Source organism: Nocardia sp. CA-136227 (genome assembly GCF_050955695.1).
GTDB lineage: Bacteria > Actinomycetota > Actinomycetes > Mycobacteriales > Mycobacteriaceae > Nocardia.
In genome coordinates, this window is record NZ_CP192081.1 from 2,064,334 (window position 1) to 2,118,393 (window position 54,060).

62 protein-coding genes (2 of these 62 cut by a window edge) are annotated in these 54,060 nt (G+C 69.8%); 48 read left to right on the forward strand and 14 right to left on the reverse strand.

The window, feature by feature from the left end:
• The 9 genes from ctaD to ACQP06_RS09215 form a co-directional block, all read left to right on the forward strand.
• On the forward strand, positions 1–222 hold the final stretch of the coding sequence (ctaD, locus tag ACQP06_RS09175; RefSeq protein WP_357096299.1) for an aa3-type cytochrome oxidase subunit I. Its footprint begins 1,515 nt before the window's first position; the window shows 222 of its 1,737 coding nt (coding positions 1,516–1,737); its start codon lies beyond the left edge, outside the window; it ends in the stop codon at positions 220–222.
• A gap of 110 nt (positions 223–332) precedes the next feature.
• Entirely contained in the window at positions 333–1,376 is a 1,044-nt protein-coding gene (locus ACQP06_RS09180) for an NAD(P)H-dependent flavin oxidoreductase (protein WP_433671830.1), read from the forward strand.
• A gap of 139 nt (positions 1,377–1,515) precedes the next feature.
• A complete protein-coding gene (gene serB / locus ACQP06_RS09185) occupies positions 1,516–2,745 on the forward strand; it encodes a phosphoserine phosphatase SerB (protein ID WP_357096294.1) in 1,230 nt (409 codons plus the stop codon).
• 99 nt (positions 2,746–2,844) lie between these two features.
• Entirely contained in the window at positions 2,845–3,318 is a 474-nt protein-coding gene (locus tag ACQP06_RS09190; RefSeq protein ID WP_433671831.1) for a protease inhibitor I42 family protein, read from the forward strand.
• Between the two features lie 21 nt (positions 3,319–3,339).
• Positions 3,340–4,083, forward strand: coding sequence for an aminoacyl-tRNA hydrolase (locus ACQP06_RS09195; RefSeq protein WP_433671832.1), 744 nt, complete (start codon positions 3,340–3,342; stop codon positions 4,081–4,083).
• A gap of 147 nt (positions 4,084–4,230) precedes the next feature.
• Entirely contained in the window at positions 4,231–4,452 is a 222-nt protein-coding gene (locus ACQP06_RS09200) for a hypothetical protein (protein WP_379276983.1), read from the forward strand.
• A gap of 25 nt (positions 4,453–4,477) precedes the next feature.
• Entirely contained in the window at positions 4,478–5,311 is an 834-nt protein-coding gene (locus ACQP06_RS09205; RefSeq protein ID WP_357096283.1) for an ABC transporter ATP-binding protein, read from the forward strand.
• 93 nt (positions 5,312–5,404) lie between these two features.
• A complete protein-coding gene (locus ACQP06_RS09210) occupies positions 5,405–5,902 on the forward strand; it encodes a MoaF-related domain-containing protein (protein WP_357096280.1) in 498 nt (165 codons plus the stop codon).
• Positions 5,903–6,018: 116 nt separating this feature from the next.
• A complete protein-coding gene (locus ACQP06_RS09215; RefSeq protein WP_433673275.1) occupies positions 6,019–6,792 on the forward strand; it encodes an NUDIX hydrolase in 774 nt (257 codons plus the stop codon).
• Positions 6,793–6,801: 9 nt separating this feature from the next.
• Here the strand turns inward: ACQP06_RS09215 and ACQP06_RS09220 are convergent, their stop codons facing one another.
• Positions 6,802–7,080, reverse strand: coding sequence for a hypothetical protein (locus tag ACQP06_RS09220; protein ID WP_433671833.1), 279 nt, complete (start codon positions 7,078–7,080; stop codon positions 6,802–6,804).
• 75 nt (positions 7,081–7,155) lie between these two features.
• On the opposite strand from ACQP06_RS09220, the gene ACQP06_RS09225 reads away from it, so the two are divergent.
• From ACQP06_RS09225 to ACQP06_RS09235, 3 genes are read left to right on the forward strand one after another with little or no spacing between them, the layout of a single operon-like run.
• Complete coding sequence (locus ACQP06_RS09225) at positions 7,156–7,935, forward strand: enoyl-CoA hydratase-related protein (RefSeq protein WP_433671834.1); 780 nt, start codon at positions 7,156–7,158, stop codon at positions 7,933–7,935.
• Positions 7,936–7,970: 35 nt separating this feature from the next.
• Positions 7,971–8,948, forward strand: coding sequence for a class I SAM-dependent methyltransferase (locus tag ACQP06_RS09230; RefSeq protein WP_357096273.1), 978 nt, complete (start codon positions 7,971–7,973; stop codon positions 8,946–8,948).
• 19 nt (positions 8,949–8,967) lie between these two features.
• On the forward strand, positions 8,968–10,128 hold the full coding sequence (locus ACQP06_RS09235) for a THUMP-like domain-containing protein (RefSeq protein WP_433671835.1): 1,161 nt from the start codon (positions 8,968–8,970) through the stop codon (positions 10,126–10,128).
• Between the two features lie 4 nt (positions 10,129–10,132).
• Here ACQP06_RS09235 and ACQP06_RS09240 read toward each other — a convergent pair whose 3' ends face one another.
• Entirely contained in the window at positions 10,133–10,531 is a 399-nt protein-coding gene (locus tag ACQP06_RS09240) for a PPOX class F420-dependent oxidoreductase (RefSeq protein ID WP_433671836.1), read from the reverse strand.
• Positions 10,532–10,650: 119 nt separating this feature from the next.
• On the opposite strand from ACQP06_RS09240, the gene ACQP06_RS09245 reads away from it, so the two are divergent.
• Complete coding sequence (locus ACQP06_RS09245) at positions 10,651–11,085, forward strand: MarR family winged helix-turn-helix transcriptional regulator (protein WP_357279973.1); 435 nt, start codon at positions 10,651–10,653, stop codon at positions 11,083–11,085.
• 3 nt (positions 11,086–11,088) lie between these two features.
• On the opposite strand, the gene ACQP06_RS09250 is transcribed toward ACQP06_RS09245, so the two are convergent.
• The gene (locus ACQP06_RS09250; RefSeq protein ID WP_433671837.1) at positions 11,089–11,568 is read right to left on the reverse strand and encodes a MarR family winged helix-turn-helix transcriptional regulator; all 480 of its coding nucleotides are present in this window, start codon (positions 11,566–11,568) and stop codon (positions 11,089–11,091) included.
• A 68-nt stretch (positions 11,569–11,636) separates the two neighbouring features.
• On the opposite strand from ACQP06_RS09250, the gene ACQP06_RS09255 reads away from it, so the two are divergent.
• Positions 11,637–12,098 (forward strand): MarR family winged helix-turn-helix transcriptional regulator, encoded by a 462-nt coding sequence (locus ACQP06_RS09255; protein ID WP_433671838.1) that lies wholly within the window; start codon positions 11,637–11,639, stop codon positions 12,096–12,098.
• Here ACQP06_RS09255 and ACQP06_RS09260 read toward each other — a convergent pair.
• Positions 12,079–13,419: a PQQ-binding-like beta-propeller repeat protein gene (locus ACQP06_RS09260; protein WP_433671839.1), complete on the reverse strand. Its 1,341-nt coding sequence runs from the start codon at positions 13,417–13,419 to the stop codon at positions 12,079–12,081. The two genes, ACQP06_RS09255 and ACQP06_RS09260, sit on opposite strands and share 20 nt — an antisense overlap.
• Before the next feature lie 162 nt (positions 13,420–13,581).
• On the opposite strand from ACQP06_RS09260, the gene ACQP06_RS09265 reads away from it, so the two are divergent.
• The 3 genes from ACQP06_RS09265 to ACQP06_RS09275 are packed head-to-tail and all read left to right on the forward strand — an operon-like array spanning position 13,582 to position 15,366.
• A complete protein-coding gene (locus ACQP06_RS09265) occupies positions 13,582–14,328 on the forward strand; it encodes an acyltransferase (RefSeq protein WP_433671840.1) in 747 nt (248 codons plus the stop codon).
• 30 nt (positions 14,329–14,358) lie between these two features.
• Entirely contained in the window at positions 14,359–14,892 is a 534-nt protein-coding gene (locus tag ACQP06_RS09270; RefSeq protein WP_433671841.1) for a DUF1697 domain-containing protein, read from the forward strand.
• 39 nt (positions 14,893–14,931) lie between these two features.
• On the forward strand, positions 14,932–15,366 hold the full coding sequence (locus tag ACQP06_RS09275; protein ID WP_433671842.1) for a cupin: 435 nt from the start codon (positions 14,932–14,934) through the stop codon (positions 15,364–15,366).
• Between the two features lie 85 nt (positions 15,367–15,451).
• On the opposite strand, the gene ACQP06_RS09280 is transcribed toward ACQP06_RS09275, so the two are convergent.
• Genes ACQP06_RS09280 through ACQP06_RS09290 form a run of 3 tightly spaced genes read right to left on the reverse strand, consistent with a single transcriptional unit; the run spans position 15,452 to position 19,043 of the window.
• Positions 15,452–16,714 carry a glycosyltransferase family 4 protein gene (locus ACQP06_RS09280; RefSeq protein ID WP_433671843.1) on the reverse strand — a complete coding sequence of 421 codons (1,263 nt, stop codon included), beginning with the start codon at positions 16,712–16,714 and terminating at the stop codon, positions 15,452–15,454.
• Positions 16,711–18,264, reverse strand: a complete 1,554-nt coding sequence (locus ACQP06_RS09285; protein WP_433671844.1) for a 1,4-alpha-glucan branching protein domain-containing protein — start codon at positions 18,262–18,264, stop codon at positions 16,711–16,713. Before ACQP06_RS09285 ends, ACQP06_RS09280 begins: the two co-directional genes overlap by 4 nt.
• Positions 18,261–19,043, reverse strand: coding sequence for a class I SAM-dependent methyltransferase (locus ACQP06_RS09290; RefSeq protein ID WP_433671845.1), 783 nt, complete (start codon positions 19,041–19,043; stop codon positions 18,261–18,263). The genes ACQP06_RS09285 and ACQP06_RS09290 overlap by 4 nt, the downstream gene beginning before the upstream one ends.
• Positions 19,044–19,233: 190 nt before the next feature.
• On the opposite strand from ACQP06_RS09290, the gene ACQP06_RS09295 reads away from it, so the two are divergent.
• From ACQP06_RS09295 to ACQP06_RS09325, 7 genes are all read left to right on the forward strand, one after another.
• Positions 19,234–20,019 carry an electron transfer flavoprotein subunit beta/FixA family protein gene (locus ACQP06_RS09295; RefSeq protein ID WP_357096241.1) on the forward strand — a complete coding sequence of 262 codons (786 nt, stop codon included), beginning with the start codon at positions 19,234–19,236 and terminating at the stop codon, positions 20,017–20,019.
• Between the two features lie 38 nt (positions 20,020–20,057).
• Positions 20,058–21,017 carry an electron transfer flavoprotein subunit alpha/FixB family protein gene (locus ACQP06_RS09300; RefSeq protein ID WP_433671846.1) on the forward strand — a complete coding sequence of 320 codons (960 nt, stop codon included), beginning with the start codon at positions 20,058–20,060 and terminating at the stop codon, positions 21,015–21,017.
• A gap of 226 nt (positions 21,018–21,243) precedes the next feature.
• Positions 21,244–21,486 carry a hypothetical protein gene (locus ACQP06_RS09305; RefSeq protein ID WP_433671847.1) on the forward strand — a complete coding sequence of 81 codons (243 nt, stop codon included), beginning with the start codon at positions 21,244–21,246 and terminating at the stop codon, positions 21,484–21,486.
• Positions 21,487–21,495: 9 nt separating this feature from the next.
• A complete protein-coding gene (locus ACQP06_RS09310; RefSeq protein WP_433671848.1) occupies positions 21,496–21,957 on the forward strand; it encodes a hypothetical protein in 462 nt (153 codons plus the stop codon).
• Between the two features lie 151 nt (positions 21,958–22,108).
• Positions 22,109–22,360: a hypothetical protein gene (locus ACQP06_RS09315; RefSeq protein ID WP_379474723.1), complete on the forward strand. Its 252-nt coding sequence runs from the start codon at positions 22,109–22,111 to the stop codon at positions 22,358–22,360.
• A 36-nt stretch (positions 22,361–22,396) separates the two neighbouring features.
• Complete coding sequence (locus tag ACQP06_RS09320) at positions 22,397–22,624, forward strand: hypothetical protein (RefSeq protein WP_433671849.1); 228 nt, start codon at positions 22,397–22,399, stop codon at positions 22,622–22,624.
• A gap of 140 nt (positions 22,625–22,764) precedes the next feature.
• On the forward strand, positions 22,765–23,706 hold the full coding sequence (locus tag ACQP06_RS09325) for an aminoglycoside phosphotransferase family protein (RefSeq protein ID WP_433671850.1): 942 nt from the start codon (positions 22,765–22,767) through the stop codon (positions 23,704–23,706).
• Positions 23,707–23,794: 88 nt separating this feature from the next.
• On the opposite strand, the gene ACQP06_RS09330 is transcribed toward ACQP06_RS09325, so the two are convergent.
• On the reverse strand, positions 23,795–24,655 hold the full coding sequence (locus ACQP06_RS09330; RefSeq protein WP_433671851.1) for a LysR family transcriptional regulator: 861 nt from the start codon (positions 24,653–24,655) through the stop codon (positions 23,795–23,797).
• Between the two features lie 112 nt (positions 24,656–24,767).
• Here ACQP06_RS09330 and ACQP06_RS09335 point away from each other — a divergent pair, with 112 nt between their 5' ends.
• The 11 genes from ACQP06_RS09335 to ACQP06_RS09385 all read left to right on the forward strand — a co-directional run bounded on the left by ACQP06_RS09335 (position 24,768) and on the right by ACQP06_RS09385 (position 35,144).
• On the forward strand, positions 24,768–26,063 hold the full coding sequence (locus ACQP06_RS09335; protein WP_433671852.1) for an NAD(P)/FAD-dependent oxidoreductase: 1,296 nt from the start codon (positions 24,768–24,770) through the stop codon (positions 26,061–26,063).
• A 78-nt stretch (positions 26,064–26,141) separates the two neighbouring features.
• Positions 26,142–26,759: a PadR family transcriptional regulator gene (locus ACQP06_RS09340; RefSeq protein WP_433671853.1), complete on the forward strand. Its 618-nt coding sequence runs from the start codon at positions 26,142–26,144 to the stop codon at positions 26,757–26,759.
• A 77-nt stretch (positions 26,760–26,836) separates the two neighbouring features.
• A complete protein-coding gene (locus tag ACQP06_RS09345) occupies positions 26,837–27,859 on the forward strand; it encodes an ABC transporter ATP-binding protein (protein ID WP_433671854.1) in 1,023 nt (340 codons plus the stop codon).
• Entirely contained in the window at positions 27,856–28,617 is a 762-nt protein-coding gene (locus tag ACQP06_RS09350) for an ABC transporter permease (RefSeq protein ID WP_379101552.1), read from the forward strand. The genes ACQP06_RS09345 and ACQP06_RS09350 overlap by 4 nt, the downstream gene beginning before the upstream one ends.
• A gap of 129 nt (positions 28,618–28,746) precedes the next feature.
• Complete coding sequence (locus tag ACQP06_RS09355) at positions 28,747–29,436, forward strand: SDR family NAD(P)-dependent oxidoreductase (protein ID WP_433671855.1); 690 nt, start codon at positions 28,747–28,749, stop codon at positions 29,434–29,436.
• Positions 29,433–30,539 carry an S-adenosylmethionine:tRNA ribosyltransferase-isomerase gene (locus ACQP06_RS09360; protein WP_433671856.1) on the forward strand — a complete coding sequence of 369 codons (1,107 nt, stop codon included), beginning with the start codon at positions 29,433–29,435 and terminating at the stop codon, positions 30,537–30,539. Before ACQP06_RS09355 ends, ACQP06_RS09360 begins: the two co-directional genes overlap by 4 nt.
• A 287-nt stretch (positions 30,540–30,826) precedes the next feature.
• Positions 30,827–31,675, forward strand: a complete 849-nt coding sequence (locus tag ACQP06_RS09365) for a GNAT family N-acetyltransferase (RefSeq protein WP_433671857.1) — start codon at positions 30,827–30,829, stop codon at positions 31,673–31,675.
• Between the two features lie 6 nt (positions 31,676–31,681).
• On the forward strand, positions 31,682–32,623 hold the full coding sequence (locus tag ACQP06_RS09370; protein ID WP_433671858.1) for a lysophospholipid acyltransferase family protein: 942 nt from the start codon (positions 31,682–31,684) through the stop codon (positions 32,621–32,623).
• 200 nt (positions 32,624–32,823) lie between these two features.
• Positions 32,824–33,798 (forward strand): hypothetical protein, encoded by a 975-nt coding sequence (locus ACQP06_RS09375; protein WP_433671859.1) that lies wholly within the window; start codon positions 32,824–32,826, stop codon positions 33,796–33,798.
• Between the two features lie 17 nt (positions 33,799–33,815).
• Positions 33,816–34,433, forward strand: coding sequence for a class F sortase (locus ACQP06_RS09380; protein ID WP_433671860.1), 618 nt, complete (start codon positions 33,816–33,818; stop codon positions 34,431–34,433).
• A gap of 87 nt (positions 34,434–34,520) precedes the next feature.
• Positions 34,521–35,144: a VOC family protein gene (locus ACQP06_RS09385; protein ID WP_433671861.1), complete on the forward strand. Its 624-nt coding sequence runs from the start codon at positions 34,521–34,523 to the stop codon at positions 35,142–35,144.
• Between the two features lie 12 nt (positions 35,145–35,156).
• On the opposite strand, the gene ACQP06_RS09390 is transcribed toward ACQP06_RS09385, so the two are convergent.
• Both ACQP06_RS09390 and ACQP06_RS09395 read right to left on the reverse strand, forming a co-directional pair.
• The gene (locus tag ACQP06_RS09390) at positions 35,157–36,197 is read right to left on the reverse strand and encodes an NAD(P)-dependent alcohol dehydrogenase (RefSeq protein WP_433671862.1); all 1,041 of its coding nucleotides are present in this window, start codon (positions 36,195–36,197) and stop codon (positions 35,157–35,159) included.
• An 87-nt stretch (positions 36,198–36,284) separates the two neighbouring features.
• The gene (locus ACQP06_RS09395; RefSeq protein ID WP_433671863.1) at positions 36,285–37,412 is read right to left on the reverse strand and encodes a phosphotransferase family protein; all 1,128 of its coding nucleotides are present in this window, start codon (positions 37,410–37,412) and stop codon (positions 36,285–36,287) included.
• 360 nt (positions 37,413–37,772) lie between these two features.
• Here ACQP06_RS09395 and ACQP06_RS09400 point away from each other — a divergent pair, with 360 nt between their 5' ends.
• The 10 genes from ACQP06_RS09400 to ACQP06_RS09445 all read left to right on the forward strand — a co-directional run bounded on the left by ACQP06_RS09400 (position 37,773) and on the right by ACQP06_RS09445 (position 47,829).
• The gene (locus ACQP06_RS09400; protein WP_433671864.1) at positions 37,773–38,288 is read left to right on the forward strand and encodes a DUF6907 domain-containing protein; all 516 of its coding nucleotides are present in this window, start codon (positions 37,773–37,775) and stop codon (positions 38,286–38,288) included.
• A 122-nt stretch (positions 38,289–38,410) separates the two neighbouring features.
• A complete protein-coding gene (locus ACQP06_RS09405; RefSeq protein ID WP_433671865.1) occupies positions 38,411–40,369 on the forward strand; it encodes a DUF5615 family PIN-like protein in 1,959 nt (652 codons plus the stop codon).
• 233 nt (positions 40,370–40,602) lie between these two features.
• Positions 40,603–41,052: an FAD-dependent monooxygenase gene (locus ACQP06_RS09410; RefSeq protein ID WP_433671866.1), complete on the forward strand. Its 450-nt coding sequence runs from the start codon at positions 40,603–40,605 to the stop codon at positions 41,050–41,052.
• Entirely contained in the window at positions 41,039–41,794 is a 756-nt protein-coding gene (locus ACQP06_RS09415; RefSeq protein ID WP_433671867.1) for an FAD-dependent monooxygenase, read from the forward strand. The genes ACQP06_RS09410 and ACQP06_RS09415 overlap by 14 nt, the downstream gene beginning before the upstream one ends.
• A gap of 73 nt (positions 41,795–41,867) precedes the next feature.
• Positions 41,868–43,556, forward strand: coding sequence for a methyltransferase (locus ACQP06_RS09420; RefSeq protein WP_433671868.1), 1,689 nt, complete (start codon positions 41,868–41,870; stop codon positions 43,554–43,556).
• Positions 43,557–43,674: 118 nt separating this feature from the next.
• Positions 43,675–43,920, forward strand: coding sequence for a hypothetical protein (locus ACQP06_RS09425; protein ID WP_433671869.1), 246 nt, complete (start codon positions 43,675–43,677; stop codon positions 43,918–43,920).
• A gap of 60 nt (positions 43,921–43,980) precedes the next feature.
• Positions 43,981–45,201: a cysteine desulfurase family protein gene (locus tag ACQP06_RS09430; protein WP_433671870.1), complete on the forward strand. Its 1,221-nt coding sequence runs from the start codon at positions 43,981–43,983 to the stop codon at positions 45,199–45,201.
• The gene (mnmA, locus tag ACQP06_RS09435; RefSeq protein WP_433671871.1) at positions 45,202–46,323 is read left to right on the forward strand and encodes a tRNA 2-thiouridine(34) synthase MnmA; all 1,122 of its coding nucleotides are present in this window, start codon (positions 45,202–45,204) and stop codon (positions 46,321–46,323) included. It begins immediately after the preceding gene.
• Positions 46,320–46,799 (forward strand): hypothetical protein, encoded by a 480-nt coding sequence (locus ACQP06_RS09440; protein ID WP_433671872.1) that lies wholly within the window; start codon positions 46,320–46,322, stop codon positions 46,797–46,799. Before mnmA ends, ACQP06_RS09440 begins: the two co-directional genes overlap by 4 nt.
• Positions 46,786–47,829, forward strand: coding sequence for a methionine synthase (locus tag ACQP06_RS09445; RefSeq protein ID WP_433671873.1), 1,044 nt, complete (start codon positions 46,786–46,788; stop codon positions 47,827–47,829). The genes ACQP06_RS09440 and ACQP06_RS09445 overlap by 14 nt, the downstream gene beginning before the upstream one ends.
• A 3-nt stretch (positions 47,830–47,832) precedes the next feature.
• Here ACQP06_RS09445 and ACQP06_RS09450 read toward each other — a convergent pair whose 3' ends face one another.
• Positions 47,833–48,387 carry a TetR/AcrR family transcriptional regulator gene (locus ACQP06_RS09450; RefSeq protein WP_433671874.1) on the reverse strand — a complete coding sequence of 185 codons (555 nt, stop codon included), beginning with the start codon at positions 48,385–48,387 and terminating at the stop codon, positions 47,833–47,835.
• Positions 48,388–48,496: 109 nt separating this feature from the next.
• Between ACQP06_RS09450 and ACQP06_RS09455 the strand changes: the two genes are divergently transcribed.
• Positions 48,497–49,345: an SAM-dependent methyltransferase gene (locus ACQP06_RS09455; protein ID WP_433671875.1), complete on the forward strand. Its 849-nt coding sequence runs from the start codon at positions 48,497–48,499 to the stop codon at positions 49,343–49,345.
• Positions 49,346–49,366: 21 nt separating this feature from the next.
• Here the strand turns inward: ACQP06_RS09455 and ACQP06_RS09460 are convergent, their stop codons facing one another.
• Together ACQP06_RS09460 and ACQP06_RS09465 are read right to left on the reverse strand one after the other, a co-directional pair.
• Positions 49,367–49,759 carry a hypothetical protein gene (locus ACQP06_RS09460; RefSeq protein ID WP_433671876.1) on the reverse strand — a complete coding sequence of 131 codons (393 nt, stop codon included), beginning with the start codon at positions 49,757–49,759 and terminating at the stop codon, positions 49,367–49,369.
• A 43-nt stretch (positions 49,760–49,802) separates the two neighbouring features.
• Positions 49,803–51,044, reverse strand: a complete 1,242-nt coding sequence (locus ACQP06_RS09465) for an AAA family ATPase (protein ID WP_379101584.1) — start codon at positions 51,042–51,044, stop codon at positions 49,803–49,805.
• Positions 51,045–51,312: 268 nt separating this feature from the next.
• On the opposite strand from ACQP06_RS09465, the gene ligA reads away from it, so the two are divergent.
• Together ligA and ACQP06_RS09475 are read left to right on the forward strand one after the other, a co-directional pair.
• Positions 51,313–53,370, forward strand: a complete 2,058-nt coding sequence (gene ligA, locus ACQP06_RS09470) for an NAD-dependent DNA ligase LigA (RefSeq protein WP_433673276.1) — start codon at positions 51,313–51,315, stop codon at positions 53,368–53,370.
• A gap of 116 nt (positions 53,371–53,486) precedes the next feature.
• Positions 53,487–54,002 (forward strand): GNAT family N-acetyltransferase, encoded by a 516-nt coding sequence (locus ACQP06_RS09475; RefSeq protein WP_433673277.1) that lies wholly within the window; start codon positions 53,487–53,489, stop codon positions 54,000–54,002.
• Between the two features lie 28 nt (positions 54,003–54,030).
• On the opposite strand, the gene ACQP06_RS09480 is transcribed toward ACQP06_RS09475, so the two are convergent.
• Positions 54,031–54,060, reverse strand: the 3' portion of a protein-coding gene (locus tag ACQP06_RS09480; RefSeq protein ID WP_433671877.1) for a hypothetical protein. The gene runs 510 nt beyond the window's last position; the window shows 30 of its 540 coding nt (coding positions 511–540); its start codon lies off the right edge, out of view — the gene reads right to left on this strand; its stop codon occupies positions 54,031–54,033.

Consider the following 54,060-nt stretch of genomic DNA (forward strand, 5'->3'; position numbering starts at 1 on the left):
GTGACCGTCGACGACCCGTGGGGCTACGGCAACTCGCTGGAGTGGGCGACCTCCTGCCCGCCGCCGCGGCACAACTTCTACGAGCTGCCGCGCATCCGCTCCGAGCGTCCCGCGTTCGAGCTGCACTACCCGCACATGGTCGAGCGCATGCGCGCCGAGGCCCACGTGGGCTGGGGCTCCAAGTCCCACAATGTGCACGAGCTGGAGAAGGCGTCGCACTAGTCGCCTGACACCCGAACACCATCGCGGCACCCGTCTTCGGACGGGTGCCGCGGTGCGTTGCGGGGTGGGGTGGCCGGACCCGGTCGGCGGCGGGACGCTTTCATGGAGTGATGACCGAGAATGCGGGACCGCGGACCGACTGGTCGGACGCGATGGGGTTGCGGACGCCGATCGTGAACGCGCCCATGGGCGGAGTCGCCGGGGGCCGGCTGGCCGTCGCGGTCGCGGCCGCCGGGGGACTGGGCATGATCGGCATGGGCAGCGCGGGCTCGGTCGAGGCGCTCGAACGCGAACTGGCCGCCGCCGCCCTCGACGGCGAACTCCCCGCGCTCGAACGGGAACTGATGGGCAGCGAGGCAGCGCCCGCGCCCGGCCCGATCGGAATCGGCCTGGTCGACTGGGTGGCGGCCGCGCGACCGGGACTTCTCGACCTCGCCCTCGCCGCGAAACCCGCCCTGCTGTCGGTGAGCTTCGGGGCCGACCTGTCCTGGGCCGCCCGCGCCCGCGCGGCCGGAATCCGGACGGCGACACAGGTTTACACCGTCGAGGACGCCCGGCGCGCCCGCGACGCCGGGATCGACGTGCTGGTCGCGCGCGGTCTCGAGGGTGGCGGCCACGGTGCGCCCGAGCTCGCGACGCTGCCGTTGCTGGAGGCGGTGCTCGACGCCGTGCCCGGCCCGGTGCTGGCCGCGGGCGGAATCGGTTCGGCGCGCGGGATGGCCGCCATGCTCGCGGCGGGCGCCGCGGGGGTGTGGCTGGGCACCGCGCTGGCCGCCGCCGAGGAATCGCTGCTGCCTCCGAACAGCCGCCGCGCCCTGCTCGCGGCGCGGGGCACCGACACGATCCTCACGCGGGCGTTCGACATCGGCATGGAACTGCCCTGGCCGCAGCGGTTTCCGGCCCGCGTGCTGCGCAACGACTTCACCGAGCGCTGGCAGCACCGCGTCGACGAGCTGTCCGCGCCCGACCCGTCCCCGAGCATCGCCGCGGCCCGGGTCGAGCTGGCCGCCGCGAATGCCGCCGATGATCCGCGCATCGCACCGGTCGATGCCGGGCAGGGCGTCGGGCTGGTCACCGCGGTGCGCCCGGTCGCCGAGATCCTGGGCGAATGGCGTTCCGAGGCGGCCCGCCTGCTCGCCCCCGGCGGGCATTGAGCCGTACGTGAGCTTCGCCGACGTGATGCCCGCCACCGTGGGCGGCGGTCGGCGCGGTCGGTGCGAGGCCGACCTGACAGAATGAGCTGCCGCCGCATGTCGGGCGGGCCACGTTGTCGCAGGGACAAGGAGTCATCGATTGAGCGCGTCTGACACGACGGTTCTGGTTACGGTCACCGGACCCGACAAGCCGGGCGTCACGTCGGTGCTACTCGCCGCGCTGGCCAACAACGGGGTCAGCCTGCTGGATGTGGAGCAGGTCGTCATCCGGGGCCGCCTCACCCTGGGCGTGCTGGTGTCGTGTCCCACCGATCCCGAGTCGCTGCAGGATCAGCTCGAGGACGCCATGGCGTCGATCGGCATGGACGTGGCCGTGGAGATCGGGGCCAGCGCCGTATCGGGCGCCAAGCTGTCCACCCACGCGGTCGTGGTGCTGGGTTCGCCGGTCACCGCCCGCGCCTTCAGCGCCATCGCGCGCAAGCTGGCCGCGCAGGGCGTCAATATCGACTCCATCCGCGGCATCGCCGACTACCCGGTCACCGGTCTGGAACTGCTGGTGACCGTGCCCGCCGCCGACGCGGACACCGAGACCGAGCTGCGTACCGCGCTGTCGGCGGTGGCCGCCAAGGAGAGCGTGGACGTCGCGGTCGAGAAGGCCGGTCTGGCGCGACGGGCCAAGCGGCTCATCGTGTTCGACGTGGACTCCACCCTGATCCAGGGCGAGGTCATCGAGATGCTGGCCGCGCACGCCGGTGTCGAGGACGAGGTCCGCGCGGTCACCGAGGCCGCCATGCGCGGCGAGATCGACTTCTCCGAATCGCTGCGCCAGCGCGTGGCCACCCTGGCCGGGCTGGACGCCTCGGTCATCGACGAGGTCGCCGAGCGCATCGAACTCACCCCCGGCGCCCGCACCACCATTCGCACCCTGCGCCGCCTGGGCTTCCGCTGCGGCGTGGTGTCCGGCGGCTTCCGCCAGGTCATCGAGCCGCTCGCGCACGAACTGGAACTGGACTTCGTGCAGGCCAACACCCTCGAGATCCGTGACGGCAAGCTGACCGGCGCGGTCACCGGCGAGATCGTGGACCGGGCCGCGAAAGCCGTTGCGCTGCGCCGGTTCGCGGCCGAGACGGGCGTGGCCATGGAGCAGACCGTCGCGGTCGGCGACGGCGCCAACGACATCGACATGCTCAATGCCGCGGGTCTGGGTATCGCGTTCAACGCCAAGCCCGCGCTGCGCGAGGTCGCCGACGCCGCGCTGTCGCATCCGTTCCTGGACGCGGTGCTGTTCATCCTGGGCGTCACCCGCGACGAGGTCGAGGCCGCCGACGCCCGCGACGGCGGTATCCGCCGGGTGCCGCTGCCGCAGTAAGCCGTGCGGTAGCCGCAACGCGTCCAATTCGCTTGCGCCACCCTGAGCTCCGCTCTCGGTACCGTGGTCGGAAACCCGGCGATGACCGAAGGAGTCCGAGTGCGTGTGCGTATGCCGCTGGTGATGGTGATGGCCGGCCTCGCGCTGGCCGCTTGCGGCACCACCAACCCGAACGAGGCGCAACCGGTCTCGGCGACGAGTGTCGCGGGCACCACCGCCGTGCAGGCGACGTCCGCCGACCGCGCGGCCGAGCGGATCGGCGCGGACTCCGACGGCAAGGACGTGAGTCTGGCCCTGGGGCAGGGCCTGGTCATCACCCTCGAGGCGAATCCGACCACCGGATTCGGCTGGCAGCTGGGTGCGCTGGATCAGAACGTGGTGAAGCAGAACGGGTCACCCGAGTACGAGCAGGACGCCAACCCGGACGGCAAGGTCGGCGTCGGCGGCAAGTCGGTGCTGAATTTCGTGGCCGTGGCCCCCGGCTCGACCACGCTGAGCCTGGCGTACATGCGGGCCTGGGAACAGGGCGTCGAGCCCGCCAAGCGGTTCACCGTGAACCTGACGGTGCGTTAGAACGTCGTTGTAGGAGTGGTTGTGTCGAGCGTTGGATCCACCATCGATGCCGGTTTCGAGGCCAGGCACGCGGAACTGGCCCGGGGCTACGGCGGCGGGGGCGATCCCGCCGACCCGGCTCTGGTCCAGGCCATGCAGATGGTGTTGCACATTCCGAAGAACCATCCGCCCGCGCGGTCGGCGTTGCTGGCGGCCGCCGCCTCGGCGGCGGTCGCGGTGTGCCTGGACGAGCGGGTCGGGCCGGACGGGGAGTGGGAGGAGCGCTATCTGACCTGGAAGCGCTCGCGCATCCGGAAGGTGGCGCGGCGGGCCCGCGGGGCGCAGTGGCTGGCGGCGCAGGAAGTCGACGGTGTCACAGTCGATTTCGGCGGCGCGCAGGCGCGGGCGCTGGTGCCGGGTCCGGTGGGGGACGTGGATCCGCGGATCCGTCGGCTCCAGATCAGCGGAACCGAGCTGCCCGAGGAGGCGGACATCGCGATCGATCCGGAATGTCCGGTGCTATGGGTGGACTCGGAATTGGGTATGACTGTGGGGAAGGCAGCGGCACAGGTAGGGCATGCCAGCATGTTGCTGGCAGGCGCCTTATCGGTGCGGCAAGCGTATGCGTGGGCCGCCACCGGGTTTCGGTGCACCGTCGCGGAGGCCGATCCGGGCCACTGGGCGGAATTGCGACAGCGGGTGGCCCGGGGCGACGCGGTGGCGGTGCGCGACGCCGGGTTCACGGAGGTGGCCCCGGGGTCGATGACCGTGATCGCGGTGCCGTAGGTCGGAAGGCATGGAGGCGGCGGCGCGAATGGCGCACTAGCGAAACCGAATGGTTGGCGTGCTGACCCATATGGGCAGGGCGTATCGACTTCCCCGACCGGGTGGTCCAGGATCGATTCACGAGTTTCCTCGAAAGGAAACCACGAAATGACAACATTGCTGGTTGTTCTCATCGTGTGGACGGTGCTCTCGATCCCGGTGGCACTGATCCTGGCACGGATGTTCCGCTCCACGAGCGCCGATGCGCGGGGCCGGGGAATGCGGGGCCCGGAGTGCGATCTATCGGAATTCGATACGCGCACCCATGAAATCGCTTATCGTCCCCGCACTTCCGGAGAGGACACGCCCCGGATTCAGCCACCACGTTGACGATCGTCCAGGGCGGTGGGCCAAGATGGACCCCGTGCCGCAACCGGATCCCGATCTGCTCATCGATTTCAGCGACGTCACCGTCCGACGTTCCGGACATACCTTGGTGGGTCCGGTCACCTGGCAGGTGGAATTGGACGAACGCTGGGTCGTGCTCGGCCCCAATGGCGCCGGCAAGACCTCACTGCTGCGGATGGCCGCCGCCGAAATGCACCCCACCTCCGGAATCGCCAATCTGCTCGGCGAAACCCTGGGCCGGGTCGATATCAACGAACTACGCCCGCGTATCGGAATTTCCTCCGCCGCCATCGCCAGCCGGGTGCCGATCGACGAGAAGGTCGCCGATCTCGTCGTCTCGGCGGGTTACGCGGTCATGGGCCGCTGGCGCGAGCGCTACGACGACATGGATACCGACCGGGCCATCGACATTCTGGAAAGCCTGGGCGCGGAACACCTTTCCGACCGCACCTACGGCACCCTCTCCGAGGGCGAGCGCAAACGCGTGCTCATCGCCCGCGCGCTCATGACCGACCCGGAACTGCTGCTGCTCGACGAACCGGCCGCCGGACTCGATCTGGGCGGCCGTGAGGAACTGGTCGAGCGTCTCGGCGACCTGGCCGCGGACCCGGACGCGCCCGCCACGGTGCTGGTCACCCACCACGTGGAGGAGATCCCGCCGGGCTTCACCCACGGGCTGCTGCTCAACGAGGGCGCGGTGGTCGCGCAGGGTCTGCTCACCGATGTGCTGACCTCGGAGAACCTGAGCGAGGCGTTCCGGCAGTCGATCCAGCTGGACCGCATCGACGGCCGCTACTTCGCGCGCCGCAGCCAGCGTTTCGGGCGGCATCGCAACCGCTGACGTCCTCCCACGACACCTCGGCGCGCTGCGATTGCGTCCGTCGGCGATGCCGGGCAAACTGTCCGCAACTGCCGCTGACGGAGGGAGCTGGCCGTGGGCCGGACCATCGGTGCCATCGCAGACCGGGCGACCGGTCCTATCGCGTCCCGGGGCACCGGCGCCCTCGCGGTCCTCGCCGTCGCGCTCGCCGCCACCGGCTGCGTGGCCGATCCGCCAGCGGCCCAGCAGGTTTCGAAGTCGCATGCCGCCGAGACGCTGGGCAAGGCTGCAGTGCCCGCGGACCTGAACGGGAAGACCGCGCAGCTCACCTATGACGTCGGCTCGGGCGGCACCATCACCTTCGCCGCGGACGGCCGCAGCCTCACCTACACCGCCGCCGACACCGGACGCCGGACAAATACCCCGGTCGCGGTCGCGCCCATCGAGGCGGGCATTTTCCTGGTTACCTGGACCGACGATTCCGGGGCCGTGGTCAGCCAGGTGCAGGACTACCGGACCGGGAAGGTCGAGGGCACCTGGACCCGGCATCCGGATCCCGCCGGGCCGCCCGTCATCGAAACCCGCACCGGATCAGTCCATTTGACCGAGTGAATCGGGGCCGATGTTATTTCGCTCGGGTAAGGGTTATGGTGCGGAATGTGAGCGAGACAGTTGCACAGCCCGGATCCCAGCCCGCCGCGCGCCCGGTCAAGGACGCGTCCACGGTCATGCTGGTGCGCGACGGCGCGCACGGGCCCGAGGTGTTCCTGCAGCGCCGCGTCGGCGGCATGGCCTTCGCGGCCGGGATGACCGTCTTCCCCGGTGGTGGCGTCGACCCCTCCGACGCGTCGGTCGCCCTGGACTGGGCCGGGCCCGAAGCCGCCTGGTGGGCCGAGCGATTCGGCATCGACGCGGGCCGTGCCCAGGCGCTGATCTGCGCCGCCGTGCGCGAGACCTTCGAGGAATGCGGCGTGCTGCTGGCCGGTCCGACCGCCGACACCGTGGTCACCGACACCGCCGTCTACGCCGAGGCGCGCGGGCAGCTGGAGCGCCGCGAACTGTCCTTCGCCGAATTCCTCACCCGCGAGAACCTGGTGCTGCGCGCCGACCTGCTGCGCCCCTGGGACAACTGGATCACCCCGGTGATCGAGCCGCGCCGCTACGACACCCGCTTCTTCGTGGCCGTGCTGCCGGAGGGCCAGCTGGCCGACGGCGCCACCTCCGAGGCCGAGGTCGTCACCTGGTGCACGCCCGCCGAGGCCATCCGCCGCTGGCACGAGGGCCTGGACGTGCTGCTGCCGCCGACCTGGACCCAGCTCGCGGCGCTCGGCGAATTCGCCTCCACCGCCGAGATTCTCGCCGCCGACCGGACCATCGTCCCGATCATGCCGGTCTACGATCCCGAGGCCGAGGGCCCGGCGCTGGCCTTCCCGCACGCGGACCGCTACTTCGCGGAACTGCCGGAGAACGCCCGCATCCGGGGCTCACAGCGACCCGAGTAGGTCGGTAGCTCAGTCCTGCGGCGTGGCCGCGGCCCACACCAGGCTCCACAGCATGGCGCTCACCGCGAATCCGAGCGCCGCCGCCGCGGCCACCACGTGGGCCTGGATCCCGACCCCGACCGCGATCGGTAGCCCGACCTGGATCAGTGCCACCACGAACACGCGCAGCCAATACGACGGCGGCTGTTCGGGTTCGGGTTCGGGCGGGCGCTCCGCCGAGCAGAAGGGGCATCGGCTCGCTACGACCGGCAGGGTCGAGTCGCAGCTGGGGCACCACATGTCACGCATAAGAACTCCACGATCGAGCACGCCCGCACGGGCGGAGGGACACCATACCCAGGGCTCGAAGTAGGGTGATCGGCTGTGGCCGAATTCGTGACCGTGGACCGGGGCGTGGCAGAGGGTGTCGCGGTGCTCCGCATCGCCCGCCCCCCGATGAATCTGATCGATCTGCAGGTGGCGCTCGAGGTGGCGGCCGCCGCCGACGAGATCGCGGCCGACGGGTCGATCGCGGCCGTGGTGGTCTACGGCGACGCGCGGGTGTTCAGCGCGGGTGACGAGATGGCCGAGCTGGCCCGCCTCACCCCGGAGCAGGCGCAGGCCATGGTGGCCGACTTCCAGTCGGCGCTGGGCTGCCTGGCCCGGCTGCCGCAGCCGACGGTCGCGGCGATCAGCGGCTACGCGCTGGGCGCGGGCCTGGAACTGGCGCTGTCGGCCGATCGCCGCATCATCGGCGACAACGTGAAACTGGGCCTGCCGCAGATCAAGGCCGGGCTGATCCCGCTGGCGGGCATCCGCCGGCTGAGCCTGCTGATCGGGCCGTCGCACGCCAAGGATCTGGTGTACAGCGGACGCTTCGTGGATCCGAAGGAGGCCGCGGCGCTGGGCCTGGTCGACGAGGTGGTCGCGCCCGACGATGTGTTCGCCGCCGCACTGCGCTGGGCCGGGCAGTTCGTGGGTGGTCCGGGCGCCGCGATCGCGGCCGCGAAACGGGTCTTCGAGGCCGGTACACATGGTCATGATCGGGCCCGCCGCGAGTGGGCTGACCTGTTCGGAACCGAAGATCAGCAGCTTGGAACACGTTCTTATTTGGTCGACGGACCGGATGCGATCCCGTTCACCGGTCGTTCAGTGGCCCGATAACACCGCTCACCGGGCTATTCATTAGGCTTGCCTGCATGACAGTTGGTCCTGAAGACCCCGCGCCGAACCCGCACGCCACCGAGGCCGAGGTCCAGGCCGCGTATAGCGACAACAAGCTCGCCCAGGTCCTGTATCACGACTGGGAAGCCGAGACCTACGACGACAAGTGGTCGATCTCGTACGACGAGCGCTGCATCGAGTACGCCAAGGGTCGCTTCGACGCCGTCGCGCCCAGCACCGAGCTGCCCTACGAGCGGGCCCTCGAACTCGGCTGCGGCACCGGCTTCTTCCTGCTGAACCTGATGCAGGCGGGCGTGGCCGAGCGCGGCTCGGTCACGGACCTGTCGCCGGGCATGGTCAAGGTCGCCACCCGCAACGGCCAGAACCTGGGCCTCGACGTCGACGGCCGCGTCGCCGACGCCGAGACCATCCCCTACGAGGACGACACCTTCGACCTGGTCGTCGGCCACGCCGTGCTGCACCACATCCCCGATGTGGAACTCGCGCTCAAGGAGTGCCTGCGCGTGCTGAAGCCGGGCGGTCGCTTCGTGTTCGCCGGTGAGCCGACCACCATCGGCAACATCTACGCGCGTCGCCTGGGCCAGGTCACCTGGAAGGTCACCACCACGGTCACCAAGCTGCCGTTCCTGAGCGGCTGGCGTCGTCCGCAGTCCGAGCTCGACGAGTCCTCGCGCGCCGCGGCCCTCGAGGCCGTCGTCGACCTGCACACCTTCGACCCCTCCGACCTGGAGAAGATGGCCCGCAGCGCGGGCGCCGTCGAGGTGCAGGCCAAGACCGAGGAATTCGCCGCTGCCCTGTGGGGCTGGCCGGTCCGCACCTTCGAGGCCGCCGTGCCCGAGGAGAAGCTGACCATCGGCTACCGCATGGCCCAGTACAAGGCGTGGCTGGCGTTCTCCGCCCTCGACGAGAAGGTGCTGCGCCACGTGGTGCCCCGCCAGTTCTTCTACAACGCCATGATCACCGGCGTGAAGCCCGGCGCGTCCGCCAAGTAGGCCGACTCCGCGAAACCCCGTGGGCTACGCCTTCACTCGCGACGACATCGCCTACCTCTCCAGTGCCGCCGGCGCGGCGGCCCTGGCCGAGGTGGGCGATTTCGCGCTTTCCTCCGCCTCGCTCCTCAAGGATCTGGAGCGCATCCGCCGCGGGCACGGCGGCCGGTCCGCGGCCCTGGTCGAAACCGTCCGCCTGCGCCGCCGGGCCACCGTCAAACTGGCCGGCGCCGGGGACTGGCTGTTCACCGACGACGCCCTCCAGCAGGCGACCCCGTCGGCGGTGGCCGCGCAGCGCGCCCAACGGCTGGCCGGGCGCACCGTGCACGATGTCACCTGCTCGATCGGCGCGGAACTCGCCGCGCTCGCGGCGGTCTGTCCCGCCGTCATCGGCAGCGACCTCGACGACATCCGGCTGGCCATGGCCGCGCACAACGCGGGCGCGCGAAATGTGTTGCTGGCCAAGGCCGACGCGCTGGTTCCGTGCAGCACCGCCGAGGTGGTGATCGCCGATCCCGCCCGCCGCGCCGATGGCCGCCGCACCCACGATCCGGCCAAACTCCAGCCGCCGCTGCCGGATCTGCTCACCGCCTACTCCGGTCGCGACCTCGCCGTGAAGTGCGCTCCCGGACTGGATTTCGACACCCTGGGCTGGTCGGGCGAGGTCGAGGTGGTCTCCCTCGACGGCGCCGTCCGCGAAGCTTGCCTGTGGTCACCGGGTCTCACCGAACCGGGCGTCACCCGCCGCGCGACGGTCCTGTCCGCGACGGCCGATCCCTGGACCCTCACCGACACCGCCCCCGACGACATCCCCGAACGCGAGCCGGGGGAGTGGATCATCGATCCGGACGGCGCCGTCGTCCGCGCGGGCCTGGTCCGCCACTACGCCGCGAAACACGGCCTGTGGCAACTGGATCCCCGCATCGCCTATCTCACCGGCGACCAGGTTCCCGACGGCGTCCGTGGCTTCCGCGTCCTGGACCGCATGGAATTCCGCGAGAAGCCCCTGCGCGCCGAACTCCACCGCCGCGACTGCGGCCCTCTCGAAATCCTCACCCGCGGCGTCGATATCGACCCCGACGCCCTGCGTGCCCGCATCAAACCCCGCGGCTCGGTGCCGCACACCCTCGTTGTCACCAGAATCGGCCGCGCCGCAACGGTTTTCCTCTGCGCGACCCCGTAGGGCCTCAGCCCTGATAGGTGGCGTGGGTCGGCCGCATCACCAGCACGACACGATCGGGGTGGTCGCCCACGGGCTTCTCGTAGGGGAGTCCGTAGCGCTGCGCGAGGACGTCGAAGAACTCTCCCTCGGTATCGGTGTCGACGCGTTCGACGACGCCCCGGACCTCCAGGTAGCGGTACGGCGCTTCGGGATCGTTGATGCTGACCGCCACGTGCGGGTCGCGGGCGGTATTGCGGTGCTTGGCCCGGGTCGTCGTGGTGGTGAAGCGCAGGAACTCCCCGTCCCAGATCTGCCAGATCGGGGTGACCTGCGGGGTGCCGTCGGGATTCAGCGTGGCCAGGTGCGCGAACAGGGGCCGGGTGAGCAGGTCGGTGTACTTCTCGGGAATCACGCTGTGGGACATGCGCATGCCTTTCGAGACGGTAGAGATGACATCGGAATACGAGAGCGAAGATAGATTAGAGCTCTAATGATCGTCAAGGTTCGAACAAGGGGGTGGATTATCATGCCGGGGTGACGTCGATGCCGGTCGAAGAGCGCCTGGGGACCTATATCAAGCGCGCCGAGCAGGCGCTCATGGGCGCGAAGAACGCCGCCCTCAAGCCCGCGGCCGTGACCATCCCGCAGTACGCGGCCCTCTACGTCCTCAGTGAGAACCCGGGCATCTCCGCCGCCGAACTGGCCCGCCGCTGCGGCGTCACCCCGCCCACCATGAACACGGTGCTCACCAATCTGCGCGAGCGCGGCCTCATCGAGCGCACGCCGCACGAGTGGCATCGCAATGTGCTGGAGACCCGGCTCACCGACGAGGGTCGCAAGGTCATGCGGGCGGCCGACAAACGCGCGGTCCCGGTCGAACGGGCGCTCGCGGCGGAGTTCACCGCGGCCGAGCGCGCCGCGCTCATCGACCTGCTCGAGCGGGCCGCCACCGTCCTCGAATCGGTCCGCCCGGACTGATCGCTACCGGGCGTCGTCCGGCCGGTCGGCGGTGGCCGTCTCGAAGTCGGCGACGAATCGGGTGAGCAGCCGGGCGAATTCGGTGCGGTCGCGGTCCGGCCAGCCGGCGGTCGCGGCATCGAGCGCGGCCTGCCGATTCGCGTGGGCGCGGTCCAGGGTCGTGCGCGCGGAGGCGGTGAGGTACAGGTGGACGCGTCGCGCGTCGACCTGATCGGCCCGTCGTTCCACGAGACCCTCGGCGACCGCCCGCGCCACCAGCCGGCTGGCCCGCGGCTGGTCCACGCCCAGGGCGGTGGCGATATCGGTGACCACCACCTCGCCCTCCCGGGCCTCGACGGCGTCGAGCACGCCGAACAGGGTCGGATCCACGGCCGGGCCTCCGGCGCGGGCCGCGAGCTTGTTCAGTGCGCGCCTGCTCTGGCTGCGGCGAATGGCCACCATGGCGCGCTCGATGGCGACGATCGCGGGGTCGCTGTCCTTCACCCTTGTCATTCTACAATCGCTTGTTAAAATACATACACATGTACTTTTACAAGTATTAGGAGACGATCATGTCCGACGCACCGAAGTTCCTGGGCTACTGGCTCAAGCACATCGACCAGACCCTCGAAGGCAATTTCGCCGCGTTCCTGGCCGCCGAGGGCCTGCTCCGCCGCCACTGGCAGACCCTGCACACGCTCGCCGACGGCCCGCTCGACACCGCGGGCCTCGATGTCGCGCTGTCCCCGTACCTCGACGCCCACGACCCCACGGCCGCACCGTATGTCGGCGCGCTGGAGGGTCGGGACTGGGTCGCCCGGGACAACGCGGGGACCTACGCGTTGACCCCGGAAGGCGTCGCCGCGCACGCGAACCTGTGGGAGCGCATCCGGATTCAGCGCGCGGCCGCCACCGAGGGCCTCAGCGCCGACGACTACGGCACCTTGCTGGACCTGTTGCGGCGGGTCGCGGCCAATGTCGACGCCTACGCGCTGACGCTGCGCGCGGACGGGGCTACTTCGTCTCCGGCTTGAACACGAACAGCTCGCCGATCCGGGTGGCCACCACGACCTCGCCCTTGCTGCCCACGGCGGTCGCCACGGTGGTGCCCTCCGCGCCCGGAAGATCGTTGGACTGCACCGTCGCGCCATTGCGGGTGTCGAAGGTGACCAGCGTCAGTTTGTCCCCGATCGGGGCCACCGTGTAGCCGGTGCCGCCCGCGGTCTGGACCGGGCGGCCGCGCAGTTCGAGATCCTTGCGCTCCCAGGCGATCTCGGCCGTGTCGCCCTGATCGCGCAGTGCCACCAGGTGGCCCTCGTCGCCGGCGGGCACCAGCAGGCCGTCCGCGACGGAGATGCCGCCCCGCGCCGGGAAGCCCAGGTCCCGAGTCCATTTCGTCTTGCCGGTGGCGGCGTCGATGGCGATCAGGCGGTTGGTGTTGTCGCCGACGTAGACCGTCGAGCCGTCGGCCGAGAGCGCGGGACTGGTGGCGCTGCCCTGTTCGAGCAGCTTCGCGTCCCAGTCGACGCGGACCTCTCTGCCGTTGTAGGTGAGCGCCACCAACGCGGCCTGACTGTCACCGGGCTTCCACACGGTCGCGTAGAAGCGGCCCGACTTCTGGTCCACCGCGGACACATTCGCGATCGGGCACTGCGGTCCGCCGGTGGCGCAGTCGTCGAGGCCCTGCCCGTCCGGCGGCCGGCTCAGCGACGGGTTGGCCAGGAAGTCGGGTTCGCCGAGCAGCTGGAAGGTCGGGACCTGGCGTTCGCCGGTCTGCCGGATCAGGACGTCCACCTGTCCGGACTGGGTGACCGACAGGACCTTCCCGTCCCCGGTGAACTGCACCGACACCGGCGTCCCGGCGGCGGGGGTGCGCCAGCGCGGCTGACCGAGGTTGTTGAACGACTTCACCGCGCCGTCGTCGCCGACGTACACGTTGCCGCTGCCGTCCACCGCCGCGCCGCCGTCGACGGCGCTGGGACCCAGTGGATTACAGAAACGCTTACGGCCCGTCGGCATCTGGAACGACACAATGTTGCAGCCGGTGGCGCGGGTGGTGACGTACAGCTGCCCGTCGCCGCCGATGGTGACCGGCTGCGCGACCGGACCGCCCACGGGCCGAGACCAATTCAGCGCCAGATTCCGTGACCCGGTGACCGAGCTGGACCCGCTGTTGCGGGCATCCCCGAACGCCATCGGCCAGCCCTTGCCGGGGCCGACGCCGATATCGTCGACCTTGGTACTGCCGTACGCGCACCCCGTCAGTGCGAACAGCCCGGCGCCCGCGAGGGCCAGCACCTTGGACCCGGTGCTCGAGCGTCGATCACGTCCGGTCCGCCGCCTGCCGTTTCGCACCTGCTGGTGTCCCTTCTGCCAGTACGGAAGTCTGAGGATTGTCGCCGGGTTGCCACAGCCGGGCCCCTGCCGTTGCCGCAGCCGGAGCACAGCCTACTTTCGTGCCCGTGGAAGGGGACGGATACCCTCGTTGAAACGACCGGTGAACACAGGGAGTAGTTCGTGACGAGCATGTGGGGCGCACCGCTGCGCTCGCGTTGGCGGGGTTCGCGCCGCCGGGATCCGGAGCAGGCCCGTTTCCTCACGCCCGCGTCTCTGAAGTGGGCCCTCGCCAATCGCGCCTACACGCCCTGGTACCTGGTGCGCTACTACCGGCTGTTCAAGTTCAAGATGGCCAACCCGCACATCGTGCTGCGCGGCATGGTCTTCCTGGGCAAGAACGTGGAGGTCCACGCCACCCCCGAGCTGTCCCGGCTGGAGATCGGCCGCTGGGTGCACATCGGCGACGGCAACGCCATTCGCTGCCACGAGGGTTCGCTGCGCATCGGCGACAAGGTGGTGTTCGGCAAGGACAATGTCGTCAACACCTACCTCGACATCGAGATCGGCGAGTCGACCCTGGTCGCCGACTGGTGCTACATCTGCGACTTCGACCATGTCACCGACGACATCAACCTGCCCATCAAGGATCAGGGCATCGTGAAGTCGCCGGTCCGCATCGGCCCGGACACCTGGATCGCCGCCAAGGTCACCGTGCTGCGCTCCACCCGCGTCGGCCGCGGCTGTGTGCTGGGCGCGCACGCCGTCGTCAAGGGCGACTACCCCGACTACTCCATCTGCGTCGGCGCGCCCGCCCGGGCCGTGAAGAACCGCAAGGAGACCTGGGACGCCGCCGCCGAGGCCCGCGCCGCCCATCTCGAGGCGCTCGCCGACATCGAACGCAAGAAGAGCGGCGTCGCCGCCTCCTGACTGTCACCCCGCGCAGGTAGGTTCACGGCCATGCACCGCTACGCCGCCTTCCTGCGCGGGATCATGCCTACCAACCCCAATATGCGCGGCGAGAAGCTGCGCGGCGTCTTCGAGGGGTTGGGTCTCGAGAAGGTCAGCACGCTGCTGGCGAGTGGCAACGTGGTCTTCCGGACCGACGACACCGACGTGGCCGCCCTGGAATCGACCATCCAGCATGCGCTCACCGCCGAACTGGGCATCCCCGGCGGGACGCTGATCCGCACGCGGGCCCAGCTCCAGAAGCTGGTCGACTCCGATCCCTACGCCGGTCTCACCCACGGCCGCGAGACCTATCTGACGGTCACCTTCGTGCGCGAGCACCCGAAGTCCATCCCCGATTTCGAGGGCTCCGCGGTCCGCGTCGTCCGCTACGACGAGCCCGCCGCCGCTCTGCTCACCGTCATCGACAACACCGATCCCAGCACCACCGGCTTCATGTCCACGATCGAGAAGGCCTGGGGCAAGGACATGACCACCCGCACCTTTCTGACGGTCCAGAAGACCCTGAAAAAGATGGACGCCTAGGGGTTCTCGCCGACCGGTGGCGCGCGATAGCGTGGCCGGGTGACTCTCGGTTCTCGAGCTGTACTGGCCGCGCTGGCGTCCTGCGCGTTGGTCGGGTCCTTCGCGGCGACCGCGCACGCGACACCGTCCGACGGCGTCACGGGGGTGATCATCTCGCGCACCACGATCGGGGACACCGACTACATTCTGCGCGAAATCACCATCGTCCCAGGCGGTTCCACCGGCTGGCACTATCACGACGGGACGCTGTACGCGGTCCTGCGTCAGGGCGAGCTGAGCCATTACGGACCCGATTGCGCGATCGATCAGGTCGGCGGGGCGGGGACGGCGTTCGTGGAGCGGGCCGGGACCGGCAATGTCCATCTGGAACGGAATCTGGGGACCGAGTCGCAGATTCTCGACGTGCTCTATGTGCTGCCCGCGGGGAGTCCGCTGTCGGAGGACGCGCCGAATCCGGGCTGCTCGTTCAACTGACCCGGGTCGGATCCGAGCCTCGGATTAGAACTCGTTCCAATTCGAGGCGCAGACGTGCCCGAGGGAAAAACCCGAGCGTCACCGCTCAGTACGGCTGGTTCGGATCCCGTTCCGGCAGTGGACGTTCCGAGATGACCGGACGGCCGACCGGGTTGCGGACCCGGCGCTTGGCGCCCTGGTAGACCAGCGCGGTCTCCTGCGCCACCACATCCCAGGCGAAGTCGGCGGTGAGGCGCTCGCGGGCGGCCCAGGCGCGCTCCTGCGCGGCGGTCGCGTCGTCGAGCACCGAGATGACCGCTTCCGCAACGCCGTTCACGTCGGCCGGTTCGAACGAGGCGCCGGTGACGCCGTCGGTGACCAGGTCACCGAGCCCGCCCGCGGTGGAGGTGATCAGCGGGGTGCCCGCGGCGGCGGCCTCGAGGGCCACGATGCCGAAGGGCTCGTAGCGGCTGGGCAGCACGATGGCGTCGGCGCTGTGCAGCCAGCCCAGCAGATCGGTGTGGTCGAGCTTGCCGATGAAACTCACCGCGCGCGCGACGCGGTGGGCGCGGGCGCGCTCACGCAGCCAGTCGAACTGGGTGCCGATACCGGCGACCGTGAGCGTGGCGCCCGGATGCGCCTTGCGGATGCGCGGCAGCGCGGCGATGGCGTCCTGGATGCCCTTCTCGTATTCGAGCCGGCCCACGTACAGCAGCCGCGGCGGTCCGGAACGGGGGGCGCGTTCGCGGAAGGTCCACGCGCCCACGTCGATTCCGTTGCGGATCACCGTCATCGGCACCTTCTCGGCCCCGTAGAGCCGGTGCACCTCGTCCTTCATGGACTCCGAACAGGTGATGAGCGCGTCGGATTCGTGGGCCAGCCACCACTCCACCGAGTGCACCTGCCGGTTCACCCGACCCGAGACCCAGCCGCTGTGGCGGCCCGCCTCGGTGGCATGGATGGTCGACACCAGCGGCACGTCGTAGTACTCGGCCAGCGTGATCGCCGGGTGCGCGACCAGCCAGTCGTGGGCGTGCACCACGTCGGGGGTCCAGCCCTCGCCGATGCCCGGCTTGTTCAACGCGATCCCGGCCCGCACCATGGCGTGACCCATGGCCAGGGTCCAGGCCAGCATGTCCTCGCCGAAGTCGAACACCGGCGGATCCTCGGCGACCGCCACCACCAGGACGCCCTCCTCGATGAAGGAGTGCGTCGGGTGGGTGGTGGCGTCGGTGCCCATCGGCCGGCGCGCCAGCACGACGACTTCGTGCCCGGCGGCGGCCAGCTCGACGGCCAGGTGATGGACGTGGCGGCCCAGCCCACCGACTACGACGGGTGGGTACTCCCACGACACCATCAAGATCTTCATGCGGGTCCTTCTGAAGCGGGGCCGAGCCTGCGCGCATCGAGCGCGGGGAAGAGTCCGTCGGCCGCGTACCATCCTGCCGCCAACTGACCCGCTTTGGCGAGTTGCCCGGCCGTCACCGCGGCCGCGATCTCGCGCACGGCGTGCGAGTGCTCATGGGCTCGATCACGCGCGTACCCGGCCGCCGAATCCTTCGACACCATGAACGCCCAGTCGCTGGAGACGGCCAGGATCGCCTCCCGCAGCAGCTGATCGGCAACCGTGTCGCGCAACCCGTATCGGGTGTTCTCGACCGTTCCGGCGTCCACCCGCATCTTGTCGAGGGTGTCCAACGCGAGCCGCACGACCTCGGCGTTCAGCTGGACCAGATCGGACACCTGGTCCCCGGCCCACACCCGCCAGTCCTTGCCCGAACCCCAGGAGGAATCGGCCAATTCGACGCGTTCGCCCACGTAGCCGCGGGCCCGCGCGTCCGCGAGGGTGCCGACGGTGACCCCGGCCTCGGGCAGTGCGCGCAGCACCTGCTCGAGCCACTGCGGGCCCTCGTGCCACCAGTGGCCGAACAATTCGGTGTCGAAGGCGGCGACCACGAGGGCGGGCCGGCCGATGCGCTCCGACTCCGAGATCAACCGTTCCCGCACGGTCGCCACGAAGTCGGCGACGTCCTTGCCGATGGCCGCCGAGGCGAGCTCGGGATCATAAGGAGCCTTGTCGGGACCCGACACGGTCTTACCGGTGACCCGCGCGGGCTTCAATCCGGTGGCGTGGTCATAGTGATGGAAATCACGGTAGTAGGGCTGTCCTGGGTACCCGGATTTCGGCGACCAGACGCGGTAGCTGACCGCGAGATCGCGGCCGAACGCCACCACATCCGAATCCCACACCGGCCGGCCGAGCGTGGTGTCGCCGCGCAGCGCGGGTCCGTCCACCATGAAGTGCGAGATGCCGACCTTGTCGTAGGTCTGCTCCATGCCCGGCGTGAACCCGCACTCGGGCGCCCAGATGCCCGACGGCGTGTGCCCCCAGCGCGCCCGCGCGTCCGCCAGGCCCTCGACCAGTTCGAACTCGCGCAGCCGCGGATCCAGCAGCGGCTGGAACGGATGCGACAGCGGCCCGCCCAGCAATTCGATGGCCTCGGCGTCGATGAGCTCGCGCCACACCGGCGAGGCGCCGTGCATCCAGCGGGTCTCGAAATCGTCGAGAGCGGCTGCGGCGAGCCGGTGTTCGTGCCGACCGAGCGCGACATTGCCCGCCATGGAGGCCTCGTCGGCGCGCAGCCGCCAGTTGCCCAGCCAGTGGTGCATGCCCTCGAGGCAGTGCGGGTCGTCCAGCTGCGCGGCCAGCACCGGCGTGATGCCCAGGCTGATCAGGTGCGAACGATCTTCGGCGGCAAGGGTTCTGAGCACTTTCGCGACGGGCAGGTAGGACGCGGCCCAGGACTGGTAGAGCCATTCCTCGCCGACCGGCCAGCGCCCGTGATGGGCCAGCCACGGCAGGTGCGAGTGCAGGACCAGCGTGAACTGGCCCGGCACCGGCGAATTCGCGTCCGTCACGGCTTCACCGCGACGGCCAGCAGGTCGAGGCTGGCGTCGATGTCGCGCTCGGAGTCGGCGAGCAGCGCGAAGTCGTCGATTGTCACCGCGGCCACGTCGGCGGCCAGGTCGGCGGGCCACGGCTCGCCCGCCAGCGCCCGCTCGATCTGCGCGTCGATGATCGACCCGCCCCACTTCTCGTCCAGCGCCACGAGTTCGGGCCCGTGGAAGATGCCCGCCATCAGTTCGACGGTGAAACCGGCCTCGACGAGCAGTTCGGTCATCTCGGCGGCATTGAGCTCACGCGTGTGGAACGGGTTGAGCGGGGTGTCGCGGCCGGGGGAGAAGGTGATCCGGTTCGGGGTGGAGATCAGCAGCTTGCCGCCGGGCCGCAGCACCCGCAGGCATTCGCGCAGGAATTGCGCCTGGTCCCACAGGTGTTCGATGACCTGGAAGTTCACCACGATGTCGACCGAGGCGTCGTCGAGCGGCAGGTCGGCCAGGTTGCCCTGCACCATTTCCACGCGCGGGTACTTGGCGCGCACGTGCGCGACCGCGCTGTCGTCGTAGTCGAGGCCGGTGACACGCGCGGCGACCCCGGCGATCATATTGGCCCCGTAGCCTTCTCCACTGCCCGCCTCGAGCACGACCTTGCCCGCGCAACGGTCGAGCATGCGCACGTAGGCGATCTCGTGGCGCCGGAACCAGTAGTTCTCCTCGGCGATGCCGGGCACCGTCCGCTCGCCGGTCAGCGGCAAGGGATCGGTGTGGTTTTCAACAGGTCTCACGGCCTCGCTCATTGCTCCGACGTTAGCGGTTGCGCATATCACACCCGCGACCGGATCAACCGATGCAGAAAGTCACACGCTAAGTTACCCACGAGTAACTTAACGTAGGGTAATCTCCCGAACGAGCTACTTGTGGACGTACGGCAAAACTCGTGCGACCGCCATACCCAGTGCCACCAGAACAGGAGGTCGACGAAGACCCATGCCGAACATCGTCGTACTGATCAAGCAGGTTCCCGACACCTGGTCCGAGCGCAAGCTCACCAGCGGGGACTACACCCTCGACCGCGAGGCCGCCGACGCCATCCTCGATGAGATCAACGAGCGCGCCGTCGAGGAGGCGCTGTTGATCAAGGAGGCGCAGGGCGGCGAGGTCACCGTGCTGGCCGCCGGCCCCGATCGGGCCACCGAGGCCATCCGCAAGGCCCTGTCCATGGGCGCGGACAAGGCCATCCACATCAACGACCCGGCCATCCACGGCTCGGACGCTGTGCAGACCTCCTACATCCTGGCCGCCGCGCTGGGCCAGATCGAGGGCATCGAGCTGGTCATCGCGGGCAACGAGGCCACCGATGGTCGCGCGGGCGCCGTTCCGGCGATCATCGCCGAGTACCTGGGCCTGCCGCAGCTGACCCACCTCCGCAAGCTGACCGTCGACGGCGAGCGCATCGCCGGCGAGCGCGAGACCGACGAGGGCGTCTTCAAGCTGGAGGCCACCCTGCCGGCCATCGTCTCGGTCACCGAGAAGATCAACGAGCCGCGCTTCCCGTCCTTCAAGGGCATCATGGCCGCCAAGAAGAAGGAAGTTCAGACCTTCACCCTGGCCGATCTGGGCGTCGACCCGGAGACCGTGGGCGTTGCGAACGCCGGCACCCAGGTGACCGGTGTGACCCCGAAGCCGGCGCGCACGGCGGGCGCGAAGATCGTCGACGAGGGCGAGGGCGGCAACCAGATCGCCACCTACCTCGTTGGTCAGAAGATCATCTAAGACCGCCCCCGAGCGAACGAACTTCAGGAGAAAGAACAATGGCAGAAGTACTCGTGCTCGTGGAGCACGCTGAAGGTGCGCCCAAGAAGGTCACCACCGAACTCCTCACCGCCGCCCGCGCGCTGGGCACCCCGGCCGCCGTCGTCGTCGGTGCCCCCGGCACCGCCGACAAGCTGGGCGACGCGCTGGCCGCGGCCGGCGCCGAGAAGATCTACGTCGCCGAGGGCGATGACGCCGAGGGCTTCCTCGTCACCCCCAAGGTCGACGTGCTGGCCGGCCTGTCCGAGTCCGTCGCCCCGGGCGCGATCCTGGTCGCCGCCACCGCCGACGGCAAGGAGGTGTCGGGTCGCCTGGCCGCCCGCATCGGTTCCGGTCTGCTGATCGACGTCATCGCCGTGAACGGTGACGGCTCGGTGCAGCACTCCATCTTCGGTGGCGCGTTCACCGTGGATGCCAAGGCCACCGGCGACGTGCCGGTGATCTCGGTCCGTCCGGGCGCCGTCGAGGCCGCTCCGCAGGCCGCCGCCGGCGAGAAGGTCGCCGTCGAGCTGCCCGCGCAGGAAGAGGGCGTCACCAAGGTCATCTCGCGTGAGCCGAACGTGGGCGGCGACCGCCCCGAGCTCACCGAGGCCGCGATCGTGGTGTCCGGTGGCCGTGGTGTCGGTTCCGCCGACAACTTCGGCAAGGTCGTCGAGCCGCTGGCCGACGCCCTCGGTGCCGCCGTCGGTGCTTCCCGCGCCGCCGTCGACTCCGGCTACTACCCGGGCCAGTTCCAGGTCGGTCAGACCGGTAAGACGGTCTCCCCGCAGCTGTACGTGGCCCTGGGCATCTCCGGCGCCATCCAGCACCGCGCCGGCATGCAGACCTCGAAGACCATCGTGGCCGTCAACAAGGACGAAGAGGCCCCGATCTTCGAGATCTCGGACTACGGCATCGTCGGCGACCTGTTCAACGTCGCCCCGCAGCTGACCGAGGCGGTCAAGGCCCACAAGGGCTGATCCACCACCTGGTGAGAGCGTTGTGAATGTCCCCCGGCCATCGCGGCCGGGGGACATTCTTTTTCGTTGCGGGACACCGTTTTCCACATGGCCTCGGTTCGGGGGCCAAAGGAATTGAGGGCTCGGGGGAGCCCCGCATTCCGGCCAATTCTGAAACATGCCCCTTTATGTTGTTGTCGCGGCCGGCCGAATCCCCGGACCGCCGCTTCACGAAAGGCCTTGCCCCATGCGCACTCTCATCCTCACCGGCCTCGCCGCAGGCGCACTGCTCGCCGGAATCGGCCCGGCCGCGGCCGCCCCGCTGCCGTTGATCGATGTCTCGGGAACCCCGGTGGCGACCGACACCGCGGGCACCGACAGTGGCTCGACCGGGAGTGCGACGCAAAGCGCCGCCGGCATCGCCGGAATCTGGTGCATCCTGACCAACTCCCACTGCTGGAGCGACGTCAGGCCGGGCATACCGTCGTAATATGACACGGTGCTCGGGCGATTCGATCCTCGGCGTCGGCGGGCTGCGCCGCTCGCCCCTGGGAAGGCCGATGCGGCAGACGATGTCGACCTGACCGGCATCGTCTCGGCCTTCCACTACGACCTCGCCGAATGGCTGGGGTCCGATGCGGCGCCGAAGGTGTTCGACCGGATCTCCGCGCAAGTGGACGAGCGGTTCACCTCGGTGGTGACGACCGGCCAGGCGGTGGATCGGGAGGCGTTCCTGGCGGGTATCCGGTCGGCCCGAAACCTGCTGGCGGGCGTGGAGATCGAGGTCTCCGACGTCGCGGAGGTCGCCCGTGCCGGTCAGCTCGTCATCGTGCGCTTCGTGGCGGAGAACCGTGTCGGCGAGGCGATCACCGGCAAGCGCACGGTGACGGCCGCTCTGAACACCGACGGCCACACCTACCGATGGCGGACCGTGCATGAAACAGCGGTGCCGGAGGCCTGAACCCGGTGCCCGGGAGGGTGATCGGCTACGGGCGTGCCCAAGGAATTGGGGGCGATCGGGCAGGCGGATTCCGGTCCTGTTTTGAAATGGAAGCGATTAACTTTCTGGCGGCGGCTGGAAGGTCCGGCCGCGCTCCACCGAAGGGTGCTTCATGCGCATATTCCTTGCCACGGCCGGTATCGCCGCGGCACTGGCCGTCGCAGCGGGTCCGGCTGCGGCCGAACCGCTTCCGCTGTCCCCGCCCGCCCCGATCACCACCAGCGCTCCGGTTGTCCTGCCCCCGCAAACCTCGCAGCCCGCTACCGGCAGCTCGCGACCTCTGACCCCGCTACCTGGCGGTGGCAGCGTGGACTTCAGTTGCACGTTCACGCTGTGCGGCTACGACCCGACCCGGACCGGCTAGAGGCTCGTCCGCGTACACAGTCGAAAGGTTTCTCTCATGCGCACATTCATCGCCCTAGCGGGCATCGCGGCGGCGCTGGCCGCTGGTGCCGGGCAGGCGGCGGCAGCCTCGACGCCCCCCACCTTCCCCGGAATTCCCACCACGGGCGATTCGAGCGGTTCGGCCAACAACGCGCTCGGCAACTTGCAGACTCTGGTGTTGTGCTCGGTGCTCGGCAGCACCAACATCTGTGCCCCCGTCAACTTGCATCCGCACGTCGGCTGACGTGCCCGATCGCGGTCCGACGTAGTCGGGTCGCGGCACTGTCTGCAACCCCGGCGCGGGCGAGATCCTGTAGGGGCGGGAATCGCCACGGTGGCCGGACACCCGTGGCGATTCGGTGTGGGGTCGGGCAGGGTGGGCTGATGTCGATCTCATTGCCGCCGGGGGTGGCGGAGAACATCGCGGGGAGCTTCGGGGAGCGGGGACCGCGGTGGCTGGCCGCACTGCCGGGGGTGGTGGAGAAGCTGTGCGGGGCTTGGGGGCTGGAGGTCGTCGGGGAGAGTTTCGACGGTGGGACGCATTCGTGGGTCGCGCCGGTGCGCCGGGCGGACGGGTCGGTCGCCGTACTGAAGGTGCCGGTGGTCGACGAGGAGAACTTCGGGGAGCCTACGGGGCTGTACTGCTATGGCGGGGACGGGGCGGCACGGCTCTACGAATTCGATCCGGTGAGTGGGGCGATGCTGCTCGAGTGGGCGCGGCCGGGGACGGAACTGCTGTATCAGCCCGGGTTTCCGAGTCTCGAGGGACGGCCGGAGAACATCGCGAAGGTTGAGCGGGCGTGCGAGTTGTATCGCAGGCTGCGGCGGGAGCCGGTAATGGTGCCGGCGGGGTTCCCGGAATTGCCGACCGCCGCGGGGATGGTGGCGGAGTGGGCGGGGATGTTCGGTGAACCGGAAGTAGCTGTCGCCGAAGTAATTCCGGCGCGGCTGCTGGAACGGGCCGCCGAGCGAGGCGCGGAGCTGGCGGTGCCGGACGGTCCGCTGCTGGTGGTCAACCGCGACACCCATCTGGGCAATATCGTTGCGGCGGAGCGGGAGCCGTGGCTGCTGATCGATCCGAAGGCGTACCTCGGTGAGGCGGCCTTCGACGCCGGGTTCCTGGTGATGATCCAAGTGCAGAGCGAGCCGACGCCGGAACACGCACGGGCCGTTGTCGAACGCACGGCCGCGGCCCTCGGGGTTCGAGTCGAGCGCGCGCACGCGTGGGCGTTCATGCGGTCGATGGAGGAGATCGTCTGGGCGATCCAGGACGAGGAGCCGCGGGACCTGCGATTGCACCTCGCGGTGGCGACGGCGCTGGCCTGAAGCGAAACCTACTGCGGCCGGAACTGTTCGCGCGCCGCCGGTTCGCGTCCCGCTGGACGAGGACCGGTCGACGATCTGTTCGTGGCGTTCAGGAGCTGTGCAGGGCGGCCAGCAGGGTGGTGACGATGGGGGAGGTGCGGCCTTCGGCGCGGGTGACGGCGGAGACGGGGATGCGGAGGGGGTGGCCGGTGAGGCGGAGGGTGGCGATGCCCTCGGTCTGGCTGTCGGCGTAGAGGATGGTCCAGGCGTCGGGGCGGTTGATGAGTTCCATGGTGGCGGTGTGGTCGGGCGGGATGGGCGGGCCGAAGACCGGGCCGGTGGCGAGGTCGGCGAAGGCGGCGCGGACCACGTTGTGGAGCAGGACCTGCTCGGACTCCGGGGGGAGCAGCAGGGGATAGGCGCCGAGTTCGGCGAGGGTGACGTCGCCGCCGCGGGTGACGAGCGGGTGCGCGGTGGAGGTCGCGATGACCGGATCCTCCAGCCAGAGCTGTTCGACGCTCAGTCCAGGCTGGTCCACGCTGCCGCGGATGAGGGCGAGATCACAGTCACCGTCGGCCACCGCCTGGATCCGCTGCCGGAACGGTTTGATGACGAATTCGATCTCCGCGCCCGGATGCGCCTCGCGCGCGCCCGCGATGGCGGACAGTGATCTAGTTGCGAAGCTCATATTTGCTGCGAGGCGAATGCGTGGCCCGGAGGCCCGCACAGCTGCGCGAATGGCGGATTCGAGGCTCAGCATTTGCTTCGCAAGGGGAAGTAGCCGAGTGGTCGCGTCGGTCGGAACGACCGATCGGGTCGAGCGTTCGAAGAGGTTCACGCCGAGGTCGCGTTCCAGCCGCGCGATCTGGTGACTGATAGCCGACTGCGAGATGAAGCAGCGGCTCGCGGCCCGGCTGAAGCTCAGCTCCTCGCAGACCGCCACGAAGTAGGCGAGTTGGCGCAGCTCCACCGCATTCTCCAATTCATGATCAACGTAGATAAGAGTCATCTTGATTATGCGCCCTGACAGCTGGAACATCCGCGTTCCGAATCACGGTTAGTCATGAGAGAAGGGAGCAGTCATGTACAACGTGGAGGCGGATATCGAAACCGCCGATGTCGTCATCGTCGGATCGGGCTTCGGAGGTCTCGCCGCCGCCAAGCAGCTGAACAAGTCGGGAGTCGGCTACGTCCTCATCTCGGGTACCCCCGAGCACCTCTTCCAGCCACTTCTGTACCAGGTAGCGACGGGTGTGCTGGCCTCCGACGAGATCGCGCCGCCGATCGCGAACATCCTGCGTAAGCACAAGCACGGTGAGACCCGGTTGGGCAAGGTCACCGCCATCGACGCACCGAACGCCGTGCTCACCTATGAGACGCCGGAGGGCCCGCGCAAGATCCGCTACGGCAAGCTGATCGCGGCGACCGGCGCCAGCCAGTCCTATTTCGGTCGCGACGATTTCGCGGACAAGACGTTCTCGCTCAAGACCATCGATGACGCCCGCGCCCTGCGCGCGCAGATCGAGCGCGTCTTCGAGCAGGCCAAGACCGCCGACCCGGAGACCCGCCGCCGGCTGCTGAGCTTCGTGGTGGTGGGCGCGGGCGCGACCGGCGTCGAGGTCGCCGGTCAGTTGAAGGAACTCGCGAAGCGGTACTTCCACCTGGAGGACACGGTCACTCTGGTCGAGGGTGCGGGCGTGGTGCTGCCGCCGTTCGGTGGCCGGCTGTCGGAGTATTCGAAGCAGTCGCTGGAGCAGAGCGGTGTCGAGGTGCTGGTCGACACCTTCGTGACCGATATCGAGGACGGCAAGGTCACCGTCAAGAGCAAGGACGGCGTGGAGCGCGGCATCGCGGCCGAGACCGTGGTCTGGTCGGCGGGCGTGCAGGCGGGCGGCTTCGCCGAGGTGCTGGCCGAGGCCACCGGCTGCGAAACCGACCGCGCCGGACGTCTTCTCATCAACCCGGACTGCACCGTGGGCGGTCACGCCGACATCTTCGCCATCGGTGACATGACCTTCCTCAACGGCTACCCCGGCCAGTCGCCGGTCGCCATGCAGGAGGGCCGCCACGTGGCCGACATCATCCGCGGCAAGAAGGCCGCCGCCACCCCGTTCCGGTACTGGGACAAGGGTTCGATGGCGGTGATCAACCGCTTCAACGCCGTCACCAAGCTGAACGACAAGGTGAAGTTCACCGGTTTCGTGGCCTGGGTGACCTGGCTGGCGGTGCACCTGTTCTACCTGGTCGGCTTCCGCAACCGCTTCGCCGCGGTGCTGTCGTGGCTGGTGGCATTCATCGGCAGCGGCCGTCCCGGCTTCGGTGAGGTCGAAAAGGGTTCGGCGGCAAAGACTCCCGGTCGGGAGCGGGTAGCCGCCTGACCCCTGCATCGCGAAACGAGCCGCCCGGTGATCCACCGGGCGGCTCGTTTCGTATTTGGGGAGGGTTAACCTGCGAATATGGCTGTTCCTACAACCCGATTGCTGGTGCTGGCGGTGGTGCGTCTGCTGCAACCCGTGCACGGCTACGACGTCCGCCGCGAATTGCTGTCCTGGCATGCCGACGACTGGGCCAATGTGAAGCCCGGTTCGGTGTACGGCGCGTTGAACACCCTGGAGCGGGACGGGTACATCTCGGTGGAGGACGTGGGGCAGGAGGGTGCGCGCCCGGAGCGGCGGACGTATCGGCTGACCTCGGAGGGAGAGAAGGAATTCGGGGAGCTGATGCGGGAGTCGCTCTTCGTGGCGGAGGGGTTCAAGCATCCGTATTTCGCGACGGTGGCGCTGTTTCCGCACGCGCCGAGGGAGGACGTGATGGCCGCGTTGCGCAGCCGGATCCTCCAGTTCGAGGCGCGGCTGGTGTTCCTGGAGCGGGAGGAGGCGCGGATTCTGGCGGGCAGCGGGGATCCGCGGGAGGCGGAGCCGCATCACGTGGCGGATGCGATGAATCTGGCGGCGGCGCATGTGCGGGCGGATCTGGAGTGGTCGCGGCGGACGTTGCGGCGGATCGAGAGCGGTGAGCTGGATGTCTGGTCGGGAACCATGGGCGGGGCTCCGGTGCCGCCGCCGGTGCGGTAGCCGGCGGCCGCGCAGGCATTAGTCAAGTTTTAATAGTCAAGCTTGACTATTTGAAAAGTCGTTTCTACGGTTGTGGTGTGGATACGACAGCACCCGTTCGCGGTGAACCCACCGACCCGGTGATCCGGGTCCGTGGGCTGGCCCGGACCTTCGCGACCAAAACCGGTGACGTGCAAGCGGTCTCCGGTATCGACTTCGACGTGCGCTACGGGGAGATCATCGGTCTGCTCGGCCCCAACGGCGCGGGCAAGACCACCACGCTGCGCATGATCTCGACCCTGCTCGCCCCCACCTCGGGCGAGGCCACCGTGGTCGGCGCGGACCTGCGCACCGCGGCGCGCACCGTGCGCTCCCGGATCGGGTACGTGCCGCAGGGCGGATCGACCGGTGAGACCGAACTGGTCGAGGACGAATTGATCCTGCAGGCCAGGCTTTTCGGTCTCTCCAAGGCCGAGGCCAAGCGCAATACGGCCGATCTGGCCAAGGCGCTGGAGTTCGACGGCCTGGAGCGGCGCAGGTGCGGTCAGCTCTCCGGCGGTCAGCGCCGGCGGGTGGATATCGCCCTGGGTCTGGTCCATCAGCCCACCCTCATCTACCTCGACGAACCCACCACGGGCCTGGATCCGCAGAGCCGCGCCAACCTGTGGGACCACATCCGGCGGCTGCGCGACGAGGGCACCACGGTCGTGCTGACCACCCACTACCTGGAGGAGGCGGACGCGCTGTGCGACCGCATCCTGGTGATGGATCACGGCGCCATCGTCGCCGAGGGCACGCCCGACGAGCTCAAGCGCCGCATCTCCGGTGACGTGATCAGCCTCGAAATCGAGTCCGGCAGTGCCGATCTGGCCATGGACATCGCACAGGAGGTGCTCGACGTGCGCTCCCGGCTGCGCACCGAGGGCCACGAGAACGGCCACGCCGGAAGGAGTCTCGTGCACCTGACCGTGGAACACGGTGACGCCGCGGTGGTTCCGCTGCTGCGCGCCCTCGGCGATCGCGGCATCACGCCGGGTTCGCTCACCGTCAAGCGCCCCAGCCTCGACGACGTATTCCTCACGCTCACCGGGCGTTCGCTCCGGGAAGGAGACCGGTCATGACATTCCTGCGCGACACGGGGCTGATCTTCTGGTCCCAGCTGCGGGCCAACCTGCGCAATCCGGTGTGGGTAATCATCGGCCTGATGCAGCCGATCATCTACCTGGTGCTGTTCGGACCGCTGGTGAAGGGCATCGCGCCCGCGCTGGGCCCGGGCGCGGACCCGTGGAAGATCCTGACCCCGGCCCTGGTCATCCAGATCGGCTTGTTCGGTGCGTTGTTCGTCGGCTTCGGCATCGTGGGCGAGCTGCGCGCGGGCGTGGTCGAGCGGCAGCGGGTCACCCCTGCCTCGCGTGGCGCGCTGCTGCTGGGCCGGGTGCTCAAGGACATGGTGGTGCTGGTGGCGCAGGCGCTGGTGCTGGTCGGCGTGGCCGCGCTGGCCTTCGGGCTGCGGCCGAACCCGCTGGGGCTGGTGCTGTCGCTGGCGCTGATCGCGGTCATGGGCGCTGGCCTGGCGTCGGCCTCGTACGCGCTGGGCCTGTGGGCGCGTTCGGAGGACACCCTGGCCTCGCTGCTGAATTCGGTGTCGGTGCCGGTCATGCTGCTGTCGGGCATCCTGCTGCCGATGACGGTGGGGCCGACCTGGTTGCAGAACCTGGCGAAGGTGAATCCGTTCTCGCACACCGTGGACGCGGCGCGGGCGCTGTTCCGCGGCGACTTCGGGGCGCACGAGGTGTACCTGGGAACCGCGGTCACGGTGGCGGTGTCGCTGCTGCTGATCCTGGTCGCCTCGCGCAGTTTCGCGCGGGAGAACGCCTGACCGACGGATCGAGGACATCGCCCATCGCTCCGGCCCGCACGGGTCGGAGCGATGCGCCGTGTCCCCGGTTCTTCGCTGCGGGCGAAAAGTCATTGACCTGAACAGCGCTTCAGGTTTCACGATGGCGGTATGCCTGAGAACACGAGAAGGGCCCTGGTCACCGGGGCGTCGGCGGGCTTCGGCCGGGCGGTCGCGCTCGCGCTCGCCGAGCGGAACTGGGAGCTGATCATCGTCGCGCGCGGCGCGGATCGGCTCGAACGAGTGCGGGCCGCGACCGGTGCGCACGCCATCGCGGGGGATGTCGCCGACCCCGAGGTCCGGGACCGCATCGCGCGGGCCGTCGGATCGCGGCGACTGGACCTGCTTCTCAACAACGCCAGCACGCTGGGCCCCAGCCCGCTGCCGAGACTGGACCGGTACCCCCTCGACGAGCTGGCGACCGTCCTGAACACGAATGTGATCGCGCCCCTGGCGATCCTGCAACTCACCATGCCCGCCCTGCGCATCGCGGGCGGCACCGTGGTGGATATCAGCTCCGACGCGGCCGTGGGCGGCTACGAGGGCTGGGGCGGCTACGGCGCGTCCAAGGCGGCGCTGGACCAGCTCACCAATGTCCTCGCCGCGGAGAACCCCACGCTGCGCATCTACAGCTTCGACCCCGGCGACATGCGCACCGAGATGCACCAGGCGGCCTTTCCCGGCGAGGACATCTCCGACCGCCCCGAACCGGAAACCGTCGTCCCGGCCCTGCTGCGCCTGCTGGAAACCCGCCCCCCGAGCGGCCGCTACCTCGCCTCGGACATGCGAGTCGCGCCATGACGATCAGCGTGAACGCGGTGGACGGGCCGCGGGCGCCCGGTGGCGGTGTGGCCCTCGAATCGGCCGCCGTCGATTTCGTCCTGCCGGACGAATTGTCCGCTGCCGCCCCGCCGGAGGCGCGTGGCCTGGCCCGCGACGAGGTGCGCCTGCTGGTGTCCGACGGCCCGTCGCTCACCCACGCGCGGTTCCGGGAGCTGCCGTCCTTCCTGCGCCCGGGGGATCTGGTGGTGTTCAACAACTCCGCCATGATCACCGCGGCCGTGGACGCCGAGTACGGCGGTGCGTCGGCGGTCCTGCACTTCTCGACCTGGCTGGACGACGGCGCCTGGGTGGTGGAGCTGCGCGACCCGGCGGGTGTCCCGTGGCGTGGGGCGGCCGTGGAAGCCGGTGCGCGCCTTGCGCTTGCGGGTGGTCAGGTCGCCATGATGCGCGCCCCGTGGCTGCCGGACGGGGATCGGCTGTGGGTCGCCGAGGTGGCCGCGGCGCCCTGCGGCATCGATATCGACGTCCGCACGATGCTCGCCCGGCACGGCAGGCCGATCACCTATTCCTATGTGGCCGAGCGCTGGTCGGCGTCCTACTATCGGACCGTCTTCGGGACGGTTCCCGGTAGCGCCGAAATGCCCAGTGCTGGGCGGCCTTTCAGCGAGATGCTGGTGACGCGCTTGATCGCCGGCGGTATCGGGCTGGCCCCGATCACCCTGCACGCGGGCGTGTCCTCGCCGGAGACCGGGGAGCCGCCCAGTCCGGAGCGGTTCGAGGTGCCGGCGATGACCGCGCGGCTGGTCGAGGCCACTCGGCAAGCGGGTGGCCGGGTGGTGGCGGTCGGGACCACGGTGACCCGGGCGCTCGAATCCGCCGCCACCGCCGACGGCCGGGTCATCCCCATGGCCGGGTGGACCGATCTGGTGCTGAGCGCCGACCGTCCGGCGCGGGTGGTGGACGGGCTGATCACCGGGTGGCACGCCCCGGGCGCCTCACATCTGCATCTGCTGGAAGCGGTGGCGGGCGGGGACGTGGTCCGCGAGGCGTACCGCGCCGCGCTCGATTCCGGTTATCTGTGGCACGAATTCGGTGACGCCGCCCTCCTCTTCCGGAACTGACCCGCATCCGTTCCGGAACTGGACCCCCGGGATGCAAGCTTCACCGACGGTGGCGTAGGCTGGCCTCTTCCGCGTCACGGAGTGCTCGCCGCCCGGTTCCGGGCCCGCGGCAACGGGTTTCCTACCCGCCGGTACCCATCAGGGATACGAGCGTTTGTCCTGGTAGGGAACGTTCAGAGGCGCTTCGATGAACTCCCGGTGCGGTCTGTGTCGCGTTCACCGGACTGGCATCGACAGGTAATCCGGCGGACGCTCCGACGCAGTCTGGGACTGGCTTGATCAAGGCTATGACCACCATGGCAGCGTCGAATTCCAGCCTGCTGGCAGCCGCGTCGAAGCCCGCCCCGGAACCGCCCCGCACCACCGGACGGTCCCAGTACTCCCTGGTCGTCTCCTCCGATGCCGAGCATCGTGAGGCCGCGCAGCGCCTGCGCTACCAGGTGTTCGCCAATGAGCCGGGGTTCACCATCCCCGACAACGGAACCGGCCTGGACGCCGACCGTTTCGACGACCACTGCGACCACCTGCTGGTGCGCGACGAGCTCACCGAGCAGTTCGTCGGCTGCTACCGCATGCTGCCCCCGGACAAGGTGACCGCCGCCGGCGGCTACTACACCGCCACCGAATTCGATTTGGCCGCACTGGATCCCGTCGGTCACCGGATCGTCGAGATGGGCCGCGCCTGTGTGGTCCCCGACCACCGCAACGGCTCGGTGCTGACCCTGATGTGGGCGGGCATCCTGCACTACATCCAGCTCACCGGCTACGACTGGGTGATGGGCTGCGTCTCGGTCCCCATGCGGATGACGCCCGAGGACGAGCCCGGCGTGAACGTGCGCGGGGTGCGCGATCTGCTGCTGCGCAAGCACGCGCTGGACGCGGAACGCCATGTGCGCCCGTACAACCCGGTCGTGGTGGACGGCCGCGGCCTGGACGAGCTGGCGGCCCCGGCCCGTCCGAAGCTGCCGCCGCTGCTGAGCGGCTACCTACGCCTGGGCGCGGAGATCTGCGGCGAGCCGGCCCACGACCCGGAGTTCGCGGTGGCCGACTTCGTCGCGCTGCTCGGCCTCGAGACCATCAACACCCGCTACCTGGAGCGCCTGCAGGGCGCGGCCAACAGCCTGGATGCCCGGTGATATCCCATGATGCCCGCTCTGCTCTCCCCGGAGGCCGGTGCGCTCTCGTGCCCGCCGGCCGAGCCCACCGCCCACTCCTGGATGCCCCACAGCCCGTGCGGCGCTTCGTGTGTCGACTCTCCCGCTGAGGCGGGCACGCTGCGGGTCGCCGCCCGTGTGCTCGGCATCGCGGGGGTGCTGCTGACCTTCCCGATCGCGCATGTCGCCACGCCGCGTCGCCGCCGCACCGGTCTGCAGCGCCGCTATGCGCGAGCCTTGTTGGCCTGCTGCGGAATTCGAGTCCGGATCACCGACGAGCGTGCCGCGGAGGACCGGCGTGACGGCGGTGTCCTGGTGGCGGCCCGCCACATCGGCTGGACCGACATCCTCGCGCTGACCGCGGTGGAGCCCATGGGCTTCGTGGCCCGCGCCGACCTCGTGGAGTGGCCCGCGCTCGGCGACGTGGCCAAGAAGGTGCGGGTCATCCCGATCGATCGGGAACAGCTGCGCCAGCTGCCGTCGGTGATCGAGACCATGGCGGCCCGGCTCTCGGCCGGGGACCGCGTCTGCTTCTTCCCCGAGGGCACCACCTGGTGCGGTCGTGCGCACGGCACGTTGCGGCCCGCGCTGTTCCAGGCGGCCGTCGATTCCGGTGCGCCGGTGCAGCCGCTGCGGCTGCGGTATGTGAACGCCGCGGGCGAACTGTCCACGGTCCCCGGCTTCGTCGGCGTGGACTCGCTGGCGGACTCGTTCCGGCGGGTGCTGCGGTCCAAGGGCGTGGTCGCCGAGATCACCCTGCGCCCGCAGCTGCTCCCGGACACCGACCGGCACGAGCTGGCGCGGCGCTGTGAGCAGGAGCTGGAGGGTGACACCGTCGCCCGTGCCTTCACCGATGTGATCCACGGCTCGGAGCACCTCGCAGCAATCGGTACCGGGGCGACGCGGCAGGCCGCGGTCGACCGGGTGTGATTCGGATCAATTTCACAGGGTATTAGGGGATTTCACCGGTTTGCGCTGAATGTCCGTTAGGGGGTTGCGCAGTCGCCCGGTCTCGGGACCCCCTAATTGTCGCTAGTTCTCAGCTTCCAGGCCGACCAGTCGGTAACGCCCGGCCCGCGTGATTCGACGGCAAGGCAATCGAATAACGACGTCTGGAAGCGAATACATCAATGTCGGCAAGGACATTCCCGGCTGCCGTGGTCATCGCCGCGGCCGTAGCTCTCTGCGCGCCGTCAGCCACCGCTGACCCCACGACCACCGCGCCCGCCCCGGGCCTCGGCCTCGGCGTCGATGTCAATGTCGGCCCGGGCGGGCTCGGCGTCGACGTGAACACCGGCGCCCACGTAGGCGGAAACGCCAATGGCGGCGTCCAGGCCGGCGGTAACACCCAGGCCGGTGGCAATGCCAACGGTGGCGTCCAGGCGGGCGGTAACACGCAGGCCGGCGGGAATGCCAACGGCGGCGTGCAGGTCGGCGGCAATACCCAGGTCGGTGGCAATGCCAATGGCGGCGTGCAGGTCGGCGGTAACACGCAGGCCGGTGGCAATGCCAATGGCGGCGTGCAGGTCGGCGGCAATACGCAGGCCGGCGGAAACGCGGGCGGCGGTGTGGATGTCGGCGGTGGCGTCCAGACGGGCGGTAATGCCAATGGCGGCCTCGACATCGGTGGCGGTGTGCAGACCGGCGGTAATGCCAATGGCGGCCTCGACATCGGTGGCGGTGTGCAGACCGGTGGCAATGCCAATGGCGGCCTGGACATCGGTGGCGGTGTGCAGACCGGCGGCAATGCCAACGGTGGCGTGCAGATCGGCGGGGGCGTGCAGACCGGCGGTAATGCCAACGGTGGCGTGCAGATCGGTGGCGGTGTGCAGACCGGCGGTAATGCCAACGGTGGCGTGCAGGTCGGCGGTAACACCAATATCGGTGGTGAGGCGCAGGGCGGTGGCCTGGGCGGCGTCGACCTGACCGTCTCCGGCGGCGCGGCCGCGGGCGCGGATGTGGTGAACGGCATGACGATTCCGGTCGGCGCGAGCACCGGCATCCCCGGCGGCATCCCGGCGACCGACGCGATCCCGGTGGGCGGCTACAAGATCCCGAAGGGCGCGCCGGAGACCGGCGCCGGCGGCATGGCGGGCGCCCGATGATGATCGAACGCCGAAACATGATGAGCACGAAGCCGGTCCGTCGCAGACCGCTGGCCGCCGTGGCCGCGGTGCTGGCGGTCACCGCGGCCCTGGTCTCGGGATGCGGTTCCTCCGGCGGTTCGGACGCGCCGTCGACCTCGCGGGTGCCGACCACGGTCGCGGTGAAGACGGCCGGGTCGATCACCCGATCCACCCCGGTGTCGTTCGCGATTCCCTCGATCAATGCCGCCGGATCGCTGATCTCGGTGGGGCTCAATGCCGATGGCTCGGTCCAGGTGCCCGCCGACTATCAGCAGGCCGCCTGGTACCAGCAGGGTCCGGCCCCGGGCGAGCAAGGCTCGTCGGTCATCCTCGGCCACGTCGACTCCTACAAGGGCCCGGGCGTGTTCTTCGCCCTGAAGAAGGTCAAGAAGGACGACATGATCGACGTGACCCGCGCCGACGGCAAGATCGCGCACTTCAAGGTCACCGATGTGCGGATGTACCTGAAGTCGGAGTTCCCCGACCAGACCGTGTTCGGCCCTCGTGGCGGCGCGACCCTGCAGGTCGTCACCTGCGGCGGCGACTTCGACAAGAACGCCAAGAGCTACCTGTCGAACGTCGTCGTCTTCTCCTCGCTGGACTCGGTGACCTAGCCGGGAGTGCGGGAGCCCACCGCGCGGTCGCGGACTGATCAGGAATCGAGAAGCACTGGTCAGGCCCGCGACCGTAGCGTCGTGGACATGACCTCCATCGAATTCATCACTCTCGATGTCGCCGATCCCGAGGCGGCCGCCGACTTCTACGCCACCGCCTTCGGCCTGGACACCGAGCTGCGGTTCCGCGCCGCCCAGGAGCCCAGCACGGGCTTCCGCGGCTACACCCTGTCCCTGACCGTCGCCCAGCCCGCGGACGCCGACGCCTACCTCGACGCCGCCGTCGCCGCGGGCGCGACGGTGCTGAAGCCCGCGGCCAAGTCGATGTGGGGCTACGGCGGCGTGGTCCAGGCCCCCGACGGCGCGATCTGGAAGGTCGCGACATCCGCCAAGAAGAACTCGGGCCCCGCGACCAAGCGTTTCGAGTCCCTGGTGCTGCTGCTCGGCGTCGCGAATATCGGTGCCAGTAAGCGCTTCTACGTCGATCACGGCCTGCCCGTGGCCAAGAGCTTCGGCCCCATGTACGTCGAATTCGACACCGGCTCGGGCCCGATCAAGCTGGCCCTCTACAAGCGCCGCGCCCTCGCCAAGGACGCGGGCGTGCCCGCCGACGGCACCGGCTCCCACCGGCTCGGCATCGGCGGCTCCGAAACCTTCACCGACCCCGACGGTTTCGCCTGGACACCGGTCATCCAGCCCGCCGATCGGTAATCTGCGGGGCGGTCAGGGCACGATGACGGCGCGGCCCCGCAGCGTGCCCGCCGCGAGTCGCCGATAGGCCTCGGGCGCTTCGTCGAGGCCGAATCGCTCGACCGCGATCTCGAGCACGCCCTCGTGTGCGAGATCGACCAGTTCGATCAGCTCGCTGCGGGAGCCCCAGTACGGTGCGCTCACGGCCGCCTCGTAGGGGCTGATCCCGAATCCGACTCGCGCCGCGGACTTTCCGTCGCCCAACCCGATCAGGGTGACGTCGGAGTCCACGCCCGCGACCGCCATGGCGATGTCCACGGTCGGCTGATATCCGACGAAGTCCAGCACCAGGCTCGCGCCGCGCCCGCCGATGATCTTGCGGACCTGCTCCGCGGCCCGGTCGTCCGACAGCACCGCCTCATGCGCGCCAACGGATTTCGCGAACTCGAGCTTCTCCTCGGTGACGTCCAGGGCGATGACGCGGGCGGGGGACAGGTGCCGCAGCAGCTGGATCGCGACGTGCCCGAGCCCGCCGCTGCCGATCACGACGGCCCACGAGCCCGCCCGCAGCTTCCCCAGCGACCGTTTGATCGCGTGATACGGCGTGAGCCCGGCATCGGTGAGCGGCACCGTCGCCACCGGATCGAGGTCGCCGATCGGCACCAGATGCCGCGCCGAATCCACGATCATGTACTCGGCGATGGCCCCCGGCGCGCCCAGGCCGGGCGGGAAGATGCCCAGGTCCGCGGCTCGCGAGCAGTAGTTCTCCAGGCCCTGCGCGCAGAACCAGCAGGTCCCGCAGCCCCACGGCCCGTACACCACGGCGCCGGCGCCCACCTCGAGCCCGCTCACCCCGGCCCCGAGCGCGGCGACCGTGCCCGCGCCCTCGTGTCCGAGGGTGAGCGGCAGCGGGAATCGGAACGCCTCGGCGGGCATCGACATCACGAAATCGTCCGAGTGGCACACGCCCGCGGCGGTCACCTTCAGCAAGACCTGCCCGGGACCGGGTTCCGGCGTGGGGATTTCGCGAACCTCGGGTTCCTGCCCCACGGTGACATATTGCAGTGCCTTCATACCGCCTACCTCTCGGTCGAGCGACTGGATCGTGCACCGTCACAGGGCGGCGGTTCCGAGACTACCGGCCGCCCTCCCGGGCCCGGCTCAGTCCCAGGTGTAGGTGCCGTCGAGCAGGGCTTCCAGCAGCGGGCGGTGCATGACGAAGTCGTCGCGGTCCTCGGGTTCGGTGGTCTCGCCGAAGTGGATCATGCGCCGCCAGATGCGGGCCATGACGATGCCGTGGCGCAGCGCGGCGTAGAGGAGATACCAGTCCATGTCCTGCGGCGCGTGGCCGGTGCGCTCGGTATAGAGCCGCTCGACGTCGCTGCGGCGCAGGAAGTCCGGCAGCCCGGGCTGGTCGAAGCGGACGGCCATGTCCTGGAAGAACCGGTGCATGAAGATCGGCCACGCCACGTCGAGTTCGCGCGGGCCGATGGCGGCCATCTCCCAGTCCAGCACCGCGGTCGGGTCGCCGCCGTCGAACATGATGTTGCCGGGCCGGGCGTCGCCCCAGGTGAGCACGTCCGTGCCGGATTCGGTCGGCCAGTTGCGCTCGAGCCAGTCGAAAGCGCGCTCCAGCACGGGAATTCCGAAACCGTCGCGGGCGAGCGCCCAGTCGTACCAGTCGCGCTGGGCCTGGAAGTGGCAGCGCAGCGCGGAGCCGTCCCCGGCGAGCATGGGGAAGCGCCGGGCGGGTTCGTCGATGGCGTGGACCTGCGCGATCACCTCGACGGTGTGGCGGGTGATCGCCGCCCGCTCCTCGGGCGTGGCGTCGAAGAGCCAGCCGGTGAAGACGTAGGGCGGGTTGTCCTCGCAGACCCGCCCGGCGACGCGGCCCATGACGAAGAACGGCGAGCCGAGCACGGCGGAATCGGTTTCCAGCCAGTGCAGTCCGGGCAGCGGCGCGTCGATCGCGTCGGCCACACCCGACATGACGGCGAACTGCGTTTCCAGATCGTAGGTTTCGAACAGCGGGAACGAATCCGCCTCGGGGGCGAGCCGCGCCACGAACCGCCCGCCGCGGGATTCCCCGCCGACGCTCCACTCGGCGTCGAAAAGAAGTGTGGCGCTCGACATCCCGCCGCCCTTGGGCTTGACCAGGCCGGTGACCCGCGGCGTGGCGTCGGCGTCGACGCGGGTGGCCAGCCACTGTTCCAGCTGCACCGTCAGCTCATCGTTGTCGCGGTCGGAAACCGTGAGTTTCCAACTCTGGTCGGGCGCGGGGGCGGACATCTGCGGAGTTCCTCCTGGGGCGAAGAGCGGGTGAGCCGAGCCATGCTCTCGGGCGACTGTAACGCGTTCTAATTTCATGGCGAAACTGCCACGGAACATGCTCCGGTAGGTGGGACTCAAGTTGATATTCAGGGTTTTTGCACTATTTCCCCGAGATGCCCGGAAATCGTCACTTGATGTAACACGTATCAGATTGCCGAATGCGGTGCGCCGGGCGCGGGATGCGTTTTGTGGTGAGGTTCGCATTTGCTACGCGGTTTCCGCGCGAGTTGTCTACCGTCATGAATGCGCGCCGGTCATGAGGCCGACGGAAGGGGGCGGGGCGCAGTGACAACAGGATTGGCTTGTCCCAGTTGGTGTATGGTGCACGACGAGGCCGATCTGCCTGGAGTCGACAGCGGGGGAACGCATTTCGGGCTGATGCTCGATGTCGATGACGTATCAACTTCGGCATCAGCGGGTTTCGTGCAGCTGCGGGCGACCGGTGAGGAGCTGCGGCACCGGCGGGTGGACCTGGTGTTCGCCCCGCATCTGTGTGTCGAGATGACCGATGAGCAGGCCTCCGATATCGCGCGGGCGCTGTGTGCCGGAGCGGCGCTGTGTGATCGGACCGTCGACTCCCCGGCGCGCTGTCCGGCCTGGTGCCGCTGCCACGACGATCCCGAGGGCTGGGTGCACTACGGCCCGAAGCGGGTGGTGGAGGTGTCGGGGGAGCTGCGCTCGGTCGAGATCCAGCTGTGCGCCTTCAACTGCGGCCACGACCGCAGGCTCATCATCGAATTCACCGTCGGTCACGACGAGATCGTGGAATTCGCCCCGGCCGCCGCGCGCCGGATCGCCGCCCATCTGATGGAAGCCGCCGACCTGCTGGGTTGACGGCCCGGCTTGTCGACGGTAAAGCCGGGTATTCGCCTACGATAGCTGATGATTTGCGAGCTGTGGTCGCTTGCGTTCGTGCATGGGCCTGATCGTTCCTTCTCACGGCAAAGGGGATCGGTGTGCGAAACATAGGTTTGTCCAGTTCGGTCCGGTTGCGCAGGGCTGCGCTCCTCGGCTGCTCCGCGGGCCTCGGCGTCGCCCTGCTGGTGACTCCGGCACAGGCCCAGGGGTCCGGGGCCGAGGAGATCGCCCAGAAGTACCAGCAGTTCGGCGGCGCCGGATCCTTGCTCGGCAACCCGTCCGGTGAAGTCCACGAGGTGGCGGGCGGCGCGGTCCGCGACTACGCGGGCGGCGCGATCTACTACTCGCAGCCCACCGGCGCGCATGTCCTCTACGGCGACATCCTGACCGGCTATCAGCGGCTCGGCGGGCCCGGCAGCGATCTCGGTTTCCCCACCAGCGACGAATCGATGACGCCCGGCGACACCGGACGGTTCAACGACTTCTCCGCGCCCGACGGCGCGGCGATCTATTGGACGCCCCGGCAGTCGTGGGTGGTCCGCGGTCCGATGCTCGCGGCCTACCGCACTCTGGGCGGACCGGCCGCCGAGCTCGGCTTCCCGGCCGCCGCCGCGACCGTCGACGCCGACGGCACCGTCACCCAGAAGTTCACCGGCGACAACGGCGCCGCGGAGATCTCCTGGAACCCGCAGCGCGGATTCGGCACGGTACCAGGCGGTTTGGCCGCCGGGCTGGCCGGTTTGTCGGTTCCGGGCGTGGCCGGTCAGCTCCCCGGCGGCACGGTGAACCTGCCGGAGGGCTCGGTGAACCTGCCCGATGGCACGGTGCGGCTCCCGGACGGATCGATCCGTTTGCCAGACGGTAGCTTCCAGCTGCCGAATGGGAACATGGTGCTGCCCGACGGCTCCATCAAGCTCCCCGACGGCTCGATCACCTTGCCGGAAGGCGCGGTTCGGCTGCCCGACGGTTCGCTGCGGTACGCGAACGGTCTGATCCGCATGCCGGACGGTGCGCTCGAGCTGCCCGAAGGCGCGGTGCGGCTGCCCGACGGCACCGTGAAGATGGCCGACGGGTCGATCGTGTTCCCCAGTGGCGGCGTGAAGATGGCCGACGGCTCGTTCGGTCTCCCGGGGATGTCGGCGCCGAGCACCGACCAGGCCGAGGGCTGGTTCACCAAGTTCAAGAACAACCTGGGCTGGTGGTGGCTGATCGCGTTGCCGGCCATCGCGGCCGCGATCATCGGACTGCTCGCGCTGCTGGTGTGGGCGTGGCGGAAGTTCCGGGGCGGCAACGGATCGGGCCGCTCGGGTGCGACAGTCGGCGCGACCCGACCGGTGATGGAGGCGAAGGGCGCCGCCGCGGATGTGCGGAGCGCCGGGGTGCGCATGACGGGTGGCGGCGTCGAGCCGCGAGGTGGCGGGCTCGATGTGCAGGGCACCGCGTACCGGGCCGGTGACGCCGCCGTGCGCGCCGGCGATCTCGGCAGGAAGGCGAGTCTGGCCGGCGCGGGAGCGGCGGCGGGAGCCGCCGGTGTTTCCGCGCTCGGCAGGCGTGCGCGGATGACGAGTAGCACGCCACTGGTCGCCGATCCCGAGATGGACTCCATGCTCCGCGGTCTGGGTGACGGCGCCGTCCTCGACATCACCTACGGCGAAGCGTTGCAGGGTCTTTCGCCGGTGGTGGTCGGCACCAAGCTGCTGGTCGACGAGAACCTGAGCCCCCGGCTGGCCGAACGGCTGGAGGCCGCGGGCTACGACGTGGCGCACGCGCACGATGTCGGCCTGTTCGGTGGCGACAATCGGCGGGCGCTGGAGCGGGCGAAGTCGAGCGGCCGTGCCCTGGTGACCGCCGAGCGGAACTACATTCCCGAGCTCGTCGCGGGCACGTCGGTGCCGAGCGTGGTGCTGCTGCACTCGGCGGACGCCACGGTCGACGATCAGGTGACGGTGCTGAAGCAGGCGCTGCCGCGACTGAATCAGCTGCTGTCCGGTGGCGCCCTGGCGGTGCTGTCGGAGCAGCGGATCCGGGCGTGGCGTCTGCCGTCGTCGCGCGGCTAGGGCCGAATTCACCAGTTCTCCTGTGGCGCTGGTGCCGATGCGTTCGCATTGGCGCCGGCGCCATTTCTTTTGTGCGACTTGTCCTTTTTGTGAAGAATGTGCGGCGCGCCCGCGACGCGTGATGCGAAGCAATCCCGTATTCGACTCGTCAAGCCCAGTAACATCGGCCCGGCATTCGTCTGCGTCACCACTTTCCTTTCGGTTAGGACGGTTTCGTGAACAACGTGGAGTCGATGGGTCGCGAGAATGGCGACATCGACACCGAGGTAGTCGTTTTGGGCGCGGGACCCGCGGGCCTGGTCCTGGCGAATCTGCTGCTCGCGGCGGGCATCGCGTGCACGGTCCTCGAGCGGCGGAGTCGGCACTGGGTCGAGAACCGTTCCCGGGCAGGCTTTTTGGCGCCGGACACGGTGGCGGTGCTGCGCGCGCACGGGCTGGCGTCCGGTCTGGATCGGCACGGTCGCGAGCATGATGTGTGCGAATTCCGCGGGCCCGAGATCGGCTTCGAATTGTGTTACGGGAAGCGGGGTTCCGGCCGTCCGCATACGGTGTACCCGCAGCAGTCACTGGTGTCGGACCTGGTCGCAGAATTTCTGCGGGCCGGTGGCGCAATGCATTTCGAGACGACCGCCGAGGCCGTCGGCGACCCTCGATACCGAGCGCCCCTGGGTGCGGGTTCGTGACGCCGAGGGGCGCGTGCGGCGCATCACCGGCCACTATGTCGCCGGGTGCGACGGCGGCCACGGGGTGGCCGCGCCCGCGGTTCCGGCCCGCACCGCGGTCCGCGATCACGGGATCACCTGGCTGGCATTGCTGGTCCAAGCGCCGCCGAGCTCGCCGAACGTCCTCTATGGCGTGCACCCCGACGGTTTCGCGGGCCAGATGCCGCGTACCCCCGACATCACCCGCTACTACCTGCAATGCGATCCGGCCGACACCCCTGAAGTCTGGGACGACGCGCGCGTCTGGGTGGCGCTGGAGAATCGCCTGCACGCGAGCGTCCACGGCCCCCTGCGCCGGGGCCCGGTTGTCGAACGCGGTCTGGTCCGGTTGCGGTCGGAGATCCGAGATCGCCTCCAGCACGGCCGATTACTGCTCGTCGGCGACGCCGCCACGGCCATCAGCCCCTCGGCCGCCAAGGGCGCGAATCTGGCGATCCTGGGCGCGGAACTGCTCGCGCGGGCGCTGACCGGCGCCTTACGCGACGGCGATGCCGCCGGGGTCTCGCGTTATTCGGCCGACTACGGCCCGGTGATCGAACGGGCCCAAGAGTTTTCGCACTGGATGATCGATCTGCTCCATCCCCCCGCCGCTGCGGATCCGCACGCCGATTACCAGCGTGTGCTGCGCCGGTCCCGCCTGCGTGATCTCTCGGTATCGCGGGCGCACCAGGACTTCTTCGCCGACAACTATGTCGGCCTCTGACATTCCGTCACCTCTCCCATTCCTTATGTCCCACAACTGAATACCTCTGTTCGCCATCCCCTCAGGAGGACGCGTGAATCCCGCGCTGGTAGCGCACGCCGAGCTCGATTCGTTCGATCTCGACCAGTTGGATGCCGCGGCACGATACGCCGCGGCCCACGACACCGGGGCGGTGCTGAGCGCCATGCTGCCCGGCCTGGCCGCTGCCGATCGGGCCGCCATCATGGCCCGCACCCGCTTCGCTCACACCGCCGTACTGGTGTTCCCACCGGATCTGAAGGCGCTCACCGCCGCGCTGGCCGGGCGCGGTCTCACCGCGGGCCCGCCCACCCCGAGCATGGTGGTCAGATCCCGGCTCGCCGACCGCTACGGCCTGCCCGCCGGAGAGCTGGACGTGCGGATCCTTCGAACCGCCGTGCCCAGCCCCGACGACGATCCCCGGTTACTGGAGATCTTCGCGCTGGCCGGAACGGCCGACGAGGCGCGCGCCACGATCGTGGCCGCGGAACGGGCCGCGGGCTACGAATCGCATCTTGCGCTCGAGGTCGAGAAGGCCGACAGCGTCGAACTCGCCGGGCTGCGCGCCCTGCTGCTGCACAAGAACCGCATGCACGCCGACGGCGGCGGCTACAACAGCCACGAGCACGCCACCGTCCTCTACTTCCGCACCACCGCCCCCGACCGCCCCTTCCGGCGGCTGGAACTCCATGTGGCCGGGCAACATTCGTCGGTGCTGGCCGCGCACCTGGGCGTCTCCCACGACGCGCCCACCCGCCTGCTGCGGTTGCTGACCGGGGCGTGGGCCACCCAGGCGCTCGCGGTCACCGCCACCCTGGGCGTGGCCGACCGGCTGGCCGCCACCCCCGGAGCCTCGGTCGCCGCCCTGGCCGAATTGACCGCCACCGATGTCGACAGCCTGTCCCGGCTGCTGCGCTACCTCTCCGAACTCGACATCGTCCGGGTCTGCGGCGAGGGCTACGAACTCACCGACTCCGGCGCGCTGCTGTCCAGCACGGCCGCCCGCTCCCTGCAACCGCTCGCCCGCCTGTACGGGGGAGCGTTCTACGAGTCCTTCGCCCACCTCGACCACGCGGTCCGCACCGGCGCCGCCGGCTTCGACCACCACTTCGGCAGTCATCACTTCGACTACTTCTCCCGAACCCCGGCCGGCGCGGAGCTCTTCGACACCGCCATGGCCGCCGGCGCCGCGATCTTCGGCCACGTCGCCGACTTGATCCAGCTCACCGGCACCGAGACCATCGTCGATATTGCGGGCGGCAACGGCACCCTGCTGGCCGTCCTGCTGCGCGAGGCCCCCACCGCTCACGGCGTCCTGCTGGAACGCGCCACCGCGCTGGTCACCGCCCGCACCGCCCTGGAGCAGGCGGGCTGCCTGTCCCGATGTCGTTTGCTGGAAGGCGATTTCACCGCCCAGGTCCCCGCGGGCGCCGACGTCTACCTGCTCTCCCGGGTCCTGCACGACTGGGACGACGACCGCTGCCGCACCATCCTCGCCCGCTGCGCCGCCGCCATGCCCGCCCACGCCCGCCTCTTCGTCATCGAACGCCTCCTCCCCGACGACGACGCCCCGTCCCTCGCCCCCGCCTGGGACGTCCACATGCTCTGCAATGTCGGCGGCCGCGAACGCACCCTCACCCACTACCGCGACCTCGCCGCCACCGCCGGCCTCGCGGTGGATCGGGTCTGCTCGCTGCCCTTGGACTTCTCGATGATCGAGCTGAGCCGCCCGCCCGGCCGCTGACGGTCTCGATCGTTCCGGCGGTATCCGCTGTCAGCGCGCGATCGGCGGGCTGTCAGCGGCCGCGGCCATCGTCGTGTGTGTGCCGCAGCGACGGCACACCACCACGAAGGAGGACACCATGAACAACTCGGCGATCGCGCGGCTGGAAACGCTGGCGAATCGGATGGAACCCGCCGCGCGGGTCGACCGCAACGCGCGGGACTGGCTGACCGAGGTGCGGACCGCCATCCTCGAACTACGGCAGCAGCCCGCGCCCGGGTCCCGAGCGGGCGGCGGCCTCCTGGAGTCGGTCGGTGAGGGCCTGGCCCTGGGCGCGGGCTTCGCCGTCGGCGAGGAGATCGTCGAGTACCTGTTCGACTGGTGAACCGGCCCGCGGGTATGGCGGGAATAGCGACGCGACGGCGGCGGCTATCCTTGGACGGTCATGAAGTCGGCTTTCCCGGGTCCGGTCGGTGCCCAGACGGTCTACCTCGATCACGCGGCGACTACCCCGATGTTCCCGGTCGCGGTCGAGGCCATGTGTGCTGCCCTGGGTGTGACGGGGAACGCCTCGTCGCTGCACGGGTCGGGACGCGCCGCGCGGCGGCTGCTCGAGGAGGCTCGGGAGTCGATCGCGGCGGGGCTGGGGGCGCGGCCCTCGGAGGTGATCTTCACCTCGGGCGGGACCGAGAGCGACAATCTCGCCGTCAAGGGGATCTACTGGGCGCGGCGGGACGCCGACCCGAAGCGGAACCGGATCCTGGTGAGCGCGGTCGAGCATCACGCGGTGCTGGACACCGTGGAATGGCTCGAACAGCACGAGGGCGCGCGGATCACGTGGCTGGAGTGCGACGCCGAGGGCGTCGTGTCGCCGCGCACACTGCGGGCCGCGCTGGCCGAGCACGCCGAGGATACGGCGCTGGTCAGTGTCATGTGGGCCAACAACGAGGTCGGGACGATCCAGCCGATCCGGGAATTGGCCGCGGTGGCACAGGAGTTCGACGTGCCGATGCACAGCGACGCGGTGCAGGCGGCCGCCCAGCTGCCCATCGATTTCGCGGGCAGCGGGCTGGCGGCGGCCAGTTTCGCCGGGCACAAGGTCGGCGGGCCGCACGGGGTCGGGGTGCTGCTGCTGGGCCGGCAGGTGCCCGCGGTGCCGCTGCTGCACGGCGGCGGGCACGAGCGGGATCTGCGCTCGGGCACCTCGGACGTCCCCGCGGCGGTGAGCCTGGCGGCCGCCCTCCGCGAGACCGTGGCGGGCCTGGAGCTGCGCGCGGTGGACTTGGAGCGGCTGCGGGACCGGCTCATCGATGGTGTGCGCGCCGTCGTGCCGGACGCGGTGCTCAACGGCGGCACCGGTGAGCGACGGCTGCCGGGCAACGCCCACTTCACGTTCCCGGGCTGCGAGGGCGACTCGCTGCTGATGCTGCTCGACGCCGCCGGGATCGAATGCTCGACCGGATCCGCGTGCAATGCCGGAGTCGCCGGACCCTCCCATGTGCTGCTGGCCATGGGCGTGGAACCGGGCCGCGCGCGGGGATCTCTGCGATTCTCATTGGGACACGATTCGACCGACGCCGATATCGATGCCCTGCTGGCCGCGCTGCCGCAGGTCGTGGAGCGGGCGAAGGCGGCCGGACTGGCCGGAGCGAAGGGAGGCTTCTAGATGCGAGTACTTGCCGCGATGAGTGGTGGCGTGGATTCCGCCGTGGCGGCCGCCCGCGCCGTGGACGCCGGACACGAGGTGGTCGGCGTGCACCTGGCGCTGTCGGCGAGCCCGGGCACGCTACGCACCGGATCGCGCGGCTGCTGCTCGAAGGAGGACGCCGGTGACGCCCGGCGGGCCGCCGACGTGCTCGGGATCCCGTTCTACGTCTGGGATTTCGCGGACCGGTTCAAGGAGGACGTGATCGACGACTTCGTCGCCGCGTACGCCGCCGGCGAGACCCCCAACCCGTGCCTGCGCTGCAACGAGAAGATCAAGTTCTCGGCGCTGGCCGACCGCGCGGCGGCGCTCGGCTTCGACGCCGTCGTCACCGGGCACTACGCCCGCCTCGAGGACGGCGTGCTGCGCCGGGCCGTGGACGCGGACAAGGATCAGTCGTACGTGCTGGCCGTGCTGACCAGCGATCAGCTGTCGCGCGCCATGTTCCCGGTCGGCGACACCCCGAAGCCGCAGATCCGCGCCGAGGCCGCCGAGCGCGGGCTGGCCGTCGCGAACAAGCCCGACAGCCACGACATCTGCTTCATCCCCTCCGGCGACACCCAGGCCTTCCTGGGCGCGAAGATCGGCATCCGCCCCGGCGCGGTGCTCGACGCCGACGGCACCAAGCTCGCCGAACACGAGGGCGTGCACGGATTCACCATCGGCCAGCGCAAGGGTCTGGGCCTGCCCGGCCCGGCCGCCGACGGCAAGCCGCGCTACGTCACCGGCATCGACCCCGACACCGGCGACGTGCACGTGGGCTCGGCCAAGGACCTGGAGGTGTGGATGGTGCTCGCCGACCGCGCCATCTGGACCTCGGGTGAAACCCCTTCCGGCCCCATCGAATGCGTCGCCCAGGTGCGTGCCCACGGCGGCACCGCCCCCGCGGTCGCCGAGGCCGTCGACGGCGGCCTGGTGGTGCGGCTGCGAGAGCCGCTGACCGGGGTGGCCCGCGGCCAGGCCGTGGTCCTCTACCGCCCCGACACCGACGGTGACGAGGTGCTGGGCAGCGGCACCATCTCCGGCACCGAACGCGAACCGCACTCGTACGCAAGCGAACTGGTCTCGGATAGCGCCCGGTGAACGACCGTCCCTCGCGCAGCGGCGCGAAGTCATATGTGGCGCCACAGATCCGGCCCGTTCTCGGTGGCCGGATCGTGTGGCGCACCGGTCTGGCGCAACCGGCCGGTCTGCGGCCCAAGCGCGGCCCCGGCAAGGTCCGGCTCGGCAAGGGCGCCACTCGGGCCTCGGCCGACCCGGTGGGGCAGCCCGCCCGCGCCGACACCGGCGAATTCCAGCCCGGCGAAGCGCAACCCGGCCCCGAGGGCCCGCATGACGCCGCGACCGGACCCTCGTCGGACCGCAACCCCGACCATTCCGGACGCAAGCGCGCCGTGACCGTCCGGGTCGCCCCCTACGCCGAACGCGGCCGTATCCCCACCGGCGCGCCCGCCGAGGGCACCGCGGGCAAGACCTGGGACTGGTTCGTCAACACGACCTGCTGGGACTGGTACACGAACTCGAGCGGAAAGACCGATCGCGGCGATGCCGGTGAGTGACAACGCCTTCGCGCTGCCCGGCGGCATCGCGACCGGCGTCGGCTCGTGGCCGGGCGCCGACCCGCGCGAGGCGGCGGCGACCGTGGTGGGGGAGCTGGGTCAGCTGCCGCACCTGGTCGAACTGCCCGCCCGCGGTATGGGCGCGGACATGATCGGACGGGTCTCCGGGCTGCTGGTGGACATGCAGTTCGACGGCACCACCCGCGGATACCGGCTGGGTGCGCGGCCCGGCGCGGTCTCGCGGCGCGCCAACGACCTGTTGCGCACCGACCTGGACGCGCTCGAAGAGGCCTGGGAGACCGGCGGTTCGGCCGGATCCGGTCACCCGGTGAAGGTGCAGGTGGCGGGCCCGCTGTCGGTCGCCGCGGAGGTCGAACTGCCCGGCGGGCATCGCATCCTCACCGATTCCGGTGCGCTGCGCGACCTTTCGGAGTCCCTGGCCGAGGGCATCGCCAACCACGTCGCCGAGGTCTCCAAGCGACTCGGCACGCAGGTGATCCTCCAGATCGACGAACCCCACCTGACGGCCGTCCTGAGCGGGACGCTGAAGGGCGTGAGCGTTCTGAACACGGTGCGCGCCATGCCCGAACCCGAGGCCCTGCACGTGCTCGACACCGTGGCCGCGCGGCAGTCGGTCCCGGTCCTGATCCACTCCTGCGCCGACCGCCCCGCGCTCGGTTTCCTGCGCAAGTCCGCCGCGAGCGCGATCGGGTTCGACCTGGCCGCCATCGGCACCCGGGACCTGGACCGCATCGGCGAATTGCTGGACGCCGGAAAGCATCTGGTCCTCGGCCTGGTCCCCACCACCGAACCGGCCAAGCCGGTCACCTGGCGTGACATCGCCGAACCCGGTGTCCGCCTGATCGACCGTCTCGGTTTCCCCCGCCGCCTGCTCGCCGACCAGATCCTGGTCTCCCCGGCCTGTGGCCTGGCCGGCGCCTCCCTGTCCTGGGCCCGCCGCGCGGTGAGCCTGGCCGCGGAGACCGCCCGCGCCTACGCCGACGAGCCCGACGGCCTCACCTTCGAGTAGCCGCTACATCCGCTCGACGATGTCGAGCGCGATGGCCACCGCCGCCGCATTGCTCTCCTCGTCGGACAGCTCCAGGTCTCCCATCATGGACAGACTCCAGCTGATGGCCAGCAGCGCCTGCCGGGCGTGGAACACCGTCAGCGGGTCCCGGCTCGGCGCGCTCATCAGGTCCGCCAGCACCCGGAACTGGTAGCGCAGGCTCGTCCCGAACCCGAGGTCCCGGAACGCGGGCTGGTTCTCGTGCCAGAACCGGATCATGTCCTTGCCGAGACTGTGCAGCAGCGCCCCGTACCGGATCACGATCTCCCGCGCGCGCTCCCGCCCCTCGGGCGCGCTCTCGGCCCACGTCACGATCTCGTCGACGCCGCCCCGCAGATCCTCCGACAGACTGGCGACGATGTCTTCCTTGGTCCGGAAGTGGTAGTACAGCGCGGCTTTCGTGACTCCCAGGCGTTCGGCGATCTCCCGCAACGAGGTCTTCTCGTACCCCCGCTCCGAGAACAGCTCCATGGCGACGGCCCGTATCCGCTCCCGCGTGTCACTACGACGCCCGTCCATCGAATCCCTTCATTTTGCTTGACGCCCGGCAAGGAAAAAGCCTAGCGTCTTCCTCACCGCCAGATACCTAGCCGGGCGGCAAGTTAATTCACTCTCGGGGAGCAGTGACATGACCGAATCAGCAGCGACAGTGCCGGTCGACGGCGTGGCCATGACGGCGATCGGGGTGGCCGTCATCCGGGCGCGAGAGTCCGAACGCGCCGACCGCCTCTACGACGACCCGCAGGCCGCGGCCTTCGTGGCCGCTGCCCGCCGTGGCTTCGACCCGGACCGCTGGGCCCGCGTGGAGGCCGTGGCCGACCAGTTCTACGAGGGCCGCACCGTCGGCGTGCACCTGGTCGACGAGCGATTCCGTGCGGCGATCACCGCGGGCTGCGCCCAAATCGTCCTCCTGGGAGCGGGTTTGGACACGCGCGCCTACCGGATGCCTCTACCGCCGGACACCCACGTGTTCGAGATCGATCTCCCGGAACTCTTCGCCTTCAAGGAACGCGTCCTCGCGACCCTCCCCGCCACCCCCGGCTGCCACCGCCACGTGGTCGTCTCCGACCTCCGCGACGACTGGCGAACCCCCTTGCTGGCAGCCGGTTTCACCCCGAGCGTCCCCACCTACTGGGTGGACGAGGGCTCTCTCGGCTACCTGAACCAGGACTGGAACCAGCGCGTGGTCCGCACCCTCACCGAACTCTCCGCCCCCGGCAGTCGCTTCGGCGCGGCCCGCTACATCGTCGACCCCGACGCTCCGCAGTACCGCGACCTCCGCCGCCTGGTCGCCGGTGACCACGCCCCCGACCCGGCCCCCATCACCACGTCCCAGGACATCGACGTCCAGTCCTGGCTCGACTCCCTCGGCTGGTCCACCGAGTTCCACAGCTGGAACGACCTGACGGCCCACCTCGACCGCCCGGTCGGTCCCCTCGACCCCCGGATCGGCAATATCGCGGCCGTCCGCCGCTGACCATGACCCGTGGCCGGAGGATCAGCCCTGATCCTTCGGCCGCTTCGAACCGAAGTAAGGACGGGCGCCCGGGTGGCCGAGCTGCCATTTGTCGGGCTTGCCGGTGGGGTAGGCGACGGGGATCCGGTCGCCGATGGACGGCCACTGATCGACGTCCCAGGCGAAACGGCCGTAGACCTCGTGCGCCACGACGGTCGGACCGGAGATGCTGCCGCTTATGGTGACGTACTGCTCGCCCGGCTCGGCGGGGCGGGGGCTCACGCCGGTGACGTGCAGGGTGCCGGATTCCAGTTCGGCGGGGGCGCCGAAGCCGGGCAGGCCACTACCGCCGCCACCATTGGCGCGGCGGTAGTACATCACGGTCGCGGCCAGGGCGCCGCCGATCAGCAGGACGAACGCGAGCTGGATGAGCATGGAGTCCATGCTAGGCGGCGTCGCGTCCGGCCCAGGGCAGCGGCTAGTGGGCGGTGAGTTCGGAGACGCCGTGGTGGCGGCGGAGCTGCCAGACCGTGGTGCGCTTGGACTGGGAGCGGCCGTTGCCGCGGTCGATGAGGGTGCGGTTGGCGGTGGTGAACACCAATTGCGCGCCCTGGGTATTGGTTTCGGGGTTCTGGAACAGCTGGATGAGGCTGTCGGCGGTCTCGGGGGTGAGGGCGGCGTCGATATCGTCGACCGCCAGCACGCCGCCGGTGTCGAGGGCGTCCAGCATGGGCGGGAGCAGGCGCAGCATGGCCAGGGTGGCGCTGGACTCGTCGGCGATGTCGAAGGCGGTCTCGATGCCTTCGTGGGTGAGGCCCAGGCCGACACCGCGGCGGGCCACCATGCGGGAGTAGAGGGCGTCGCGGGCGGCGTAGAGGTTGGCCAGTTCGCGCTGCAGCAGGGTGACGGTGATGCCGTGCTCGAGGAACATCTCCTCGGCGTAGTTGGCCGACACCGTGCAGTTCTCGATTTCCTTTGTGGTGGACGAGATGTCGGTGTCCAGGTCACGCAGGTAGTCGGCGTACATGGGATCGTCCGAGGGCAGCAGCAGATCGGTGATGCCCAGGTCCGCGCCGCGCAGCAGGGTCAGCAGCCGCACCGCGTGATCGGTGGAGCGGGAGATGTGCGAGCCGACGCGGTGCGCGATCTCCTGCGGATCCGGTTGCCCGCACTGCACTTCCAGCAGCGACTGGAACCAGCGGTAGGCGGGCACCAGCGGTTCGGCGTACAACTGCCCGGACAGGCTGAGCAGCAGCGCGTTCGGCCGCACCAGCGGCACCACCGCTCCCAGGCCGTACCGGGCGGCCTCGAACATGGGCCCGATCCGGATGTCGTCCCCGGCGCGTTCGAAGACCACCCGCTTGCGATTGTGCGGGTGCGAGTGCAGCCATTCCGCCGCCACATCGGCGTTGTCGAGCCGGAATCCGTAGGTGTACGGGCAGCCCTCGGCGACGAAGTTGGCCACGAATTCCGAAGGGCGATCCGAGAATCCGAGATGCGGGGTGCGGTCGGGCCCGGAGTACGGGTCCCACCCGGTGACCGAGTTCAGCACAGCGTCGCGCATGCGGTCGAGCGCGTCGATGAGGCCGGTCTTGCCGGTGGCGGCCGCGCCGTACACGGCGGTGACCGGCGTGGCGACCGGTCCGCTACCCCGGGTCAGCCGCAGCTCCTGCGGTTCGGCGAGGGACCGATGGTTCGTCACCTGAAAACTACGCAACACCCTGGACATCCTGCCGGTCGCGGGTCGGAAATGCGACTCACCTTATTCGGACGTGGCGGTCGGATTGCGGGCGGGCCGCGAATGACGCTGCGCGACAGCGCCAACGGTCGCGCGCGAGGGCCGTGACGCGCTCGCGGCGGCCCGGCGACGAGCCGCTCCGGTCCCGCGCGAATGCGCCTCGACGTGCGGGAATGTTTGATCGAACCTGTCGGTGGGGCGGGATAGAGTGCCTCCTGTGAGCGAATCGGGCAGCGAATCGGGCAAGGAGATCACCGCGGCGAGCGGGGGCGAGCGGGTCGAGTGGCAGCGGTTGGCGGAGGAGGTCCGCGACCACCAGTTCCGCTACTACGTACGGGACGCGCCGATCATCACCGACGGTGAGTTCGACGAGTTGTTCAACCGGCTGGTGGCGCTCGAGGAGTCGCATCCGGATCTGCGGACTCCCGACTCGCCGACCCAGCTGGTCGGGGGCGGCTTCACGACGGCGTTCGCGCCGGTCGATCACCTGGAGCGGATGTACTCGCTGGACAATGTGTTCAACGAGGACGAGATGCGGCAGTGGATCGCCAAGGTGGAGGCCGACGCCGGCACCGACCTGCACTACGTGTGCGAGGTGAAGATCGACGGCGTCGCGCTGAACCTGGTGTACGAGGACGGCAAGCTGGTGCGCGGCGCCACCCGCGGCGACGGCCGCACCGGTGAGGACGTCACCCTCAATGCCCGCACCATCGAGGACATCCCGCACGAGCTGGTGCACAGCGACGAGTTCCCGGTGCCGAAGCTCCTCGAGGTGCGCGGTGAGGCGTTCATGACGCTGGCCGACTTCGAGGCGCTCAACGCCGCCATCGTGGCGGAAGGCAAACCGCCGTACGCGAATCCGCGCAATACCGCGGCGGGCTCGCTGCGCCAGAAGGATCCGGCGGTGACGGCCCGGCGGCGGCTGCGCATGATCTGCCACGGCTTCGGCCGCCTGGAGGGTTTCGCGCCGGAGTCGCAGCACGAGGCGTATCGTGCGCTCGCCGCCTGGGGTCTGCCGGTGTCCGCGCACACCGTGCGGGTGCAGGGCGCGGACGCGGTGGTCGACCGCGTCAACTATTGGGGCGAGCACCGCCACGACATCGAGCACGAGATCGATGGCCAGGTCGTCAAGGTCGACGAGTTCAGCCTGCAGCGCCGCCTGGGCGCCACCTCGCGCGCGCCGCGCTGGGCCATCGCCTACAAGTATCCGCCGGAGGAGGCCACCACCAAGCTGCTCGACATTCAGGTGAATGTCGGTCGCACGGGCCGGGTTACGCCGTTCGCGGTCATGCAGCCGGTGACGGTGGCGGGCTCCACGGTCGCGATGGCGACGCTGCACAACGCCTCCGAGGTACAGCGCAAGGGCGTGCTCATCGGCGACACCGTCACCATCCGCAAGGCGGGTGACGTGATCCCCGAGGTACTCGGTCCGGTGGTGGACGCGCGCGACGGCTCCGAGCGCGCCTTCGTGATGCCCACGCACTGCCCCGAGTGCGGCACCGAGCTCGCCCCCGCCAAGGAGGGCGACGCCGATATCCGCTGCCCCAATCAGCAGTACTGCCCGGCGCAGCTGCGGGAGCGGGTGTTCCACGTGGCCGGGCGCGGCGCGTTCGATATCGAGGCGCTGGGCTACGAGGCCGCGATCGACCTGCTGAAGTCGGGCGCGATCGCCGACGAGGGTGATCTGTTCGCCCTCGACGAGGCGACGCTGCTCACCACCACGCTGTTCACCAACAAGGCGGGCACGCTGTCGCAGAACGGCAAACGCCTGCTGGAGAATCTGGAGTCCGCCAAGGATCGCCCGCTGTGGCGCGTCCTGGTCGGCCTGTCCATCCGGCACGCGGGTCCCACCGCGGCCCGCGCCCTGGCCACCGCCTTCGGCAGCATGGACCGCATCCGCGAGGCCTCGGCCGAGGAACTGGCCGCCACCGACGGTGTCGGCCCGACAATCGCCGCCGCGGTCACCGAATGGTTCACCGTGCCATGGCATCTCGACATCGTCGACAAGTGGGCCGCCGCCGGCGTCCGCATGGAGGACGAGCGCGACGAGTCCATCGAACGCAACCTCGAGGGCCTGTCCATCGTGGTGACGGGCTCGCTGCAGACCTTCACCCGCGACGGCGCGAAGGAAGCGATCCTGATCCGCGGCGGCAAGGCCGCCGGATCCGTCTCCAAGAAGACCGCTTTCGTGGTCATCGGTGACTCGCCCGGCTCCAAGGCCGACAAGGCGGAGGAACTCGGCGTCCCGATCCTCGACGAGGAAGGCTTCGTCAAACTCCTCGCGGGCGGCCCCGAAGCGGTGTCGTAGCGAGCGCCGTGCACCGGTGCGGGGCGTGCCCGCGCTGGTGGGTGTTCGAGGCCGAGCCCTGGAAGCCGGGGCGGCGGGATGACGGTGTGGGATCGATCGAGGACGGAGTTGTGGTGATGGGCGCGGACGGTGACGCCGTGGTGATTCGGGATGCCGAGGTCGGAGATTTCGCCGCGGTCGGCGAGTTGACCGTCGAGGTGTATGTGGGCGAGGGACATGTGAATCCCCGGAGCCTGTATGTCGCGGAGCTCGCCGACACCGCCACCCGCGCGGCGTCGGCGGAGATCCTGGTGGCCGTGCGCGGCGGGGAGCTGCTCGGCTCCCTGACCATGGCCCGGCCGGGCACGCCGTTCGCCGATATCGCCCGGCCCGGGGAGCTGGAGTTCCGGATGCTCGCGGTGTCCAAGCGCGCCCGGGGCCTCGGCATCGGCCGCGCCCTGCTGGTGCGGGTGATCGAGACCGCCCGCGCCGAGGGCTTCGGCGCGGTGGTTCTCACCACCATGCCGACCATGCAGGACGCTCGCCGCATGTACGACCGGTTCGGTTTCGCGCATGTGCCGGAACGCGATTGGCACACCGATTCGGGGCTGCCGCTGACCGTCATGCGGTTCGAGGTCGCGGCGGGGGAGTGACCCCGCAGGGTCTGGACCGGTCCGGAATCTAGGTCAGCACGCCGTCGATACAGAGCGA

What these genes read in the sequence shown, in the direction of transcription:
- ACQP06_RS09450 (WP_433671874.1), bottom strand. Translation starts at nt 48,387, where the DNA reads ATGGACGGGCGTCGTAGTGACACGCGGGAGCGGATACGGGCCGTCGCC.
- ACQP06_RS09385 (WP_433671861.1), top strand. Translation starts at nt 34,521, where the DNA reads ATGACCTCCATCGAATTCATCACTCTCGATGTCGCCGATCCCGAGGCG.
- ACQP06_RS09400 (WP_433671864.1), top strand. Translation starts at nt 37,773, where the DNA reads ATGGTGCACGACGAGGCCGATCTGCCTGGAGTCGACAGCGGGGGAACG.
- ACQP06_RS09240 (WP_433671836.1), bottom strand. Translation starts at nt 10,531, where the DNA reads ATGTCCCACAGCGTGATTCCCGAGAAGTACACCGACCTGCTCACCCGG.
- ACQP06_RS09410 (WP_433671866.1), top strand. Translation starts at nt 40,603, where the DNA reads ATGGGTCGCGAGAATGGCGACATCGACACCGAGGTAGTCGTTTTGGGC.
- ACQP06_RS09350 (WP_379101552.1), top strand. Translation starts at nt 27,856, where the DNA reads ATGACATTCCTGCGCGACACGGGGCTGATCTTCTGGTCCCAGCTGCGG.
- ACQP06_RS09340 (WP_433671853.1), top strand. Translation starts at nt 26,142, where the DNA reads ATGGCTGTTCCTACAACCCGATTGCTGGTGCTGGCGGTGGTGCGTCTG.
- ACQP06_RS09335 (WP_433671852.1), top strand. Translation starts at nt 24,768, where the DNA reads ATGTACAACGTGGAGGCGGATATCGAAACCGCCGATGTCGTCATCGTC.
- ACQP06_RS09390 (WP_433671862.1), bottom strand. Translation starts at nt 36,197, where the DNA reads ATGAAGGCACTGCAATATGTCACCGTGGGGCAGGAACCCGAGGTTCGC.
- ACQP06_RS09425 (WP_433671869.1), top strand. Translation starts at nt 43,675, where the DNA reads ATGAACAACTCGGCGATCGCGCGGCTGGAAACGCTGGCGAATCGGATG.
- ACQP06_RS09395 (WP_433671863.1), bottom strand. Translation starts at nt 37,412, where the DNA reads ATGTCCGCCCCCGCGCCCGACCAGAGTTGGAAACTCACGGTTTCCGAC.
- ACQP06_RS09200 (WP_379276983.1), top strand. Translation starts at nt 4,231, where the DNA reads ATGACAACATTGCTGGTTGTTCTCATCGTGTGGACGGTGCTCTCGATC.
- ACQP06_RS09280 (WP_433671843.1), bottom strand. Translation starts at nt 16,714, where the DNA reads ATGAAGATCTTGATGGTGTCGTGGGAGTACCCACCCGTCGTAGTCGGT.
- ACQP06_RS09230 (WP_357096273.1), top strand. Translation starts at nt 7,971, where the DNA reads ATGACAGTTGGTCCTGAAGACCCCGCGCCGAACCCGCACGCCACCGAG.
- ACQP06_RS09445 (WP_433671873.1), top strand. Translation starts at nt 46,786, where the DNA reads ATGCCGGTGAGTGACAACGCCTTCGCGCTGCCCGGCGGCATCGCGACC.
- ACQP06_RS09460 (WP_433671876.1), bottom strand. Translation starts at nt 49,759, where the DNA reads ATGCTCATCCAGCTCGCGTTCGTCCTGCTGATCGGCGGCGCCCTGGCC.
- ACQP06_RS09355 (WP_433671855.1), top strand. Translation starts at nt 28,747, where the DNA reads ATGCCTGAGAACACGAGAAGGGCCCTGGTCACCGGGGCGTCGGCGGGC.
- ACQP06_RS09315 (WP_379474723.1), top strand. Translation starts at nt 22,109, where the DNA reads ATGCGCATATTCCTTGCCACGGCCGGTATCGCCGCGGCACTGGCCGTC.
- ACQP06_RS09365 (WP_433671857.1), top strand. Translation starts at nt 30,827, where the DNA reads ATGACCACCATGGCAGCGTCGAATTCCAGCCTGCTGGCAGCCGCGTCG.
- ACQP06_RS09300 (WP_433671846.1), top strand. Translation starts at nt 20,058, where the DNA reads ATGGCAGAAGTACTCGTGCTCGTGGAGCACGCTGAAGGTGCGCCCAAG.
- ACQP06_RS09290 (WP_433671845.1), bottom strand. Translation starts at nt 19,043, where the DNA reads ATGAGCGAGGCCGTGAGACCTGTTGAAAACCACACCGATCCCTTGCCG.
- mnmA (WP_433671871.1), top strand. Translation starts at nt 45,202, where the DNA reads ATGCGAGTACTTGCCGCGATGAGTGGTGGCGTGGATTCCGCCGTGGCG.
- ACQP06_RS09455 (WP_433671875.1), top strand. Translation starts at nt 48,497, where the DNA reads ATGACCGAATCAGCAGCGACAGTGCCGGTCGACGGCGTGGCCATGACG.
- ACQP06_RS09375 (WP_433671859.1), top strand. Translation starts at nt 32,824, where the DNA reads ATGTCGGCAAGGACATTCCCGGCTGCCGTGGTCATCGCCGCGGCCGTA.
- ACQP06_RS09370 (WP_433671858.1), top strand. Translation starts at nt 31,682, where the DNA reads ATGATGCCCGCTCTGCTCTCCCCGGAGGCCGGTGCGCTCTCGTGCCCG.
- ACQP06_RS09220 (WP_433671833.1), bottom strand. Translation starts at nt 7,080, where the DNA reads ATGCGTGACATGTGGTGCCCCAGCTGCGACTCGACCCTGCCGGTCGTA.
- ACQP06_RS09360 (WP_433671856.1), top strand. Translation starts at nt 29,433, where the DNA reads ATGACGATCAGCGTGAACGCGGTGGACGGGCCGCGGGCGCCCGGTGGC.
- ACQP06_RS09325 (WP_433671850.1), top strand. Translation starts at nt 22,765, where the DNA reads ATGTCGATCTCATTGCCGCCGGGGGTGGCGGAGAACATCGCGGGGAGC.
- ACQP06_RS09475 (WP_433673277.1), top strand. Translation starts at nt 53,487, where the DNA reads ATGGGCGCGGACGGTGACGCCGTGGTGATTCGGGATGCCGAGGTCGGA.
- ACQP06_RS09305 (WP_433671847.1), top strand. Translation starts at nt 21,244, where the DNA reads ATGCGCACTCTCATCCTCACCGGCCTCGCCGCAGGCGCACTGCTCGCC.
- ACQP06_RS09205 (WP_357096283.1), top strand. Translation starts at nt 4,478, where the DNA reads ATGGACCCCGTGCCGCAACCGGATCCCGATCTGCTCATCGATTTCAGC.
- ACQP06_RS09295 (WP_357096241.1), top strand. Translation starts at nt 19,234, where the DNA reads ATGCCGAACATCGTCGTACTGATCAAGCAGGTTCCCGACACCTGGTCC.
- ACQP06_RS09255 (WP_433671838.1), top strand. Translation starts at nt 11,637, where the DNA reads ATGTCCGACGCACCGAAGTTCCTGGGCTACTGGCTCAAGCACATCGAC.
- ACQP06_RS09320 (WP_433671849.1), top strand. Translation starts at nt 22,397, where the DNA reads ATGCGCACATTCATCGCCCTAGCGGGCATCGCGGCGGCGCTGGCCGCT.
- ACQP06_RS09180 (WP_433671830.1), top strand. Translation starts at nt 333, where the DNA reads ATGACCGAGAATGCGGGACCGCGGACCGACTGGTCGGACGCGATGGGG.
- ACQP06_RS09270 (WP_433671841.1), top strand. Translation starts at nt 14,359, where the DNA reads ATGCACCGCTACGCCGCCTTCCTGCGCGGGATCATGCCTACCAACCCC.
- ACQP06_RS09245 (WP_357279973.1), top strand. Translation starts at nt 10,651, where the DNA reads ATGCCGGTCGAAGAGCGCCTGGGGACCTATATCAAGCGCGCCGAGCAG.
- ACQP06_RS09430 (WP_433671870.1), top strand. Translation starts at nt 43,981, where the DNA reads ATGAAGTCGGCTTTCCCGGGTCCGGTCGGTGCCCAGACGGTCTACCTC.
- ACQP06_RS09380 (WP_433671860.1), top strand. Translation starts at nt 33,816, where the DNA reads ATGATGAGCACGAAGCCGGTCCGTCGCAGACCGCTGGCCGCCGTGGCC.
- ACQP06_RS09215 (WP_433673275.1), top strand. Translation starts at nt 6,019, where the DNA reads ATGCTGGTGCGCGACGGCGCGCACGGGCCCGAGGTGTTCCTGCAGCGC.